We start from the raw sequence: 55,365 nt of genomic DNA on the forward strand, positions 1-55,365 counted from the left end.
CGCGCGCCGCGGGCCCCTGCACCGGGGCCGTTCCAGGAGCTCGGCCCCCCGCGCCGCGCTGACGCGCGCCGCGGGCCCCTGCACCGGGGCCGTTCCAGGCTCAGGCCTGCGCGCTCACCCCGCGCGCCTCGACCGCCTGCTGGTACAGCCGGCCCGCGCGGTAGGAGCTGCGCACGAGCGGGCCGGCCAGCACGCCGGCGAAGCCGATCTTCTCGGCCTCCTCCCGGAAGCCCACGAACTCGTCGGGCTTGACCCAGCGGACGACGGGGTGGTGGCGCACCGACGGGCGCAGGTACTGCGTGATGGTGAGCAGGTCGCAGCCGGCGTCGTGCAGCGCCTGCATGGTCTCGACGACCTCGTGCGGCTCCTCGCCCATGCCCAGGATCAGGTTGGACTTGGTGACCAGCCCGGCCTCGCGCGCGGCGGTGAGCACCGACAGCGAGCGCTCGAAGCGGAAGCCGGGACGGATCCGGCGGAAGATCCGCGGCACGGTCTCGACGTTGTGCGCCAGCACCTCCGGCCGCGAGCCGAACACCTCGGCCAGCTGGTCGGGCCGGGCGTCGAAGTCGGGGATGAGCAGCTCGACGCCGCACCCGGGGACGGCCGCGTGGATCTGCCGGACCGTCTCGGCGTACAGCCACGCGCCGCCGTCGGGCAGGTCGTCACGGGCGACGCCGGTGACCGTGGCGTAGCGCAGGCCCATCGTGGCCACGCTCTCGGCGACCCGCCGCGGCTCGTCGGCGTCGAAGTCGGCCGGCTTCCCGGTGTCGATCTGGCAGAAGTCGCAGCGCCGGGTGCACTGGTCACCGCCGATGAGGAAGGTGGCCTCGCGGTCCTCCCAGCACTCGTAGATGTTGGGGCAGCCGGCCTCCTCGCAGACCGTGTGCAGCCCCTCGCGGCGCACGAGCGACTTGAGCTCGGTGTACTCGGGACCGGTGCGCAGCCGCGTCTTGATCCACTCGGGCTTGCGCTCGATCGGGACCTGGCTGTTGCGCACCTCGAGGCGCAGGAGTTTGCGGCCGCCCGGCCCGATCGCGGATCCCGGATCAGTGGTCGGTACGGCCGTCTCCGTCATGGTCGCCACGGTACCCCCGACGCGGAACCGCCCCGGGTCGAGCGCGGCGCTCGTCCCGGGGCGGTTCGCCCGTTCGGGTCGGTCGATCAGGCGGGGTCCTGCGGGTTGAGCTTGTCGCCCTTGCCGGAGCCCGTGGCGCCGCCGGTGCTCCCGGTGGTGCCCGCGCTGCCGATGCCGCCGCTGCCGGTGGCGTCCGGCGCGGTCTGCGGCTGGTCGTCCGGCGCCGCGGTGGCGGTGGTCAGCGTCGGGTCGTTCGGGCTCGAGGACGCCGGCTCCGGCGTGTCGGCGTTCTCGGCGTTGCCGTACGAGAGCTGCTGGGGCTGCTCGCCGAGATCGGTGTCGGCCGGTGTGGCGTCCCCGGGGGTGGTGTCGGCCGTGGAGACGACCTTGCCGGCGTCGTCGCCGGACGTGCTGGGCGTGCTGGGCACGGGGTCCTCCCGGTAGCTGGGCACCGGGCCGTCACCGGCCGGCGCGGGGGTCCACGAGTCGCCGGAGCCCTGGAGCCGGCGGAGGACGGCGAACGCGGCCGCGCCCACGGCCAGCACGGCGAGCAGCCACGGCCAGCGCCGCGGCTCGGGCTCGACGCCGACCCTGCGCTTGACCTCGGTGGCCGTCCGGGCCGCCTTCCTCTCCAGCTCCCGGCGCTGCTTGCGGGCCCGCTTCTGGGCCTTCCTGCGCGCCTCCGCGGTGGTGGCGGCGAGCTCGTCGCGGCGGGCCTCGAGCTCGGCCAGCGCGTTCTCGGCGGCCGAGGCCACCGCCTCGCGGGCGGCGAGCACCTTCGGCGTCGCGTAGGCCAGCGCGGCCGCCTGCGTGGTGACGAGCTTGGGCAGCACGTCCTTCTCCAGCGCGTCGCGGGCGGCCTCGACCCGCGGGCCGAGGTCGGCGGCGGCCTTCACGGCGGCGGCGCGAGCGGCCTCCACGCGGGGGGCGGCGGCTCCACGGGCGGCCTCGACGCGCGGGCCGAACGCCTCGATCGCGGCCTCCACGCGCGGGCTCACCGCGTCGCGCGCCGCCTCGACCCGGGGCGCGAGGGTCTCCCGGGCGCCGGCCACGACCGGTGCGGCAGCGGCGACGGCGGCGGCCACCTTGGGCGCCACGGCCTTCTGCGCGGCCTCGATGCGGGGACCGGCGACCCCGCGGGCGGCCTCCACGCGGGGCGCCAGCTCCTCCGCGACCGCGTGCGCGGCCTCGGTCACCGCCGTCCCGAGGTGGCTGAGGCCTTCCTGCAGCTCGGCGCTGATGACCTCGCCTCGCGTCTTCTTGCGGAACACGGCATGCACCTCTCGAAATGATCGACTTGCCGCCATCCTGCCCGCTCCCGGCGGCGAGCACACCCCGGGTGGACCCGGCGGGCGGACGGGTGCGCCGCTGGCTAGCGTCGAGCCCGTGCAGCTGCGGATCTTCACCGAACCCCAACAGGGCGCCACCTACGACGACCTGCTCGCCGTCGCCCGGCGGACCGAGGAGACCGGCTTCGACGCCTTCTTCCGGTCCGACCACTTCCTGACCATGGGCGGCGACGGGCTGCCCGGCCCCACCGACGCGTGGGTCACCCTCGGCGGGCTCGCCCGGGAGACCTCGCGCATCCGCCTGGGCACGCTCATGACCGCTGCCACGTTCCGGCTGCCCGGCCCGCTGGCGATCGCCGTCGCCCAGGTCGACCAGATGAGCGGCGGCCGGGTGGAGTTCGGCATCGGCGCGGGCTGGTTCGAGGCCGAGCACACCGCCTACGGCATCCCGTTCCCGGAGGTGGGCGAGCGGTTCGACCGTTACGAGGAGCAGGTCGCGCTGATCGCCGGCCTGTGGGGCACCCCGTCGGGGGAGACGTTCGACTTCGACGGCCGCCACTACCGGCTGGCCGGCTCCCCGGGGCTGCCCAAGCCGGTGCAGGACGGCGGGATCCCGGTGATCATCGGCGGGAAGGGCGCCAAGCGGACGCCGCGGCTGGCCGCCCGGTACGCGGCGGAGTTCAACGTGCCGTTCGAGTCGCCTGAGACCAACGCCCGCCTGTTCGCCGGCGTGCGGACGGCGTGCGAGGAGGCCGGGCGCGACCCGGGGTCGATGGTGTTCAGCTCGGCGGTCACCGTGAGCGTGGGCAAGGACGACGCCGAGGTCGCGCGCCGCGCCGAGGCCATCGGGCGGACACCGGGGGAGTGGGGCGCCGCCGACGTGGGCGGCACGCCCGCCCAGGTCGTCGACGTCCTGGGCCGGTACGCCGAGGCCGGGGCGTCGCGGATCTACCTGCAGGTGCTCGACCTCTCCGACCTCGACCACCTCGACCTCATCGCCGCCGAGGTGGCGCCCCAGCTGGGCTGAGGCGCCACCGCCGGCTCACGGGGTCCAGCGCGGGTCGCGGCCCTGCCAGGCGACGAGCCGGTCGATCGCGGGTGCGTCGTCCGGCGTCGGGACGACGTCCCCGAAGGGCACCGCCGGGCCGCGCCCCTCGGCGGGCAGCGCCCGCCGGGCGGCGGCCAGCGCCAGCGCGACGACGTCGTCGTCCCAGGCCGGTGCCTGCCGGGTGGCGACGGCGAGGTCCCACGTGTGCGTGGTGACCTCGCCGGTGTACGTGGCGAGCGCGGCGGCGCCCGGGAAGGTGCCGAACGGCAGCGCGAGCGTCCGGTCGAGCAGCGCCGCGTCCGCCCAGACGGCCAGGACCTCGTCGGCCGCGGCGCGCGCGGCCGCGCCCCAGCCGTCGTCGGGCACGCCGGTGGTCACCTGGGGCACGGAGAAGGGGTGCTCACCCCGCCCCACGGCGGAGACCCGCCGCAGCACGGAGACCAGGTGGCCGACGAGCGCCCGCACGTCGTACTCCGGGCAAGGGGTGGAGCCGTCGAGCTGGTCCGGCCCGACCGCGGTCACGGCGGTCACGGCGGTCGTGGTCGCCGCGGCGAAGGCCGGGCGCGGGTCGGTGAGCGGGGCGGCGGAGGTCGTCATGCGGCCACCCTCGCGCGCAAACCGGCCATCTCCTGGCCACGTTGCGCGATAGTTCTCCCCCGTGCGCGCCGACCGGCTGATCGCCGTCCTCCTCCTGCTGCAGACGCGCGGCCGGGTGACCGCCGCCCAGGTCGCGAGGGAGCTGGAGGTCTCCGAGCGCACCGCCCGGCGCGATCTCGAGGCGCTCGGCACGGCCGGCGTCCCGGTGTACAGCTCCCCGGGCCGCGGCGGTGGCTGGGCGCTCGTGGGCGGTGCCCGCACCGACCTCACCGGGCTGACGGTCGACGAGGCGAGGGCCCTGTTCCTCGCCGCGGGGTCGTCGGTGGCAACCGCGCCGGCCGTCGCGGCGGCCTTGCGCAAGCTGCTCGGCGCGCTGCCGCCGCCGCTGCGCGAGGGCGCTCGCACCGCCGGCTCCGCCGTCGTCGTCGACGCCGCTTCGTGGGGAGGGACGGCGCCGTCGGAGCCCCCGCACCTGCCGGCGCTGCAGCGGGCCGTGGTCGACGGCGAGCAGGTGGTGCTCGGCTACACCGGGCGGGTCAAGGCGCCGTCCACCCGGACGGTCTCCCCGCTGGGTCTGGTGACCAAGGCCGGGGTCTGGTACCTGGTCGCCGGGACCGACGCCGGTGTGCGCACCTTCCGGGTCAGCCGGGTGACCGCGGTGACGCCGACGGGCGATCCGGTGCAGCGACCCGACGGTTTCGACCTGCGGGTGGCGTGGGAGCGCAGTGCCGGCGAGGTGGAGCGGCGCCGGGCGGAGGCGCGGGTGCAGGCGCTGGCCGACCCGTCGCTGGTGCCGCTGCTGCGCCGCTGGGCCGGCCCGGCGCAAGTGACGGTTGGGGAGCCGGCCGCCGACGGGCGGGTCGTCGTGGAACTCGGCGGCCCGTCGGTGGAGGTGCTCGCGGCTTCGTTCGCCGGCTTCGGCCGCCGGCTGGAGATCACCACGCCGCAGGCCCGGTCGCACCTGCTCCGGGTCGCCGAGGACCTGCGCCGGCTCTACGGCGAGCCGGCGTGAGCGCCCGGGGAGGGGTGACGGAGGCGCGACGGAAGCCGCGCGACCGCACGCCGGGTGCCGGGGTAGGCTGGGGGACGTGTCCGGTGGACTGCTTCTTCCGCGGCCGTGCTGACCTGACCGACTCAGAGAGCACGGCGACCCCTCCTGCGTGAGGGGTTTTTTTCTGCCCACCCACCGGACGAGGAGGAGCGCAGGACGATGAGCCAGACGGCGAGCCAGGCGGGCACCGAGCAGGGCGGGGACGTGCCCCGGCACCGGTACACCCCGGCCCTGGCGCAGCGGATCGAGCTGGCCTGGCAGACCCGGTGGGAGCGCGAGGGCACCTTCCACACGCCCAACCCGACCGGTCGGCTGTCGGCCGGCTTCGAGGAGGTGGCCGGCCGGCCCAAGTTCTTCGTGATGGACATGTTCCCGTACCCCTCGGGTGCCGGCCTGCACGTCGGCCACCCGCTGGGCTACCTGGGCACCGACGTCACCAGCCGGTTCCGCCGCATGGACGGCGACAACGTCCTGCACCCGATGGGCTACGACGCCTTCGGCCTGCCCGCCGAGCAGTACGCCGTGCAGACCGGGCAGCACCCGCGGGTCACCACCGAGGCCAACATCGCCGCGATCCGGGCGCAGCTGCGGCGGCTGGGCGTCGACCACGACGACCGGCGCTCCTTCGCCACCATCGACCCGGGCTACTACAAGTGGACCCAGTGGATCTTCCTGCAGATCTTCGGGTCCTGGTTCGACGAGGAGGCCGGCCGGGCGCGGCGGATCGAGGAGCTGGTGGCCGAGCTGGACGCCGGCACCCGCGAGCCCGGTCCCGGCACCAACCCGTCCGGCCGCCCGTGGGCCGAGCTGGACGACGTCGAGCGGCGCAAGGTCGTCGACGCGCACCGGCTGGCCTACCTGCACGAGGCGCCGGTCAACTGGTGCCCCGGGCTGGGCACCGTGCTGTCGAACGAGGAGGTCACGCCCGACGGGCGCTCCGAGCGCGGCAACTTCCCGGTGTTCCGCCGGCCGCTGACCCAGTGGATGATGCGGATCACCAGCTACGCCGAGCGGCTGCTGACCGACCTGGACCGGCTGGACTGGTCTGACTCGCTGAAGCAGATGCAGCGCAACTGGATCGGCCGCTCGACCGGCGCGCGCATCCGCTTCGACGCCGCCGGTGACGAGAGCATCGAGGTCTTCACCACCCGCCCCGACACCCTGTTCGGCGCCACCTACATGGTGCTGGCGCCGGAGCACCCGCTGGTGGAGGCGCTGACCGCCGAGGCGTGGCCCGACGGCACCGACCCGCGGTGGACCGGCGGCGGCGCCACCCCGCGCGAGGCGGTGGCCGCCTACCAGCTGCAGGCGTCCCGGCGCTCCGAGCTGGACCGGCAGAACGAGGCCCGGGAGAAGACCGGCGTCTGGCTGGGCACGTACGCGGTCAACCCGGTCAACGGCCGCGAGCTGCCGGTGTTCATCGCCGACTACGTGCTGACCGGCTACGGCACCGGCGCGATCATGGCCGTGCCCGGCGAGGACACCCGCGACTGGGAGTTCGCGAAGGAGTTCGGGCTGGAGATCATCCCGACGGTCGAGCGCCCCGAGGGCTTCGACGAGGAGAGCGGCGCCTACACCGGCCCCGGTCGCATGATCAACTCGGCGAACGACGAGGTGTCGCTGGACGGCCTGGACAAGGCCGCCGCGATCGCCCGCATCACCGACTGGCTGGTGGAGAAGGGCTCCGGCGAGGCGACGACGACCTACAAGCTGCGCGACTGGCTGTTCAGCCGGCAGCGCTACTGGGGCGAGCCGTTCCCGATCGTCTACGACGAGGACGACCTGCCGGTCGCCGTCCCCGACTCCCTGCTGCCCGTGCTGCTGCCGGAGGTCGACGACTACTCGCCGAAGACGTTCGCCGACGACGACGCCGACTCCAAGCCGGAGCCGCCGCTGTCGCGCGCCACCGACTGGACGACGGTCGAGCTGGACCTGGGCGACGGCCCGAAGAAGTACCGCCGCGAGACCAACACGATGCCCAACTGGGCCGGCTCGTGCTGGTACTACCTGCGCTACCTGGACCCGGGCGACGACGAGCGCATGGTCGACCCCGAGCTGGAGCGGTACTGGCTGGGCCCGCGCGAGGCCGGCGACGTCGGCGGCGTCGACCTGTACGTCGGCGGCGTGGAGCACGCGGTGCTGCACCTGCTGTACGCCCGCTTCTGGCACAAGGTGCTGTTCGACCTGGGCCACGTCTCCAGCGAGGAGCCGTTCCGGCGGCTGGTCAACCAGGGCTACATCTCCGCCTACGCCTACACCGACGAGCGCGGCTTCTACGTGCCCGCCGCCGAGGTGGAGGAGAAGGACGGGCGGTTCTTCTTCGAGGGCAAGCCGGTCAACCGCGAGTACGGCAAGATCGGCAAGAGCCTGAAGAACATGGTCACGCCCGACGAGATGATCGGGCAGTACGGCGCCGACACCTTCCGCGTCTACGAGATGTCCACCGGCCCGCTGGACCAGTCGCGGCCGTGGGAGACGAAGGCCGTCGTCGGCTCGCAGCGGCTGCTGCAGCGGATCTGGCGGGTCGTGGTCGACGAGGAGACCGGCGACGTGCGCGCCGCCGACGTCGAGCCCGCCGAGGAGACGCTGCGCGCGCTGCACCGCGCCATCGCGGGCGTGCGCGACGGGTTCTCGACGCTGCGGTTCAACATCGCCATCGCCCGGATCACCGAGCTGACCAACCACCTGACGCAGGCGTACGGCGCCGACTCCCCGGTGCCGCGGTCGGTGGTCGAGCCGCTGGTGCTGATGGTGGCCCCGCTGGCCCCGCACCTGGCCGAGGAGCTGTGGGCGCGGCTGGGCCACGAACGGTCGCTGGCCTGGCACGCGTTCCCGGTCGCCGACGAGCGCTGGCTGGTCGAGGACACCGTCGAGGTCGCGGTGCAGGTCAACGGCAAGGTGCGCGCGCAGGTGCGGGTGCCGGCCGACGCCGACGCCGCGGCGCTGGAGGCCGCGGCCCGGGCCGACGAGAAGGTCGCCGGCTACATCGACGGCAGGACGGTGCGCCGCGTCGTCGCCGTCCCCGGCCGGCTGGTCAACTTCGTCCTCGGCTGAGGCCCCTGAGGGGCTTCCGGTACCGAAAGCCCCTCAGAGGACGGCGCGCATCGCGGCCTCGACCGTGTCGACGACCTCGGCGACGGGGACGTCGCGGCCGAGCTCGGCGGACAGCGACGTCGCGCCGGCGTCGACGATGCCGCAGGGGATCATGTTGGCGAACGCCCGCATGTCGGGGTCGCAGTTGAGCGCGAAGCCGTGCATGGTCACGCCCTTGGCCACGCGGACGCCGATTGCGGCCACCTTGCGGTCGGGCCCGCGCTCGTCGGCACGCACCCACACCCCGCTGCGGCCCTCCACCTGCTCGGTGGCGACGCCGAGGCCGGCGCAGACCTTCATCAGCGCCTCCTCCAGGCGGCGGACGTGCGCGACGACGTCGACCGGGTCGGGCAGCCGCACGATCGGGTAGCCGACCAGCTGCCCCGGCCCGTGCCAGGTGATCTTGCCGCCCCGGTCGACGTCGATGACCGGCGTCCCGTCGAAGGGGCGCTCGTGCGGCTCGGTCCGCTTGCCGGCGGTGTAGACCGGCGGGTGCTCCAGGAGCAGCAGGGTGTCGGGGGCGGCACCCTCCACCACCCGGGCGTGCAGCTCGCGCTGGCGCGCCCACGCCTCCTCGTAGTCGATCAACCCGAGCCGCAGCACCTGGAGGTCGCTCACGGCCTTCAGCGTAGGCGTCGCGGCTCCAGCCGGGTCTCCACCGCCGTGCCGTCCGGCCCCCTCTCCACCCGGTAGGCGGCCTTGCCGCGCCGGTCGGCGACCACCTCGGCGAGCTCGGTGCCCCGGTAGACCAGGCCGACGCCGTCGTCGGTGGCGTGCCCGGCCGGCAGCGTGCCGTCGGCGACCAGCCGGTGGTACAGCGGGCGGCGCTGCTCCTCGCTGTCGTGGTGCACGCCGTTGGAGGTCGGGATCAGCCCGAGGCCGTCGGTCACCGGCCGCAGGTCGGGGCCGTAGGAGTCGGTCGTCCCGCCGACGTGCCAGCACAGCGACCCCGCGCTCACCCCGCCCAGGACGACGCCGGCCTGCCACACCTCGCGGAACACCTCGTCCAGGCCGTGCACCCGCCAGACCGCGAGCAGGTTGGCCACGCTGCCCCCGCCGACCCAGACGACGTCCTGCGCGAGCAGGTGGGCCCGCACGTCGGGCACCGTCGGCATGGTGAACAGGCTGAGGTGGCTGACCTCCACGCCGCTGCCGGCGAACGCCCCGTAGACCCCGGCGATGCGCACCGGGTCGTCGCCGGTCGCGGTGCCCAGGTAGCAGAGCTTCGGCCGCGCCGGCGCCCCGGCCAGCTCGACGGCGAGGTCGAAGACCGGCCCGGGCGCCCAGTCGTAGGGCCCGCGGCCGCGGCTGTCGAAGCCGATGCTGGTGGCCAGGATCGTGGGGACGGCGGCGGGCATCAGGCTCCGTTCGGGCGGAGGGCGCGCAGGACGGCGCGGGCGCAGCGCGCTCCGCTGGCCATCGCGCCCTGGATGGACGGGGTGTCGCGGTGGTCGCCGCAGACGAAGACGCCGCCGAGGTCGACGGGACGGCGCAGCTGCAGCGGCGGCAGCGCGGCCGGCTGCGCGCCGGGGACGTCGACGGTGGTGAGGTGCTCGAGGTCGCCGGGGGAGACGTCGTGCGCGCGGGCGATCTCGGCGCGCACCTCGGCCTCGGCCGTCGGCGCGAGCGTGGAGCTGGCCACGAGCGCCCGGCCGTCGGGGGAGTAGGCGGGCTGGGCGTCGGTGAGGACGACGGTGTTGGCCAGCCGACCGCCGGGCGCGCCCAGGACCAGCAGCGGGGACGGCCACGGGGAGGCGGGCAGGACGTGCAGGTGCGTGGTGACCCGCCGCGGGGCCGCCGCCTCGACGCCCGGCAGCAGCGCGGCGGCCGTGGCCGGGTCGGTCGCGACGACGACGGCGTCGGCCCGCACGTCACCGGCGCCGGTGGCGACGCGCTCGCCGGAGACGGCCGACGCGCGCACGCCCCGGTGGACCCGCTCGGGGTCCAGGCGGCCCGCCAGCTGCTCGGCCACCGCCTGCATGCCACCGGCCGGCAGCCCGATCGCGCCCCGCGCGAAGCTGCGCCAGAGCAGGTCGAGGTAGCGGCTCGAGGTGGCCAGCTCCGACTCGAGCAGGACGCCGGAGAGGAAGGGCCGGAAGAAGCGCTCCACGGCGGTCGCGCCGACGCCGGCCCGCCGCAGCGCCTCCTCCGCGGTGCGTTCCGGTGCCCGCAGCAGCCGCTCGACCGGCGTGTACGCGGCCCGGGCGCTGAAGGCGGCGAGCGCCGCCGTGCGCCACGGCGCGCCCAGCGGTGCGGTGAGGGTGGCGGGCAGGGCGGTGGGCCGGCGGCGGGGGTCGACCACGCGGTGCGCCCGGCCGTCGACGCGCAGGACGGCGCCGCGCTCGAAGAAGCCCAGGTCCAGGGCCGCCAGGTCGAGGTCGGCGGCGCGGGGGTAGCCGGTGTTGAACACCTGGAAACCGCGGTCGACGACGAACCCGTCCACCCGGTCGGTGGTCAGCCGGCCGCCGACGTGCGCGGCGGCCTCCAGCACGTGGACGTCCCGGCCGGCCGCGGCGAGGCGGGTGGCCGCCGACAGCCCGGCGAGGCCGGCGCCGACCACCACCACCTCGGCGCGCGCGGGGAGGGCCATCGCGGTCGAACCTAGGGCCTGTGGACAACGGCCGCGCGCCGCGGGTCCGCCTGCCTACCGTGTCGCCCGTGCCCGCTCCCGACGCGACCAAGCCGCCGGTCGTCCCCGGCTACACGCTGCAGGAGCTGCTCGGCCGCGGCGGGTCCGGTGAGGTGTGGCGGGCCGTGCCGCGCGGCGGGGGAGCGCCGGTCGCGGTCAAGGTGCTGGTCGCGGGCGATCCGGAGCGGCAGGCCCGCGAGGCGGCGCTGCTCGGCGAGCTCGACCACCCGCACCTGGTGCGGCTGCACGAGGTCGTCCACCCGCCCCGGCGGGCCGGCGGGTCCCGCGTGGCGCTGGTGCTCGACCTGCTGCCCGGCGGCAGCCTGGCCGCGCTGCTGGCCCGGCGGGGGCGGCTGCGGCCCGGCGAGGTGGTCACCGCCGTCGCCCCGGTCGCCGCGGCCCTGGCGCACGCCCACGAGCACGGCGTCGTCCACGGCGACCTGTCGCCGGGCAACATCGTCTTCACCGCCGAGGGCCGCCCGGTGCTCACCGACCTCGGCGTCGCGCGCGTGCTCGGGGAGGCCGCCGCGCGCGAGGTGACGCCCGCGTACGTCGACCCCACGGTGGCCCGCGGCGGCGCGCCGGGGCCGGCCTCCGACGTCTTCGGCGTCGCGGCGGCGGCCTTCCACGCGCTCACCGGCGTCCCGCCCTGGAACGCCGCCGGCCCGGCCGACACCTTGGCGGTCGCCGCCGCCGGCCTCCTGCCGGACCTCGCCGAGCTCGCCCCCGACGCCCCGGCGGAGCTCGTGGCGGTGCTCGCCCGCGGGCTGGCGGCCGACCCGCACGAGCGGGGGACCGCCGCCGAGCTCGCCCTGGACCTGCGCCACGCCTGCCGGCCCGAGCCGGTCCGCCTCCCGGCCGCGGGCGTGCCGGACGACGAGCTGGGGCGCACCGGCCGCGGTCCCCGGACCGAGCTGACCCACCAGGTCCCCGGCCGCCGGCGCCCGGCCGAGGTGCCGCCCGAGCCGGCGCCGCCGGGCCGGTGGTCGCGGGCGCTGCCGCTGCTGCGGCGGGCGGGTGCGGTCGCCGGGATCGGCACGCTGCTGGCCGCGGCGGTCTGGCTGGGCACGCGGTGGGGGAGCGGGGAGGACGCCACGCCGGCGACGCCGGCCGCGGCGGCCCCGTCGGTGTCCCCCGCGTCCTCGTCGGCGCCCCCGCCGGCCGCGGCGGCGGTGCCGCCCGGCGCCGAGGCCACCGACCCGGCCGACCCGCGGGAGACCCCGGCCGACCCGGCGGGGTGGGTGCCGGTGCTGGCGGAGCTGTACCGCCGGCGCGCGGAGGCGTTCGCCACCGCGAGCGCCGACCCCCTGGCCGGCGTCTACACCGACGGCAGCGACCTGCGCGCGGCCGACGCGGGGTCGGTCGCCGCGCTGGCGGCCTCGGGCGAGGTGCTGCGCGGCTTCACGCCGGGCGTGCTCCGGGTGACGGCGGCGAGGGTCAGCGCGGACCGCGCGGAGGTGGACCTGGTCGACGCGGTGCCCGGCTACGACGTCGTGCGGGCCGCGCAGCCCGGTGCGGGTCCGGTGCGCAGCGAGCCCGGCCGGCCGGAGGCGCCGGTGCGCATGGTGCTGCGCGCCACCGCCGACGGGTGGCGGATCGAGAGCGCCGTCCTGCTGGCGTGAGGCGGCGGGGCGTCTGCTAGCGCAGCCGCAGCGCCGCGCGCAGGGCGGGGTCGAGCTCGGGGTGGGTGAACGCGTACCCCGAGGCCAGCAGCTTCTCGGGCAGCGCGCGCCGCCCGCCGAGGATGCTGGTCCGGGCGAACTCGCCGAGGGCCAGCGACAGCGCGAAGCCGGGCACCGGCAGCGGCGTCGGCCGGCGCAGCACCCGGCCGAGCGTGCGGGTGAACTCGGCGTTGGTCACCGGGTTCGGCGCGGTCATGTTGACCGGGCCGGAGACGTCGTGCGTGAGCAGGTGGACGATGCCCTCGACCTGGTCGGTCAGGCTGATCCACGGCCAGTACTGCCGGCCCGAGCCGATCCGGCCGCCGAGGCCCAGGCGGAACACCAGGCCGAGGATCCGGACCAGCGGCGCGCCGGGGCCGAGCACGAGGCCGGTGCGCAGGGTGGCCACCCGCACGCCCGCGGCCGCGGCCGGCTCGGTGGCCGCCTCCCACTGCACGCACAGCCGGGCGAGGAAGGAGTCGCCGGGCGGCGTGCTCTCGGGCACCGGCCGGTCGCCGAGGTCGGGGTAGTAGTCGATGCCGGAGGCCGAGACGAGCACGCGGGGGCGGCCGGGGTCGTCGGCGGCCGCCGCGGCCAGCGCCGCGCTGATCGTCGTCGTGCCGTCGAGCCGGCTGTCGAGCAGCCGCTGCTTGTAGCCCGTGGTCCACGGGCGGGGGCGGATCGGCTCACCGGCCAGGTGCACCACGGCGTCGACGTCCCGCAGCAGGGCGGGGTCGATCCGCCGGTGCTCCGGCGCCCAGCGGTGCTCCTCCGCCGCGCGCGGGGTGCGCCGGACCAGCCGCAGCACCTCGTGGCCGTCGGCCTGCAGGCGGGGTACGAGGGTGCTGCCGATGAGCCCCGAGGCCCCGGTCACCGCGATCTTCACGCCAGCTCCTTCTGCTGTGGAGGCCCCCGCGGACGCATCGGGGCCCCGGCGCGCCGCCGGGGCCCCGATGCTGTGACCCGCTGCAGGGTCCCGCCGCGAGCTCGTATCGGGGCGGGGCAGCGGGGTCCTTCTACAGGCCGAGCTCGCCCTCGAACTGGCCGGCCTCGAGCCGCTCCTTGACCGTGACCAGGAAGCGGGCCGCGTCGGCGCCGTCGACGATCCGGTGGTCGTAGGTGAGCGCCAGGTAGACCATCGAGCGGACCGCGATGACCTCGCCGAGGTCGGGGTCGGTCACGACGACCGGCCGCTTGACCACCGAGCCGGTGCCGAGGATCGCGACCTGCGGCTGGTTGATGATCGGGGTGTCGAACAGCGCCCCGCGGCTGCCGGTGTTGGTCAGCGTGAACGTGCCGCCGCCGAGCTCGTCGGGCGTCACCTTGTTCAGGCGGGTGCGCTCGGCGAGGTCGGCGATCTTGCGGGCCAGGCCGCCGATGCTGAGGTCGCCGGCGTCGTGGATGACCGGGACCAGCAGGCCGCGCTCGGTGTCGACCGCGATGCCGAGGTTCTCGTTGTCGTGGTAGGTGACCGTGCCCGCCTCCATGTCGATGGAGGAGTTCACGGCCGGGTGCGCCTTGAGCGCCTCGACCGCGGCCTTGGCGAAGAAGGGCAGGAACGACAGCTTCACGCCCTCGCGGGCCTCGAAGTCGCGCTTGGCGCGGTTGCGCAGGGCGGCGATCCGCGTGACGTCGACCTCGACGACCGTCGTGAGCTGGGCGCTGACGGCGAGCGACTCCACCATGCGCTTGGCGATGACGGTGCGCAGCCGCGACATCTTCTCGGTGCGGCCGCGCAGCGAGGTGTCGGGGGTGGCGGCGGGGGACGGCGTCCGGGTCGCGGCCGCGGCCGGGGCCGCCGCCGGTGCGGGCGCGGCCTTCGCCTCGGCGGCGGCGAGCACGTCCTGCTTGCGGATCCGGCCGCCGACGCCCGAGCCCTGCACGGAGCCGAGGTCGACCCCGTGCTCGGCGGCGAGCCGGCGCACGAGCGGCGTGACGTAGTTGCCGCCGCCGTCCCCGCTGGGCGCCTCGGCGGCCGGCGCGGGCTGCGACGGCGCGGGCTGCGACGGCGCGGGCCGGGCCGGCTCCGCGGCCGGGCGGCCGGCCTGACCGCCGGCGGAGCCGTAGTAGTCGGCGCCCTGCTCGGCCGAGACCGGCTCGGCCGGCTCCGGCGCCGGCTGCTGCGGGGCCTCCTGCCGGGGTGCCGGCTGCTGGGGGGCCTCCTGCTGCGGCGGTGCGGCCGGCGCCGACGGGGCGCCACCCCCGGCCGCGCCGGTGCCGATCACGGCCAGCTGTGCGCCGACCTCGACCGTCTCGTCCTCGTTCACCGTGATCTCGAGCAGCGTGCCGGACGCCGGTGCGGGGATCTCGGTGTCGACCTTGTCGGTGGAGACCTCGAGCAGCGGCTCGTCGGCGGTCACCTCGTCGCCGACGGCCTTCAGCCAGCGGGTGACCGTGCCCTCCGTGACGCTCTCGCCGAGCGCGGGCATGGTCACCGGCGTCCCCTGGCCGCCGCCGTCCGAGCCGGACGACGCCGGGGCGGGCTCGGGCTCGGGCGCCGGCGCGGGCTCCCCGGCCTGCTGGGCCGGCGTGGCCGGCATGTCCTGGTCCTCCGCGGACTGCGGCTCGGCCTCCGCCTGCGGGGCCGCTTCGGCCTGCGGGGCGGCCTCGGCCTGCGGGGCGGCACCGCCGCCACCGCCGTCGCCGTCCCCGCCGATGACGGCGAGCTCGGCGCCGACCTCCACGGTCTCGTCCTCCGCGACGAGGATCTTGCTCAGCACGCCCGCGGCGGGCGAGGGGATCTCGGTGTCGACCTTGTCCGTCGACACCTCGAGGAGGGGCTCGTCGACCTCGACCTGCTCGCCCTCCTGCTTGAGCCAGCGGGTGACCGTGCCCTCGGTGACGCTCTCGCCCAGGGCGGGCATGGTGACGGACGTCGGCATCGAGGCAGTGCTCCTTCTGGCGCTGGGGTGGGTGGTCGTGCGGGTCAGCTGTGGGCGTGCAGCGGCTTGCCGGCCAGGGCGAGGTGCGCCTCGCCGACCGCCTCGCTCTGCGTCGGGTGCGGGTGGATGAGGGAGGCGACCTCGTCGGGCAGGGCCTCCCAGTTGTAGATGAGCTGGGCCTCGGCGATGAGCTCGCCGACCCGGCTGCCGACGATGTGCACGCCGACGACCGGGCCGTCGGGCACCTGGACGAGCTTCACGGCGCCCGCGGTCCTGAGGATCTGGCTGCGGCCGTTGCCGGCGAGGTCGTAGGTCAGCGTGGTGACCTCCCCGTGCTTCTCGCGGGCCTGGGCCTCGGTCAGCCCGACCGAGGCGACCTCCGGGTCGGAGTAGGTGATCCGCGGGACGCCGGCGTAGTCGATCGGGACGACGGGCAGGCCGGCCAACCGCTCGGCGACCAGGATGCCCTCGGCGAAGCCGACGTGCGCCAGCTGCAGGGTGGGGATCAGGTCGCCGACCGCCGAGATCGTCGGGACGCTGGTGCGGCAGTACTCGTCGACGAGGACGAAGCCGCGGTCCATCGCGACCCCGGCCTCCTCGTAGCCGAGGCCGGAGCTGACCGGGCCGCGGCCGACGGCGACGAGCACGATCTCGGCCTCGAGCTGCTTGCCGTTCTCGAGGGAGACCTGCACGCCGTCCTCGGTCGTGCGCACGCCGGCGACCCGGCTGCCGAGCTCGAAGCCGATCTTCCGGCGGCGGAACGCCCGCTCGAGCAGCTTGGACGACGACTCGTCCTCCAGCGGCACCAGGTGCGGCAGCGCCTCGACGACGGTGACGTCGACGCCGAAGGAGGTCCACGCGCTGGCGAACTCGCAGCCGATGACGCCGCCGCCGAGGATCACCGCCGAGGCGGGCACGCGGTCGAGGGCGAGCGCCTGGTCGCTGGTGAGGACCTTGGTGCCGTCGATCTCGACGCCGGGCAGGGTGCGCGCGTAGGAGCCGGTGGCCAGCAGGACGTGGCGGCCCTCGTACCGCTGCCCGCCGACCTCGACGGCGGTGGGGGACACCAGCCGGCCCTCGCCCTCGACGTAGGTGATCCCCCGGCTCCTGATCAGGCCCTGCAGGCCCTTGTGGAGCCGGCCGACCACGCCGTCCTTGTAGGCGTTGACGCCGTCCATGTCGATGCCGGCCAGCGTCGTCTTGACGCCGAACTGCTCGCCCTCGCGGGCGAGGTCGGCGACCTCACCGGCGTGCAGCAGGGCCTTGGTCGGGATGCAGCCGCGGTGCAGGCAGGTCCCGCCGAGCTTGTCCTTCTCGACCAGGACGACCGACAGGCCCAGCTCGGCGGCGCGCAGCGCCGCGGCGTAGCCACCCGAACCGCCCCCGAGGATCACCAGGTCGGCGGGGCCGGCAGGTGCGCTCACGGGAACTCCCTCGCAACAGCAGTCGTCGTCCGCCCGGGGAAACGGGTGGGGTGGTCCGCCCACATCCTGCCACTCCGGGAACGGCGCGGCCGTACGCACCGTTGGGCTCACGGAGCGTCGCGGCGCACGCCGGGGCGCGGCGACGACAGGAGAGGGTCATGGGGCTGCTCGACCGGTTGCGCGGACGCGGCGGCGGGAGCGCCGACGGCCGGCGCGGCACGCTGGACCGGGGCTCGCACAAGGCCGACCTCGCCCACCTCGAGCAGTTCGTGGCGACCCGCCGCGGGGTGGAGGGCTACGTCGAGCCGCGCACCGCCGTCACCGAGACCACGATCGTGCTGGTCGCCGCCGACGGCGAGTGGACGCGGCGGCGCATCGACGGCCCCGACGTCGCCCGGCGGCTGCAGCGGGACCTCGGCATCCCGGTGTACGACGCCCAGGTCACCGGCTACCCCCAGCGCATGCGCGACTGGTCGAGGGACCACCGCTGAAGGACCCCGCTGCCCCCCACCACTCGCTTCGCTCGCGGCGGGCCCCTGCAGCAGGGCCGTTGCAGCCCGTCACGTCAGCCTTCGGCTAGCAGGTCCTCGATGGTGGCGAGGAGGGTGCGCACGGGGACGCCGGTGCCGCCCTTGGGGACGTGGCCCCACGGCGCCCCGGTGTTGTAGGCGGGCCCGGCGACGTCGATGTGCGCCCACGGCAGCCCGTCGGGCACGAACTCGGCGAGGAAGTGGGCGCCGACGAGCATGCCGCCCATCCGGTCGGCGTTGGAGTTGACGAAGTCGGCGATCGGCGAGTCGATGCCCTTGCGCAGCTCGACCGGCAGCGGCATCGGCCACATGCCCTCGCCGACCCGCGCGCCGGCCGCGACGACGGCGTCGCGCAGCTCGTCGCTGCCCATCACGCCCGCGGTGCGGGTGCCCAGCGCCACCAGCTGCGCGCCGGTGAGCGTGGAGGTCTCGAGCAGCACGTCGGGTGCGTCCTCGACGGCGCGGGCGATCGCGTCGGCCAGGACGACCCGGCCCTCGGCGTCGGTGTTGGTGATCTCCGACTTCTTGCCGTTGCGGAAGGTGACCACGTCGCCCGGCCGGTAGGCCGTGCCGCTGGGCAGGTTCTCCGCGATCGGGACCGTCGCGGTGACCTCGACCGGCAGGCCGAGCTCGGCGACCAGGCACACGGTGGCGATCACCGCGGCGGCGCCGGCCATGTCGCTGGTCATGTGGTGCATGTTCTGCGCCGGCTTGATCGACAGGCCGCCGCTGTCGAACGTGATGCCCTTGCCGACCAGCGCGACCTTCTTGCGCGCCTTCTTGCCCCTGTAGGTGAGCCGGAGCAGCCGCGGGCCGCGGGCCGAGCCGCAGCCGACGGCGAGGATGCCGCCGTAGCCGCCGGCCGCCAGGGCCTTCTCGTCGAGGACCTCCACCGACAGGCCGGCCTTCTCCCCGGCCGCGGCGCCGCGGGCGGCGAGCGCGGCGGGGTACAGGTCGTTGGGCGGGGTGTTGACCAGGTCGCGCACCAGGCGGACGGCGTCGGTGACCGCGCGGATGTGCCGCAGCGGCGCCTTGGCCTCGCCGGCGTCGGGCACGACGACCTGGAACGAGGTCGGCGGCGTGGGCCGGTCGGCCGGCGAGTCGGACTTGTAGGCGGTGAACTCGTAGGCGCCGAGCAGCGCGCCCTCGCCGACGGCGTGCAGCCGCTCGACGTCCGGGGTCCCGCCGACCGCGGCCAGCAGGGTGACCACCGAGCCGCGACCGGCGAGGGCGCGGCTGGCCGCACCGGCCGCCCGGCGCACCACGTCGGAGCGGTAGCCGCCGCCGACCGCCGGCGACCCGAGCCCGGCGGCGAGGACGACGGGGAAGGGGGCCTGCCCGAGGGTGGCCACCTTGGTGACCTCCTCCTCGGCGCCGCGCGCGCCGAGGTCGGCGAGCGCGGCGAAGAGCCTGCCGCCGAGGAGCCGGTCGACGGCCTCCGCGCCCGGGGTGGGCAGCAGCCCGCCCGGCCCCTTCCCGATCCCGACGACCACGGCGTCGGCGGAGAGCTTCTCGAGCGGGCGGTCCGTGGCGGTGATCGTCGGCGGCACGGCGTCGATCGTAGGAGAGCGGCTAGCGTGGCCGGTCGTGAGCCCGAAGACGTCCCCCCTGCACGACCGGCACGTCGCCGCCGGCGCCAAGCTCGCCGACTTCAGCGGCTGGTCGATGCCGATCGAGTACGCCGGGGGAGGGGTGCTGGCCGAGCACGCCGCCGTCCGCACCGCCATCGGCCTGTTCGACGTCTCGCACCTGGGCACCGGCACGGTCCGCGGGCCGGGCGCCGCCGCGTTCGTCGACCGGTGCCTCACCAACGACCTGTCCCGCATCGGGCCCGGTCAGGCCCAGTACACGCTGTGCTGCAGCGAGGACGGCGGCGTCGTCGACGACCTGATCCTCTACCTGCACGGGCCCGACGACGTCCTGCTGGTGCCGAACGCCGCCAACGCCGCCGAGGTGTTCGCCCGGCTGGCCGCCGAGGCCCCGGACGGGGTGGCGATCACCGACCGGCACGAGGAGGTCGCCGTCCTGGCGGTGCAGGGGCCGCGCTCGCCGGAGGTGCTGGCGGCGGTCGGGTTGGCCGCCGACCTGCCGTACATGTCCTTCGCCGGCGGGGACGGCGACGAGATGACCGTCTGCCGCACCGGCTACACCGGCGAGCACGGCTACGAGCTGCTCGTCGCGGCCGACCGGGCCGGCGAGCTGTGGGACGCGCTGCTGGCCGCCGGGGAGCCGCACGGCATCCGGCCGTGCGGGCTCGGCGCCCGCGACACGCTGCGGACCGAGATGGGCTACCCGCTGCACGGCCACGAGCTGTCGCCGCAGATCACGCCGGTGCAGGCGCGGTCGGGCTGGGCGGTGGGCTGGAAGAAGGAGCGGTTCTGGGGCCGGGAGGCGCTGCTCGCCGAGAAGGAGGCCGGGCCGGCGCGGCTGCTGTGGGGCCTGCGGGCCACCGGGCGGGGGATCCCGCGCCCCGGCATGCCGGTGCTCGACGCGTCCGGTGCGCGGATCGGCGAGGTCACCAGCGGCACCTTCTCCCCGACGCTGAAGACCGGCATCGGCCTGGCCCTGCTCGACACCGCGGCGGGCGTGGCCGAGGGCGCCGAGGTGACCGTCGACGTCCGCGGCCGCCCGCAGCCGGTCGAGGTGGTCCGCCCGCCGTTCGTCGAGCCGCACGTCAGGTGAGCGGAGTGGGAGGGCGCGGGATGCGCGTCCCTCCCACTCCGCTCACTTCTTCGCCGGCTCCGGGGGGTTCGGCAGGGTGTCGGCGACGGTGGCGTCGCGCTCACCCATCGGCTCGGGGTGCCCCTCGGTGGTGTCCTTGGCGGTCTGGTGCTCGGCCTCGGCGTTGATCTCCGCGCCCAGCAGGATCAGGTAGCAGGTCAGGTACAGCCACAGCATCAGCACGATGACGCCGGCGATCGCGCCGTAGGTCTTGTCGTAGGACCCGAAGTTGTTCACGTAGAGGCTGAACGCCAGGCTGACGACGGCCCAGACGATCGTCACGACGATCGAGCCGAGGCTGACCCAGGAGAACCGGGGCGCGTCCCGGTCGGGGGCCACCCGGTACAGGACGGCCAGCGAGCCGGCCATCACCGCGAGCAGCAGCCCCCACCGCAGGACCTGCGCCAGGATCGTGCCGAAGACGCCGAGCGGCAGCGCGTCGAGCACCGCCGGGACGACGGCCAGCAGCCCCACGGTGAGCAGGACGAACACGATCGCACCGAGGGTCAGCCCGAGCGAGAGCGCCCGCATCTTGACGAAGTTGCGGGTCTCGACCTCGTCGTAGGCGATGTTGATCGCGGTGATCATGTTGTTCACGCCGCCCGACGCGCTCCACAGGGCGGCCAGGATCGACACGACCAGCCCGAAGGTCAGCGCCCCGCCGGCGTTCTCCGTGATGCTCTGCAGCTGGTCGCCGATGAGCGAGGCGGCGTCGTCGGGCAGCTGCGCGGAGATGTCCTCCACCTGCCGGGCCACCGTCTCCGGAGAGGCCACCAGGCCGTAGAGCGAGATGGCCGCGATCAGCGCCGGGAAGATCGCGAGGAAGGCGAAGAAGGCGACCCCGCCGGCGATGATCGGCATGTTGTCGGCCTTGTTCTCGGCCCACGCGCGCTTGACGATCTGCTTCCAGCCCTTGAGCGGGATCTGCGTGGGCTTCTCGGCGGTGACGCCGGGCAGCTCGTGCTCGCTCGGAGCGCCGGGCGGGACGCGGTCGGCGTCCGCGCGCGGCCGGGAGGAGCGCTCCTCCCCGGCCGCCGCGGCGGCCCGTCGGGCCGCCTTCTCCTCGACCCGCTGCTTGATCCGCTCGACGGCGCTGTCGCGGTGGCTGGGTCCGGCCATGTGGTCCCCCTGGCAGACGGCGGGTCGAGGAGGCGGCGGGCGTCAGTCGCCCGGCCAGCTCCCGGTGAGCTTGGTGAAGCCGCGCGCACCGGCGCGGTCGATGGCGGCCTTGGTGGCCGCGAAGATGGCCCCCTGCAGCGCCGCGGCCAGGACGACCTCGCGCATGCGGTACTCGCTCTGCAGCGCGCTGGGCGCGTCCTCCTCGTCGGCGATCTGCTTCCAGACCTGCTTGAAGATGATCCCGGACAGGGTGCCGGCCAGGATGCCGCCCAGCAGGCCGATCGGCCGGTAGGCGATCTTGGCTCCCTTGCTCACCGCTTCCTCCTCGTGGTGCTCGACCTCGTGGTCCTCGAACGCGTGCGGCGCCACACCACCAGACCGACCAGGGCGGCCACCAGTCCCACCGCCGCACCGAGCACGACCGGGGGGCTCTCCCGGTAGGTCTCCACGGCCGTGTCGCGGGCCCGGTAGACGCCCTCCCGGGCCCGGGCGGGGACGTCGAGGCGGCGGCTGAGCTCGTCGACGGTGCGCCCCAGCTGCTCGCGGGTAGCGGCGATCTCCGCCTTGAGCGCGTCCGGGTCGGGGGCGCCGTTGCCGGAGGGCGCCGTCACCGGGAGATCCCCTGCTTCACCGTCGCGATGTCCTGCTGGACGCTGGCGATGGTCTCGGTGGGCAGCGGGGGCTTCGCCTTCTGCACGTCCTTCTTCCCTATCAGCGCGAGGACCCCGGCGATCGCGAAGAGCACCACGGCGACGATGATCGCGGCCAGCCAGCCGGGCAGCACGTCGGCCAGCCCGAGCACGACCGCGGTGATCAGCGCGTTCAGCCCGAGGATCGCGACCAGGCCGGCCCCGCCGAACAGGCCTGCGCCGACACCGAGCCGCTTGGCCTTCTGCGTCACCTCGGCCTGGGCCAGGCGCACCTCGTCGCGCACCAGCCGGCTGAGCTGGTCGGTGAGGTCACCGATCAGCTGGCCGGTGGACGCGTTCTGGGGGTCCGGCGGGGGTGTCTCCGCGCGGGTCGCCCCGGTGGCTGGGGGCTGGCTCATCGGTCCTCCGGTCCTCGGGCGGGTCGTCGATGCCCCTCCATGCCCGCGCGGCGGAGCGGATAACCGGCGGTCGATCACACTCGGGCAACGGCTAGCCTCGCCCACCATGACCTGGCACTGGCGGCTGGAGGACCCGTCCGGCGCGGCCATCGACCCGGCCTCGATCGGCGTGCAGATGCCCGACTCCGACAACCAGGGCGACGCCGAGTCGTGGCTGGGGGAGAACTGGCGCGAGCTGCTCGCCCGCGGCGTGGCGACGGTGACCCTCTTCCACGGGGAGGACGAGGTCTACGGCCCGATGGGGCTGGCCGCGACCTGAGCGGGGCCCGGGGTGGAGGTGAGCTCCACCCCGGGCCCCGTCGGGGTCAGCCGCGGGCGGTCTTCGCCGGGTCGCGTTCCACGACGTCACCGAGGACGTCGTCGATGCGCTTCATCACCTCGGCGTCGAGCGTCACGCCGGCGGCCTTGACGTTGTCGTGCACCTGCTCGGGCCGGCTGGCGCCGATGATCGCCGCGGCGACGTTCGGGTTCTGCAGCACCCACGCCACGGCCAGCTGGGCCATCGTCAGGCCGAGGTCGTCGGCGATCGGCCGCAGCTGCTGCACCCGGGTGAGCACCTCGTCGGTCATGAACTGGCGGACGAAGCGGCCGAGCTCCGGGTCGGCGGCGCGGGTGCCCGCCGCGGGCTGCTCGCCCGGCCGGTACTTGCCGGTGAGCACGCCCTGGGCCAGTGGCGACCAGACGATCTGCGAGAGGCCCTCCTGCTCGGAGGTGGGCACGACCTCGGCCTCGATGACCCGCCACAGCATCGAGTACTGCGGCTGGCTGCTGATCAGCTGGATCCCCAGGTCGCGGGCGAGCGCCGCGCCGGCCGCGATCTCCTCGGCCCGCCACTCGGAGACGCCGATGTAGAGCACCTTGCCCGCCCGCACCAGGTCGGCGAAGGCGGTCATCGTCTCCTCCAGCGGCACCGTGGGGTCGTACCGGTGCGCCTGGTAGAGGTCGACGTAGTCGGTCTGCAGCCGCTGCAACGAGGCGTGGCAGCTCTCGATGATGTGCTTGCGCGACAGCCCGCGGTCGTTCGGGCCGGGGCCGGTCGGCCAGTAGACCTTGGTGAAGATCTCGAGGCCCTCCCGGCGCTGGCCGGCGAGCGCGCGGCCGAGCACCGACTCGGCCTTGGTGCCGGCGTAGACGTCGGCGGTGTCGAAGGTGGTGATCCCGGCGTCGAGGGCGGCGCGGACGCAGGCGTGCGCCGCGTCCTCCTCGACCTGGCTGCCGTGGGTCAGCCAGTTGCCGTACGCGATCTCGGAGATGGTCAGGCCGGAGCGGCCGAGGCGTCTGTACTCCACGTGCAGCGACCGTAGCCGCGGCCCGCGACCGGTGCGGAGCCGGCCCGCTCAGACCTCGGCGCCCACCGCGACGTCGGGCTTGGGAAAGCGCCAGCGCCGGATCATGGTCGACCGGCTGATGCCGTACCAGGTGACGCCCTTGTGGCTCTGGTCGGGCAGCCGCTCGGCCAGCGTGCGCTTGATCTTCCGGCTGAGGAACAGCGAGTCGACGATGAAGACGGCGAAGAAGGCCATCAGCACGAAGCTGGTGTAGCTGCGGATGACCAGGTTCGGCACGAACGTGCCGACCAGCGCGAGCGCGGCGACGAGCAGGAAGAGGCTGCCGATGTTGCGGCGGGAGTCGACGATGTCGCGGACCAGCTTGCGCACCGGGCCGCGGTCGCGCGCCGGCAGGTAGGAGTCGTCGCCGCGGGCGGCGGCCTGCCGGGCGCTCGCCCGGTTGGCGGCCTGCTGCTCGCGCATCCGCTTGTACGCCTCCTTGCGGGTGGTGGGAGGCGGCGGCGGCGGACCGGGACGGCGGCCCTGGGCCTCGCTGCGCTTGGGCGTGGGGCGGCCCTTGCCCGCCGTCTTGACCGCGGCGGTCTCGGCGACCGACGCCTGGGGCGCCGTCGTCTCGTCGGTCGGCTTGCGGCCGGGCAGGCGGAGCTTCACGACCGGCAAGTCTACGTGCGCCGATCCCTCGTCGAGGTGCACCGGCGGTCGCGTCCTCGGCGGATGCGTCCGCGCGCCGTACAGTGGGAAGAAGCTCCGCTGCGGCGGCGTTGACCCGTGTTCGGAACAGCCGCTGCGGGACCTCGGATGTGGGAGGACAGAACATGACGGTGCAGGACACGCAGGCGACCGGCGTCATCCTGAGCGAGGCCGCGTCGGGCAAGGTCAAGGCGCTGCTCGACCAGGAGGGCCGCGACGACCTTCGGCTGCGCATCGCCGTCCAGCCCGGCGGCTGCTCGGGTCTGCGCTACCAGCTCTTCTTCGACGAGCGCTTCCTCGACGGCGACCAGACGTACGAGTACGGCGGCGTCGAGGTGATCGTCGACCGGATGAGCGGCCCGTACCTCGGCGGTGCGGTGATCGACTTCGTCGACACGATCGAGAAGCAGGGCTTCACGATCGACAACCCCAACGCGCAGGGCTCCTGCGCCTGCGGGGACAGCTTCCACTGACGGAGGACCCTGCTGCCCCACGCCTCGCGAGCTAGGCGCGGGCCCTGCGGCAGGGCCGCCGGACGACGAAGGCCCGGCTTCCTCGGAAGCCGGGCCTTCGTCGTCCCTAGAGCCGGACGGGGTAGACGGTCTCGGGCACCTCGGGCTTGATCCGCTCCTCGACGAAGATGCCGTGCCAGACCATGAACACCAGCAGGGTCCACAGCTTGCGGGAGTGATCGACGGGGGAGCCGGCGCGCTGGTTGTCCCGGTGCTCGTCGAGCATCCAGAGGACGTGCCGGCGGTCCAGCCACTGGTCGGTCTGGCTCTCCTCGACGATCTGCCGCGCCCAGTCGTGCAGGTCCTCGGCCAGCCAGTGCCGGGTGGGCACCGGGAAGCCGAGCTTGCGCCGGTCGAGCACGTGCGGCGGCACGATCTGCTCCAGGGCCCGGCGCAGCGCGTACTTCGTCGTGTCCTTGGTCACGCGCTGGTCGACCGGGAGGGTGCCCGCGACCGCGAACACCTCGGGGTCGAGGAACGGCACGCGCAGCTCGAGGGAGTTGGCCATCGTCATCTTGTCGGCCTTGACCAGGATGTCGCCGCGCAGCCAGGTGAACAGGTCGACGTACTGCATCGCCGTCACGTCGTCGTAGCCCGCCTCGCGGGTGCGGCGGTAGAGCTCCGCGGTGACGGCGACGTGGGACAGGTCGGGGTCGCGCTTCTCGAGGAAGTGCAGCTCGTCGTCGCGGAAGATGCGCGCGTTGCCGTAGTAGCGCTGCTCGAGCGGGATCGCGCCGCGGCGCAGGAGGTCCTTGCCGCGCATCCCGTCGGGCAGCTTGGCCGACAGCGCCCCGAGCGCCCGCCGGACGCCCCGCGGCAGCTTTTCGAACGCGGCCAGCGACAGCGGCTCGCGGTAGATGTTGTAGCCGCCGAAGAGCTCGTCGGCGCCCTCGCCCGAGAGCACCACCTTGACGTGCTTGCGGGCCTCGCGGGCGACGAAGTACAGCGGCACGAGCGCCGGGTCGGCGACCGGGTCGTCGAGGTACCAGACGACCAGCGGGATCGACTCGGCGAACTCCTCCGGCGTCACCACCTTGGTGATGTGCTCGACGCCGATGGCGCGCGCCGACTCGGCGGCCACGTCGATCTCGGAGAAGCCCTGGCGCTCGAAGCCGACCGTGAAGGTCATCAGGTCGGGGTTGTAGCGCTTGGCCAGCGCGGCGATCGCGGTGGAGTCGATGCCCCCGGAGAGGAACGAGCCGACGGTGACGTCGGCGCGCATGTGCACCCGCACCGAGTCGTCGAGCACCTCGGCGATCCGGTCGTAGAGCGCCTGCTGCTCGTCCTCGGCCACCGGCCGCACCGGGAAGGCGGGGTGGAAGTAGCGCCTGGTGGTGAGCTCGCCGTCGGCGACGGTGAAGCTGGTGCCGCTCTCGATCCGGCGGATGCCGCGGTGCAGCGTCGCCGGCTCCGGCACGTACTGCAGCGTGAGGTAGTGCTGCAGGGAGGCGGCGTCGACCCCGCCGGCGGCGTCGCTGCCGCCGAGCAGCTCCAGCACCGCCTTCTTCTCCGAGGAGAAGACCAGCCCGCCGTCGGCCAGCCGGGCGGTGAACAGCGGCTTGATGCCGAACGGGTCGCGGGCGCCGAACGCCGTCCGGGTCTCGGCGTCCCAGATGACGAAGGCGAACATGCCCCGCAGCCGGGTGACGACGTCCTCGCCCCACAGGTGGTAGCCGGCGACGATCGTCTCGGTGTCGCCGTGCGTGGTCAGCTCCAGGCCGGCGGCCGCCAGCTCCTCGCGCAGCTCGACGTAGTTGTAGATCTCGCCGTTGAACAGGATCCGGTAGCGGTCCCGCGCGTACGGCATGGGCTGCGGGCTGCCCTCGATGTCGATCAGCGCCAGCCGGTTGAAGGCCAGGACGGCGTTCGCGTCGGACCAGACGGCCGTGTCGTCGGGGCCGCGGTGGTGCAGGCAGTGCAGGGCGTCGCGCATGCCGGTCACGCGGGCGTCGTCGACGCGGGCGGCGTCCGTGGAGAGGTAGGCCAGCAGGCCGCACATCGCTAGGGCTCCAGGTGTCGGGGAGGACGGGAGGGGCGCGGGCGGGCTACAGGGGCTGGCCCGCGCGGACCCGCGCCGTGACCCGGCGCTCGGCCCAGAAGGACAGGAACGGGACGACGCCGGCGAGCAGCACCAGGACGGTTCCCTTCGCCGTCCACCGCGCGCGCAGCGCCAGGTCGAAGGCGGCCGCCAGGTAGACGATGTAGAAGACGCCGTGGATCGGCGAGACGACCGCCGACACCTCCGGCACGTCGGCGAGGTAGCGCAGCGGCATCGCGACGAACACCAGCACCAGCAGCATCACGCCGACGACGTAGGCCATCACGCGGTAGCGGGTGAGCGCGGTGTCGACGGGGCGGACGTCCTCCTGCGTCTGCTCGCTCATCGCCGGCCCGTGCCCGAGTTCTTCAGGGCCTTCTCGTTCAGCTCGGCGAGGTAGGCGTTGTAGGCGGCCAGCTCCGGGTCACCGGAGGTGTCGACGCGCGGGCGCTGGTACAGGACGACCTCCGTGCCGGGCTCGTCCGCGTCGGGGTCCCGGTGGAGCTCGTCGCGGATCATGCGGGAGTAGAACCACAGGCCCATGAACCCGTAGAGCGGCCACTGCAGCGCGTAGCTCCAGTTGACCGCCCCGCCGCCGTTCTCGGCCTTGCTCAGCTGCCAGTAGCCGAGGAACCAGGTCGCGACGAACAGCGCCGCGACCAGCAGGTGCAGCAGCACCCACTTCGGGGTCAGCAGCCGGCGGTACACGCGTCCGACTCTAACCGGCCGCGCCGTCGCGGCGGCGGCCTCGGCTGGCGGGTCGGACGGCCGGGACGAGGGGTGCCGCGGCGCCGCTGGTCACGGCCCGGCCACGACCCGGCGCCGTGCCGTCCCGCGGTGGGGGGTCGCCGCGCGGGGTCGGATAGTCTCGCGCCACACTGTGATCGACGTGTGGGAGCCGTGTGCGGCCCGCGCGCGCAAGGACCGCCCGGGCCGTCCGGGCGGGGGACGAGGAGGCAACGAGCAGTGGCTCGAGGCAGCAGGCTCGCGCGGGTGGGCGCGCTCGGTCTCCTGGGAGGTCTCACCCTCACCGGGTGCGAGATGCCGAACAACGAGTTCTGGCGCTTCGGGTGGCCCAACGGGATCACCGAGGAAGCCGAGTCGATGCGTGAGCTCTGGACGGGCTCGGTCATCGCGGCGCTGATCGTCGGTGTGATCGTCTGGGCGACGATCCTCTGGTGCATCGTCCGCTACCGGAAGCGCGGCGACGAGCTTCCCCGCCAGACGGCGTACAACCTGCCGTTCGAGATCATCTACACGGTCATCCCGTTCCTGATCATCGCCGGCCTGTTCTTCTTCACCGTCGTGGTGCAGAACCGGGTCCAGGAGCGCAGCGCCGACCCCGACGTCACGATCGACGTCAACGCGTTCAAGTGGAACTGGCAGTTCGTCTACCCCGACACCGAGGCGCCCGACGGCAACCCGGTCGAGACGGTGGGCAACAGCGAGGAGATCCCGATCCTCGTGCTCCCCACCGACCAGACGATCCGCTTCCAGGTCGCCTCGGCCGACGTCATCCACTCGTTCTGGGTGCCCGAGTTCCTCTTCAAGCTCGACGTCATCCCGGGCAACGAGAACGGCCGCGACAACGTCTTCGAGGTCACCGTCACCGAGCCGGGGGCCTACGTCGGCCGGTGCGCCGAGCTCTGCGGCACGTACCACGCGTACATGAACTTCGAGGTCCGCGCGGTGTCGCCCGAGGCCTACGACGACTACCTGGCCGCCCGCGAGGACGGCGCCAGCACCGCCGAGGCGCTGGAGAGCATCGGTGAGGACCCGACCGCGACCTCGACCGAGCCGTTCGACCTGGTGAACGACTACCAGCGCACCGAGAACCAGCGCCCCGGTTCGCAGGGCGGCAGCGAGGACGTCGGCGGCAACACCGAGGACGGCGGCAACTGACGATGCGGAACTCGGACCTCACCACGCAGCAGGGGGGACGGCCGTGAAGGTCGAAGCGCTCATCTTCAACATCATCGCCGTGTTCTGCGTCATCGCCGCCGTGGTCTACGGCCTCTGGGCCCGCGAGCCCATCGGGACGACGGCCCTGGTGCTCTCGGCCGGCCTGACCGGGCTGGTCGGCGGCTTCTTCTGGTTCATCTCCCGGCGCATCGACGCCCGGCCGGAGGACCGCAAGGACGCCGAGATCGCCGACGGCGCCGGCGAGCTGGGCTTCTTCAGCCCGAGCAGCTACTGGCCCTTCGCCGTGGGCGTCTCGGCCGCGCTGATGGGCCTGGCGCTGGCCTTCTGGTACTCGTGGCTGATCATCATCGCCGCGGTGGCCCTGCTGATCACCATCGGCGGGCTGCTCTTCGAGTACTACGTGGGGCAGAACGCCACCCAGAGCTAGCAGGCGGAAACCCCGTCCGCCCCGCCCCTCGCACGCTCGGGGCGCGGCCCGGGACGGGGCCGCTCCAGCAGGTCACAGAGGCCCCCGGTCCGAGCGGACCGGGGGCCTTCGTGCGTCCGGGGTCAGCGGGTCGTCGAGCGGCGGGTCAGCCGCTCGTGCAGCCGCTGCACCTGGCGGTCCAGCGGGCTGGGCACGAAGTCCGCGGCGGCGGGGGCGCTGGGCATGAGCACCCACAGGAGCAGGTAGACGAGAACGCCGGCACCGCCGGCCACGGTCAGGCCGACGAAGCCGACCCGCCAGAGCAGGGCGTCGATGCCGCTGTACTCCGCCAGGCCGCCGCAGACACCGCCGACCATGCGATCGGTGGTGCTGCGCTGCAGCTGCGTCCGGGAGCCGGGCTGCTGCGGGGTGGGGTCGAGGGTCGGGGGAGTGGTGGCTGCGGAGGTCATGGCAACGAGCCTGCCCCGCGCGGGTGCCGCCGGGCATCGGGGAAGGCCCGGATCCGCCCCTGGTTCGCCGTCCCCGGGGAGTCCCTGGGTGGGGCGGTCCGGGCGGGATGACGGGTACCGACGCCGCGGCTCCTCCCGTGGACCGCCCCACCAGTTCAGGGCGCTCCGTCGTCGGCGATGCCCGGGCGCGCCGGGGTCCGCGGAGAAGGCGGAAGGGCCCCGAGGTAGCCTGTGCGGCGGGGCCCTTCGGTGGTCCCTGCGGGAGCAGGGGACCGTGCTCAGTCGCGCGGCTCCTGGGGCCGGCCGCCGTCGGAGGGGCGGCCGCCCTCGGACGGGCGCCCGCTGGTGGTGAGCTCGCGGTCCGGCTCGGCCGCGGACAGGCCGCGACCCTCCGCCCGCTGCTCGGCCTCCACGGCCGTCGGGGACTCGATCGGGCTGAAGAACCCGCGGATCGCCCGGCGGGCGCCGCCGACCTGGTTCATCCGCTTGGGCACCGGAGCGCCGCCGTAGGCCAGCGCACCGTGGCCGTGCTCGTCGACCGGGCCGAGGGGCTGGTGCACCTCGATGAACTCACCGTGCGGCAGCCGCCGGATGACGCCGGTCTCGATGCCGTGCTCGAGGACCTCCCGGTCGTGCTGCTGCAGACCCAGGCAGATCCGGTAGGTGATCACGTACGCCAGCGGCGGGAGGACCACCATGCCGATGCGGCCGAACCAGGTCATCGCGTTCAGGCTGATGTCGAACTTGTCGGCGATGACGTCGTTGCCGCCGGAGATCAGCAGGACCACGTAGAAGGTGATGGCCATCATGCCCAGCGACGTGCGGACGGGCACGTCGCGAGGCCGCTGGAGCAGGTGGTGCGACGCGGTGTCCCGGGTCAGCTTGCGCTCGATGACCGGGTACAGCGCCATCAGCGTGAACATGATCCCGGGCAGGACCAGCGTGGGCCAGATCGGCGCCGGGATGGTGTAGCCGCCGGGGAGGTTGATGTCCCACGCCGGCCACAGGCGGGTCGACCCGTCGAGGAAGCCGATGTACCAGTCGGGCTGGGACGCGGCGGAGACCTGCGCCGGGTTGTACGGCCCCCACAGCCAGATCGGGTTGATCTGCACGAGACCGCCGAGCGCGGCGCAGACGCCGAACACGACGAAGAACAGACCGCCGGACTTCGCCGCGAACACCGGGAAGAACCGGTTGCCGACGACGTTGTGCTCGGTCCGCCCCGGGCCGGGGAACTGGGTGTGCTTCTGCTTGATCAGCAGCAGCAGGTGGATCGTGATCAGCGCCAGGATGATGCCGGGGAACAGCAGCACGTGGATGACGTAGAGCCGTCCGACGATCAGCTCACCGGGGTAGTCGCCGCCGAACACCGCGAAGTAGACCCACGTCCCGACCACCGGGATGGCCAGCATGATCGCCGAGGCGATCCGCAGGCCCGTGCCCGAGAGCAGGTCGTCGGGGATGGTGTAGCCGGCGAAGCCCTCGAGGAGCGCCAGCACCAGCAGGCCGACGCCGATCAGCCAGTTGGTCTCCCGCGGACGGCGGAAGGCGCCGGTGAAGAAGATGCGGAACAGGTGGACGACGATCGAGGCGACGAACAGCAGCGCCGCCCAGTGGTGCAGCTGCCGCATGAACAGGCCGCCGCGCACGTCGAACGACAGGTCCAGCGTCGAGTCGTACGCCGCCGACATCGCCACGCCGCGCAGCGGCGCGTAGGAGCCGTCGTAGACGACCTCGCGCATGGACGCGTCGAAGAAGAACGTCAGGTACGTGCCCGAGAGCAGCAGGACGACGAACGAGTAGAGCGCGATCTCACCGAGCAGGAACGACCAGTGGTCGGGGTAGACCTTGTTGAGGGTCCGCCGGAACCAGTTGGCCGCGACGAAGCGCTCGTCGAGCTCGACGGCGGCCTTGCCGAGGCGCGTCGTCGGCACTCCCGGCGCGGTGGCGGTGCGAGCCATCAGGAGTTCTCCCGGTTCCAGTAGCTGGGCCCGACGGGTTCAGGGTAGTCGCCGCGCGCGACGAAGTAGCCCTCGTCGTCGACCGTGATCGGCAGCTGCGGCAGGGAGCGCGTGGCCGGCCCGAAGACGGGCTTGGCCGCCTTGGTGATGTCGAACTGCGACTGGTGGCAGGGGCAGAGGATCCGGCTGGTCTCCTGCTCGTACAGCGACACCGGGCAGCCCAGGTGCGTGCAGATCTTGGAGAACGCGACGTAGTCGGCGTACCCGAAGTCCTCCTGGCCCGGCCGCGACTCGTAGACCGCCTGCTGCTCGGGGCGCAGGCGGAAGAGCATGGTCGCGGCGTCGCTGGCCCGGTTGCCGCCCTCGACCGCCGGGAAGACGGTCTCCAGCGAGCCGGGCTCGGAGTCGCCGGGCCGGATCGGCGTGCCGTCGTCGCGGACCAGCCGCACGCCGCGCGCCCACGGGGTGGTGCCCAGCGGGTTGCCGCGGTTCGGGTCCTTGATCAGCCCGCCGAGCGGGAGGATCAGCGCCAGGCCGACCCCGCCGCCCATGAACAGCAGCGACCGGGTGAGCAGCTTGCGGCGGGCCAGGCCGCTGCGGTGCCCCCAGCCGACGAGCGTCGCCGCCGTCGTCATCTGGTCGAAGTGACCGGCCTCGTGCTTGACCTGCACCGCCGTCTCGTGCGGCAGCAGCTTCTTGGTGTAGAGCACCAGCCCGATGCCGACGAGGGTCAGGGCCAGGCCGAGCGTGGCGCCCAGCAGCGGGGTGAACAGCGTGCTCCACGTGCTCGGGTGCTCGGCCCACGACCACTCGGGCAGGAACCAGCCCGAACCGACGTAGACGACGACGAACGCGAAGGACAGCAGGCCGGCCAGGAAGAACAGCGTGCCGACCTGGCGGACGGCGCGCTTCTCCAGCCGGGAGCCGGGCTCGGGGCCCGGGTCGACGTGCAGGACCTCGACGCCGTCCTGGGCCGCGCCGAGCGCGTCGAGCTCGTCGCGGCTCATCGTCGCCAGCCGCTCCCGGCTGTACTGGGCGTCGAGGCCCCCGTGCTCCTGGCCCCCGGTGCTGCCCGGGCGCTCCTCGCGCGCACTCACGCCTTGCTCCCCATCCAGAAGACCGCGAACATCATCGCGCCGATGCCGACGACCCAGATCACCAGGCCCTCACCGACCGGGCCGATCCGCCCGACGCCGAAGCCGCCCGGGTCGGCCTGCTCGTTGAGCGTCTGCACGTAGTCGATGATCGAGCGCTTCTCCTCGGGGGTCAGCTGGTTGTCCCCGAACACCGGCATGTTCTCGGGGCCGGTGAGCATCGCGGTGTAGATCTCGAGGTCGGTGCTGTCGGCCAGGCTCGGCGCGGCCTTGCCGGAGGAGAGCGCGCCGCCGCGGCCGACGAAGTTGTGGCAGGACGAGCAGTTCAGCCGGAACAGCTCGCCGCCGACGGCCAGGTCGCCGTCGCGCAGGTCGCCGGAGGGCACCGTGGGGCCGCCGCCGTTGGCCTGGACGTAGGCCATGAGCTGGTCGATCTCCTCGTCGGAGAAGACCCGGGGCTTGTTCTGCGCGTCGGCCTCGTTGCGCACCAGGGGCATGCGGCCGGTGTGCACCTGGAAGTAGACGGCCGCCTCGCCGACGCCGATCAGCGACGGGCCGCGGTTGGGCACGCCCTCGAGGTTGTCGCCGTGGCAGGTGATGCAGCTGACCTCGTAGAGCTCCCGGCCGGCCTCCACCGCGGCGGAGCCGGAGGTCGCGCCGTCGTCGGCGGCCTGGGCCGGGCTGAAGACGGAGTAGAGCGCGCCCGTGAGGATGAGCCCGGCCATCAGGCCGGCGACGTTGGCCACGCGGCGGCGGGCCTTGGAGTGCCGCCGCGCGCGGGCCCGGTCGGCCGGGCCGGTGCCGCCGCGGCGGCGCCGCGCGGAGCCGGCCGAGGGCTCCGCGTCGTGCGGAGCGTCGGACTGCGGGTTCGTGGTGGACACCGTTTCCCTAGCGGATCAGGTAGATCGTGGCGAAGAGCCCGACCCACACGACGTCGACGAAGTGCCAGTAGTAGGAGACCACGATCGCCGAGGTCGCCTGTGCCGGCGTGAAGCGGCCCATGGTGGACCGGATGAGCAGGTAGACGAACGCGATCAGCCCGCCGATCACGTGCAGCGCGTGGAAGCCGGTGGTCAGGTAGAAGACCGAGCCGTAGGTCGACGACGAGATCGTGGTCGCGTGGTCGGTGACCAGCACGCGGTACTCGTTGGCCTGGGCGAGGACGAAGACCAGGCCCATGACGAAGGTGATCGTGAACCACCGGCGCAGGCCGTAGACGTTGCCCTGCTCGGCCGCGAACACGCCGAGCTGGCAGGTCACCGATGACGCGACCAGGATGATCGTGAAGATCAGCGCGTACGGCAGGTTCAGCTCGGTGGGCTCCGGCGGCCAGCCCTCGGTCGCCCGGGCGCGCGCGGTGAAGTACATGGCGAACAGCCCGGCGAAGAACATCAGCTCGCTGGAGAGCCAGATGATGGTGCCGACGCTGACCATGTTCGGTCGGGTCAGGGAGTGCACCCGCGACGTGTCGAAGGCGCTGCTCGCAACGGGGGCCGTTGTCACGGGGTCATCATGGCATCGGCACAGGGTCGTCACGACCGCGGGTGCGGTGGCGTGGCGGGCGTCGTGACCTCCCCGAGACCGAGGGCTCGCGGCCTTCCCGGGAACCGCTGGTCCGGGGCACTAGGCTCGCGCGCGTGACCGATGCGACCGTGCTGGTGTACAGCTCCCGTCCCGAGGTGCGGGAGGCCGTCCGCACGGCCGTCGGCCGCCGGCCGGCCCCCGACGTCGGCCCGCTCACCTGGGTCGAGTGCGTGACCGGCGACGAGGTGGTCACCGCCGTCGACCTCGGCGGCATCGACCTGTGCATCCTCGACGGCGAGGCGCAGCCCACCGGTGGCCTGGCGCTGGCCCGCCAGCTGAAGGAGGAGCTGCTCGACTGCCCGGCGCTGTGCGTGCTCATCGCCCGCCAGCCCGACCGCTGGCTGGCCCACTGGTCGATGGCCGACGGCACGCTGCCGTTCCCCGTCGACCCGCTGACCGCGCCCGCCGTGGTGGCCGAGCTGCTGCGCGAGCACGCCGCCCGGCCGCCGGCCCCGCGGCGGTGAGCCCCGCGCCGACCTGGCCGGGGCTGCTGTCCCGCCTGCTGGCCCGGCAGGACCTCTCCTCGGCCGACACCGCCTGGGCGATGGGCGAGATCATGTCCGGCGAGGCGACGCCGGCGCAGGTCGCGGCCTTCGTGGTGGCCCTGCGCGCCAAGGGGGAGGCGCCCGAGGAGGTCGCCGGCCTGGCCGACACCATGCGCGACCGCGCGACCCCGGTCGACCTGCCGCTCGCCAGCGTCGACATCGTCGGCACCGGCGGCGACGGCGCGCACACCGTGAACATCTCCTCGATGGCCGCGGTCGTGGCCGCCGCGTGCGGCGTGCCGGTGGCCAAGCACGGCAACCGGGCGGCGTCGTCGTCCTCCGGCTCGGCCGACGTGCTGGAGGCCCTGGGGGTGGTCATCGACCTGCCCGCGGACGGGGTGGCGCGGTGCGTGCGGGAGGCCGGCATCGGCTTCTTCTTCGCCCCGGTCTTCCACCCGGGGTTCCGGCACACCGCCGCGCCCCGGCGGGAGATGGGCATCGGCACCGTCTTCAACTTCCTCGGCCCGCTCACCAACCCGGCCCGCCCGGTGGCCGCCGCGATCGGCTGCGCCGACCTGCGGATGGCCCCGGTCCTGGCCGCGGTCCTCGCCGGGCGGGGGACCCGCGCGGTGGTCTTCCGCGGCGACGACGGCCTGGACGAGCTCACCACCGCCACGACGTCCGCGGCGTGGGTGGTGCGCGACGGCGAGGTCGAGCCCGACCGCGTCGACCCGACGGCGCTCGGCATCGCACCGCCGCCGGAGGGCGCGCTGCGCGGCGGCGACCCGCAGTTCAACGCCGCGGTCTTCCGCCGGCTGGTCGAGGGCGAGGCGGGGCCCGTGCGGGACGCGGTGCTGCTCAACGCCGCGGCGGCGCTGGCCGCGTACGAGGAGCGGGCCGAGCGACTGCACGACGCGCTGGCCGCCGGCATGGCGACCGCGGCCGCGGCGGTCGACGACGGCCGCGCGGCGGCGCTGCTCGACCGCTGGGTGGCGGTCAGCCGGGCCCTGGCGCGGACCTGACGGCCCCCGCCGAGCAGCGCGTCAGTCGGCGGTCTCGAAGCCGATCGAGAAGGCGGACTCGAGGTCGTGCCGGGAGTAGGCCCGGAACGCGATGTGCGTGTCGGTGTCGACGACGCCGGGCACCTTGTTGATCCGGCCGGCGACCACCTCGGCGATCTGCTCGAACTCGCGCACCCGGACGATCGCGATCAGGTCGGTGTCGCCGGCGACGGAGTAGACCTCGCTGACGCCGTCGAGGTCGGCGACCGCCTGGGCCACCTCGCCGATGGAGTCGGTGGCCGCGTCGATCATCACGATGGCGGTGATCACGCCCGGGAGCCTAACCGGGGCCGGCGGTTCGGGGCGGCCTCCGGAGTCACGCGCTCCGGGCGCGCCCGGGTGCCCAGCGACCGCGGGTCGGCGAACGGGTCGCGCCCGGAGCGCCCGGCCTCCACGCGGGCGAGGAACCCGGTGAAGGGGCCGGTGCCGGGGGCGGGGCAGGCGAGGACGCCGTCGACCTGCACCAGCCGCGTGCCCGGCTTCTCGATCCACCGCATCACCAGCTCGGTCTCGTCGACCGAGGCGGCCGGCTCGTCGACCGGGCCCGTCGGCGTCTCGGCGGTGGCCAGCAGGCCGGGCAGCGTCGCGCGGACGGTGATGCCCCGCGGCGCGTTGCCCGCCGCGACCAGCCGGCCGCGGCGGACGACCGAGAGCTGCCAGCCGCCGTCGCCGTCGGGCCGGGCGAGCACGAGCTCGGGCACGCGGGCCAGCGACTCCAGCCGCTGCCGGCGCCGGACCGCGCGCACCAGGACCGCGACGCGGTCGCGCAGCACGGCGGCGTCCTCGTACCGCTCGTCGGCGGCCAGCCGGTCGACGCGGGCCAGCAGCGGCGCCACGAGCTCGCGCGGGTCGGCGGCGACGGCGGCCCGGAAGACCGCCGCGATGCCGGCGTACTCCTCGACCGACTGCGCGCCGGTGCACGGGGCGCCGCAGCGGCCCATGCCGGCCAGCGCGCAGGCCGCGGACGGCGTCCGCGGCGAGAGGCGGGTCGTGCACTGGCGCAGCGGGAGGGCCTCGTGCACCGCGGCGGCCGCGGCGTCGGCCGCCCGGCGGTCGGGGAACGGCCCGAGGAACACCCCGGCACCCGGGCGCACCCGGCGGACGACGGACAGCCGGGGGAAGGGCTCCTCGGTCAGCCGCAGCCACAGCGCGCGCTCGGGGAAGCGGGACCGGCGGTTGTAGCGGGGCTTGTGCTCGGCGATCAGCCGCAGCTCCCGGACCGCCGCCTCGAGGTCGTGCGCGCACGGCAGCGCCTCGACCCGCTTGGCCAGGCCGATCATCTCGGTGATCCGGCTGCGCTGCTCGCCGGCGGAGAAGTAGCTGCGGACGCGGCTGCGCAGGTCGTTCGACGTCCCGACGTAGAGCGGCTCGTCGCGCGGGCCCCGGAAGACGTAGACCCCCGGGCCGTGCGGCACGTCCTCGGCCAGGTGCCGCTTGCGCCGCCGCTCCGGGTCGATCTGCCGGGTGAGGGAGGTGAGCTCCTCCAGCGAGGTGATGCCCAGCGGGCCGAGCCGCTCGAACAGCCCGTGCAGCACGTCGACGGTGGCCCGCGCGTCGGCCAGCGCGCGGTGGCACGGCTGCGTCGTGGTGGAGAAGTACGGCGCCAGCGTGGCCAGCTTGCAGTTGGGCACCTCGTCGCTGGTGAGCAGGCGCCGGGCCAGGACGGCGGTGTCGACCGAGGCGGCCGCCGGCCAGGCGAAGCCGTTCTCGGCGCAGGCGGCCTTGAGGAAGCCGATGTCGAACGGGGCGTTGTGGGCCACCAGCACCGCGCCGCGGGCGAACTCGAGGAAGGCCGGCAGCACGGCGCCGATCCGCGGGGCGGTGGCGACCATCGACGAGGTGATCCCGGTGAGCACGCTGATGTACGGCGGGATCGCGGTGCCCGGGTCGACCAGGGTCTGGAACTCGCCGAGCACCTCGCCGCCGCGCACCTTGACCGCGCCGATCTCGGTGATCGCGCTGTCCTTCGGCGAGCCGCCGGTGGTCTCGAGGTCGACGACGACGAACGTCACCGACGACAGCGGCGTGCCGAGCTCGTCGATCGTCCCCTGCACGAAGCCGGGCGGGTCGAAGACGCGAGCACCGGCCCGGGGTGCGGGAAGAGGACCGGGGGAGGCGGGCACGGGGCGGACGGTAGGTCGGGGCAACGACAGTCCCGGGAACGCCGCGCCGGGCCGGGCGGGCCGGGACCCACCCGGTTGGGGGGTGCGCGTGGGGGTGCCGCGAGTCGCCCGGGCGGGGGAAACTGGCCTCTCACCTGGCGAGACGGGCGTGGCCCGGACACGATTCGATCGCCGGGGCGCAGCCGCCCCGGTCCCAGAGGTGGTGGCATGGTCCCGCGCTCCCCGTGGCGCGCTCGGCGCCGGTGGTCGGCGCCCCTCCCGGTCGTGGTCGCGGCAGCGGTCGCGCTCGCCACGGCCGCGCCCGCTTCCGCCACGCCGAGCGACCAGCCCGGCGGCACCTCCGGCGTCCTGGACAGCTCGGCGCTCGACGACCTCCAGCAGCGCGCGGCCGAGGTGCAGGTAGGCCTGCAGCAGCGGCAGGCCGAGATCGCCACCGCGCGCGAGCAGCTGGCCACCGCCGAGCAGGAGGTCGAGGCGGCACGGGCGGCGCTCGCCGACACCGAGGGCGTGCTGGCCGAGCGCCAGGCGGCCGTCGCGCAGTACGCGGCGGCGGCCTACCGGGACGGCGGGTCCCTGACGCCGCTCACCGTGCTGCTCAACGGCGGCGACCCGGGCGACATCGTCGCGGCGATGGGCTACCTGGACGCCGTCGACCGCCACACCGCCGGGCTGCTGGCCGGCGCCGAGGGCCAGCGCCAGGCGGCCCTGGCCGACCAGGCCGCGGCGCAGGCGGCGCTGGACGGCGCCCAGCAGCGGGCCGACGAGGTGCAGGCGCAGATCACCGAGCTGGAGGCCCAGGCGGCGGCGGTGACCGACGAGCTCGACCAGGCCCTGGACGTCGTCGACGACCAGCTCACCGAGCTGCAGCGCGAGCAGCTCGAGGTCAACTCGCGGACGGCGGCCAACTGGCGGGTCTACGTCGACCAGCTCACCGCCGCCGGGATCGTGCCGCCGCCGGCCGCCGAGCTGCTCGACCCGGCCGCCTCCCTGCCGGAGGGGCTGGTGCCGGTGGCCTCCGCCGCCGGGGGCGCCCAGGGCGGCGCCGCGCAGCACCCCGGGCAGCCCACGTCGCTGCTGGTGCTGCCGGCGGAGACGATCGCCGCGGTCTCGGCGGCCATGGAGCAGCTCGGCCTGCCCTACGCGCCCGGCACCGCGGGTCCGGACTCCTGGGCCTGCGGCCCGCTGGTGCAGTCCATCTACGGCGCGGCCGGGGTCGAGCTGCCCGGCGACCAGGCCGGGCTGTTCTCCGTGACGACTCCGGTCGACGCGCGCGACGTGCTGCCCGGCGACCTGGTGTTCCTGGGCACCCCCGAGTCGGGGCTGGGCCACGTCGGGCTCGCCCTCGACCAGCAGACGATGCTGGCCGCCGACGCGCGGGCGGGCGCGGTCGTCGTCCGCCGGCTCCCCACCGACCAGGTGCTCGGCATCGGCCGGCCCAGCCTGGGGCAGCGCGCGCCCGTGGACCCGCCCGGCCCGGCGGGCGGCGCGCTCTCGGTCGAGTGCGGCAACACGGTGTACCCGCCGAGCTACGACGGCGCCCGGTCCTGGGGTGGCTACCCCAACGGCCTGATCCCGCCGAGCGCCCTCTGCCCGATCGGCGTCGGCGGCCACTCGCTGCGCTGCGACGCCGCGGCGGCGTGGCGGGCCATGTCGGCGGCCTTCGCCGAGTCGTTCGGCACGCCGATCTGCATCACCGACTCCTACCGGACCTACGCCAGCCAGGTGCGCCTCTACGGGCAGAAGCCGGCGCTGGCGGCGGTGCCCGGCACGAGCAACCACGGCTGGGGCCTGGCCGTCGACCTCTGCGGCGGGATCCAGACCTTCGGCACGCCGCAGTACGCCTGGATGGTCGCCAACGCCGGCCGCTTCGGCTGGCTGCACCCGACCTGGGCCGACCCCGGCAACGGGCGCGAGGAGCCGTGGCACTGGGAGTACGCGGGCACCTGAGGACGGCGCTGTCAACCCTCCCGGCCCGGAACTGTCGGTGGCCGCTCCTACCGTGCGGGACGACTCACGGAGGAGAACAACCGATGCTCATCGACTGCGACACCTGCACCGCCCGCGGGACGGGCTGCGCCGACTGCGTCGTCACCGTCCTGCTGGGAGCGCCCCCGGGGTGGCAGAGCGACGACCCGGTGGTCGTCCCGCTGCCCGACCGCGTCCCGGCCCGCGCCGAGCAGCCGCGGACGGCGGAGGAGGCCGTCCTGCCGCCGCCGGGCGTCGTGGTCGAGTTCGACGAGGTGGAACGGCGGGCCGTGCGCGCGCTGGCCGACGTCGGCCTGGTGCCCCCGCTGCGCCACTCCCCGGGCACGCCCGGCGGCGCGGGCGGCCGGCGGACCGGCTGACCGCCGCGCGGGTGGGCGGTCACGGCGCGCCGTCGTGACGCTGCTCGCAGTGACGATCCCGACAAACCCAGGGGTCCCTGTTTGTCACAACTGCATCACGCCCGTATGGTCGCTCCGTTCGACCGGGCGGTCGTCGCCCCACCGGGGCGACCTCGGACGGACACCGCCGAATCGCCGACGGCACCCACCAGGTGCCCGAGGGGAACCGGGGACCCACCGCAGTACTGGGGTGAGTTCTCACGTGCGCCGGCTCGCCGGGGCACCGAGATAGGGCACTTTCTTCCCAGCCCGAACCCGTCAGCTAACTCGGTAGGCGGTTTGCTGAGGAAGAAGGAGAGCCGCCGCACGTGGCGACGTCTCGCCCTGCCCTGGGGCATGCCCACGATCCATCCGCACCGCACCGCACGACCCGCACCCGCCCCTCCGCCTGGCTCCGTTCCGGGCTGCTGCTGGGGGCGACCGCGGCGCTGACCGTCACGCTCCTGCCCGGCACCGCGGCCGCCGAGCCCGGCCGGGCGACCACCCCCGAGCAGGCCGCCCAGCTCGTCGCCGAGGCGAGCCACCAGCTCGAGTTCGTCCAGGAGCAGGTCAACACCGCCCGCGAGCAGCTCGCCCAGCAGGAGGCCGCCGCGGACGCCGCCGACCGGGCCGCCGCGGACGCGCAGGAGCAGCTCGACGCCCTCGACGGGCAGATCCGCCAGCTCGCGCGCAGCGCCTACACCGGCGGCGACCAGCACCTCCGGGCGCTGGACGTGATGCTGACCAGCGACTCCGCCGAGGACTTCGTCAGCCAGCTCGGCACGCTCGAGGCGATCGCCGGCCACACCACCGAGGCCCTCGACCAGGTGGCCGAGGCGGCCGACGCCGCCGAGCAGGCCCGCGACGAGGCCGACGCGGCCGCCGCCGAGGCGCAGCAGACGCTGGCGGGGATCGAGGCCCAGGAGGCCGAGCTCGAGTCGGACATCGCCGACTACCAGGCGCAGTACGACCGGCTGACCGCGGCGCAGCAGCAGCAGGTGGTCGCCGCCCACGGCGGCGAGTCGCTCGCGGCGCCGGCCCCGGCCGCGGCCGTGGCGCCGAGCGCGGGGGGCAGCGCCGCCGCGCAGACCGCGGTGAGCACCGCGCTGGCGCAGGTCGGCGACCCGTACGTGTGGGGTGCCGGCGGGCCGAACAGCTTCGACTGCTCGGGCCTGACCCAGTACGCCTACGCCGCGGCCGGCATCAGCCTGCCGCACTCCAGCAGCATGCAGTCGCGCATGGGCACCCCGGTGTCCCGCTCCGCGCTGCAGCCCGGCGACCTCATCTTCTTCTACAGCCCGGTCAGCCACGTGGCGATGTACATCGGCAACGGCCAGATGGTGCACGCGTCCACGTCCGGGCAGCCGGTGAAGGTGGTCGGCGTCGACTCGATGCCGGGCTACAACAGCGCGCGCCGCATCGCCTGAGCACGGGCCCGTCCGGCCTCCCCGTCGCACGTCGGGGTGAGCTCCTCGGACGGGGTCCGCGCGCACGAGGGCCGGTGACCCGCACGGGTCACCGGCCCTCGGTGCGTCCGGACCTAGGATCTCCCGCGTGAGCCGGCGCGTGCGGGGGAGTGCCCGCGCCGCGCTGGTCGTGGCGGTCCTCCTGGGCGCGGCCTTCGTCCTCGTGGTGGTGCTGCGCACGCCCTGGAGCGTGCTGCCCACCCCGCCCGGCGGGTCGGTGCCGGTCGACCCCACCGCGGGGGTACCGGCCGACGTCGTCGCCCGGGCCGACTCCTTCGCCGCGGCGATCCGCCCGGCCTCGCTGGCCAACCTGGTCCTGGGGCTGGCGGTCACCGCCGTCCTCGGCCTCACCCGGCTGGGCGCGCGGCTGGTGCGCGCGGTGGCCGCCCCGCTCGGCGGGGGCTGGGTCTGGCAGGTCCTGCTGGGCACGCTGGCGCTCACCGTCGTCGGCCGGCTGGTCACCCTGCCGCTGTCGGTCTACGGCGAGGTCGTGCGGCACCGGTACGGGCTGTCCACCCGCAGCTGGCCGCTGTTCCTCCGCGACGTCGCGGTCAACACCGCGATCGACGCCGGGCTGACCGCGCTCGGCGTCCTGGCCCTGGTGGTGCTGGCCCGCCGGGTACCGCGGCTGTGGTGGGCGTGGGCCGCCGGCGCCGCGGCCGCGCTCGTCGTCCTCGGGTCGTTCCTCTACCCGGTGGTCATCGAGCCGGCGTTCAACCGGTTCGAGTCCCTGCCGGCCGGTGAGCTGCGCACCGCGATCCTGGCGCTGGCCGAGGAGAACGGCACGCCGGTGGAGGACGTGCTCGTCTCCGACGCCTCCCGGCGGACGACGGCGCTGAACGCCTACGTGTCCGGGTTCGGCTCCACCCGCCGCGTCGTCCTCTACGACACGACGCTGGCGAACCTGCCCGACGACGAGATCGAGTCCATCGTCGCCCACGAGCTGGGGCACGTGGCCACCGACGACGTCCTGACCGGGACGCTCATGGGCGCCCTCGGCGCCGCCGCCGGGGTGGCCCTGCTCGGCCGGCTGCTCACCTGGGCGCCGCTGCTGCGCCGGGCCGGCGCCGACGGGCCGGGGGACCCGCGGGTGGTCCCGCTGCTCCTGCTGCTGGTCGCGGCCGGCACCCTGCTCGCCACCCCGGTGCAGAACCTGGTCTCCCGGCACGTCGAGGCGCGCGCCGACGTGCACGCCCTCGACCTCACCGCCGATCCGGAGGCCTTCGTGTCGATGCAGCGGCGGCTGGCCGCCACCAACCTGGCGCAGCCCGACCCGCCCGCGGCCTGGCAGTGGTTCTTCGGCAGCCACCCCACCGCCGCCGAGCGGGTGGCCCTGGCGCGGGACTGGACGGAGCTGGACCGGCCGTGACGAACCCGAAGACCCTGGTGGTCACCAACGACTTCCCGCCGCGGCAGGGCGGCATCCAGACGTTCGTCGCCGCCCTCCTGGCCCGGCGCCCGCCGGATTCGCTGGTGGTCCTCGCCTCCCGCTCGCCGGGCTGGGAGGCCCACGACGCCGCGCTGCCCTACCCGGTGGTGCGCCGGCCCACCTCGGTGCTCCTGCCCACGCCGGGCACCGCCCGGGCCGCGGCCGAGCTGGTGCGCGCGCACGGCTGCGACACGGTCTTCTTCGGCGCCGCCGCCCCGCTCGGCCTGCTCGCCCCCCGCCTGCGGGCCGCCGGCGTTCGGCGCCTGGTCGGGGCGACGCACGGCCACGAGACCGGCTGGGTCGCGCTGCCCGGCGCGCGGCAGCTCGTGCAGCGGATCGCCTCGGGCCTCGACGTGCTCACCTACATCAGCGAGTACACCCGCGGCCGGCTGGAGCCGGCGCTGGGCGGGCGCACCGCGCTGGCCCAGCTCTCACCCGGGGTGGATGTCGACCTGTTCACCCCGGCCGCCGGCGGCGCCGCGGTCCGCCGCCGGCACGGGCTGGGGGAGGCGCCGGTGGTGGTGTGCGTGTCGCGGCTGGTCGCCCGCAAGGGCCAGGACGTGCTCGTGCGGGCGTGGCCGCGGGTGCTGGCCCGGCACCCCGGCGCCCGGCTGCTGCTGGTGGGCGGCGGACCGCTGGAGGCCTCCCTGCGCCGCGCGGTCGCCGCCGGCGGGCTGGGGGAGTCCGTCGTCCTCACCGGGCCGGTGCCGCCGCCGGAGCTGCCGGCGCACTACGCCGCCGGGGACGTGTTCGCCATGCCGTGCCGGACCCGCCGCGGCGGGCTGGACGTGGAGGGCCTCGGCATGGTGTTCCTCGAGGCGGCCGCGTGCGGCCGCCCGGTGGTGGCCGGCACCTCGGGGGGTGCGCCGGAGGCCGTCCGGGACGGCGTCACCGGTCACGTGGTGGAGCCCCGGTCGCCCGAGGCCGTGGCGACGGCGATCAACGGGCTGCTCGACGACCCGGCGAAGGCCGCCGCGATGGGCGCGGCCGGCCGGGCGTGGGTCGAGCAGCGGTGGTCGTGGACGCGCATCGCCGCCACGTTCGACCACCTGCTGGCCGGCTGACCGGCAGCGAGACCTGCGCACCCGTCGGCATCGGCCGCCGGTGGCGACGGGTGCGCAGCTCTCGCGCGCGCTCAGCGGGTGTAGAGGGCCTCCACCTCGGCGCCGTGCTCCTTGAGGACGACGGCCCGCTTGAGCTTCAGGCTCGGGGTGAGCATGCCGTTCTCCTCGGTGAAGTCCGAGGACAGGACGCGGTACTTCTTGATCGCCTCGGCCTGCGACACCGCCTTGTTGGCGTCGGCCACCGCGGCGTCGAGCTCCTTGACGAGGTCCTCGTCGTCGCGCAGCTGCTCGACCGGGGTGTCCTCGGGCTTGCCGCGGGCGGCCAGCCACCCGGGCAGGGCCTCCTCGTCGAGGGTGATCAGCGCGGCGATGAACGGCCGCTGGTCGCCGACGACGATGCACTGGCTGACCAGGGCGTGCGCCCGCAGGCGGTCCTCGAGGACGGCGGGGGCGACGTTCTTGCCGCCCGCGGTCACCAGGATCTCCTTCTTGCGGCCGGTGATCTTGAGGAAGCCGTCGCCGTCGATCTCGCCGAGGTCGCCGGTGTGGAACCAGCCGTCGTCGTCGATGGCCTCCTTGGTGGCCTGCTCGTTGCGCCAGTAGCCGCGCATGACGATCCCGCCCTTGATCAGGATCTCGCCGTCGTCGGCGATCGCCGCGGAGACGCCGGGCAGCGGGCGGCCCACGGTGCCGATCCGGAAGGCCTCGTCGTGGTTGACCGACGCGGCGGCGGTGGTCTCGGTGAGCCCGTAGCCCTCGTAGACGGTCACGCCGACGCCCCGGTAGAAGTGGCCGAGCCGCTCGCCGAGCGGGGCGCCGCCGGAGACGGCCCCGATGCAGCGGCCGCCGAGCGCGGCGCGCAGCTTGCCGTAGACGAGCCGGTCGAACAGCGCGTGCTGGGCGCGGAGGGCGAGGCCGGGGCCGCCGGTGTCCTGCGCGCGCGACCAGTCGATGGCGACCTGGGCCGCCCGGTCGAAGATCTTGCCCTTGCCGCCGGCGTCGGCCTTCGCCTTGGCCTGGTTGAAGACCTTCTCGAACACCCGGGGGACGGCCAGGACGAACGTCGGCTTGAACGCGCCGAGGTCCTCCACGAGGTTCTTCACGTCGGGGGTGTGCCCGACGACGGTGCGCGTCTTGACCGCGCCCACCTGCAGCACCCGCGCCAGGACGTGCGCCAGCGGGATGAACAGCAGCAGCGAGCCCTCGACGTTGAGGAACCGGCCCAGCAGCGTCATGCCGTTGTTGATCTCGAACAGGAAGTTGCCGTGCGTCAGCTCGCAGCCCTTGGGCCGGCCGGTGGTGCCGCTGGTGTAGATCAGCGTGGCCACGCTGTCGGCGGTGAGCGTGGCGCGGCGGGCCTCGAGCTCGCTGTCGGGCACGTCCCCGCCGGCCGCGGTCAGCGTGCCGACGACGTCGTCCTCCATGACCCACACCGGGCCGAGCTCGGGCGCCTGGTCGCGCACCGACTCCATGGTCTCGGCGTGCTCGGCGCGCTCGACGATCGCCGCCTTCGCGCCGGAGTCGGACAGGATCCAGGCGACCTGGTCGGCGCTGGACGTCTCGTAGACCGGGACGACGACGGCGCCGGCGGCCCAGATGCCGAAGTCGCAGACGGTCCACTCGTAGCGGGTCCGCGCCTGCAGGGCCACGCGGTCGCCGGGGCCGACCCCGGCGGCGACGAGGCCCTTGGCGACGCCGGCGACCTGGTCGGCGAACTGCTTCCACGTCACGTCGCGCCACTGGCCGTCGCGGAGGACCCGGTAGCCGACGTCGTCGCCGTGCCCGGCGACGTTGGCGGCCAGCAGGTCGGGGATGGCCTCGTCGGGGCCGACCTCGGTGGTCGCGGGGACGCTGAACTCGCGCACGCCTGGTCCTCTCCTCCCGGACCGTCCGACGGGCACCGTCGCCCGCGGATCCGAGTACGGGTCACGATCAATCTAGCTGCAAAGTTCCTCGGGGTCCTACCCGTGAGTAGCAGGGCAGGCACCACCACCCCCGTGGGGGAACCGCCGAACGGTTAGCCTGCCCTCCATGGCCGACCAGTCCACCCAGTCGATCGTCGTCGACGCGCCCGCGGCCGACGTCATGGCGGTGATCGCCGACTTCCCCGCCTACCCCCAGTGGGTCGCCGCCGCGAAGAAGGTGGAGGTCGTCGAGACCGGCCCCGACGGGCGCGCGAAGCGCGTGCACTTCGTGCTCGACGCCGGCGCGGTCAAGGACGACTACGTCCTCGACTACACGTGGGACGGCGACCGCCAGGTCTCCTGGACGCTGGTCAAGGGCCAGATGCAGAAGCGCCAGGACGGCTCCTACACGCTGGTGGAGAGGGACGGCGCCACCGAGGTCACGTACTCGATCACCATCGACCTCTCCATCCCGATGCTGGGCATGATCAAGCGCAAGGCCGAGAAGGTCATCCTCGACACGGCGCTCAAGGAGCTCAAGAAGCGCGTGGAGAGCTGAGCAGCGGGTCGATGCGCACGCTGCTGTTCACCGGGCCGGGCGGCGCCGGGACGTCGACGCTGGCCGCGGCCGCCGCCGTGCGCGCCGCCCGCGGGGGCGCCCGCGCGCTGCTGGTGACGCGCCAGGCGCCGCCGGTCGCCGGGCTCGACGCCGTCGCCGGGCTCGAGGTGTCCGTCGTCGACGCGCAGGCCGCCGCCGAGCAGGTCTGGCGGGCGCACGCGGGCACCCTGGCCGCGCTGGTGCCGCAGGTGGACCTGCCGCCGGCCAGTTCGGTCGTCCCTCCGCCCGGCGCCGCGGACCTGGCCCTCCTCGCCGCGCTGGACCGCGCCGACGCCGACGTCGTCGTCCTCGACGCCGGGCCGCTGGAGGCGGGGACGGCCCTGGCCGCGCTGCCCGCCACGCTGCGCTGGTGGCTCGACGTCGCGCTGCCGCCGCGGGTCCGCGCGCTGGCGGCCATCCGGACCGCCGCCGTGCGGTCGGGCGCCGCCCGCTCCGGCCCGGTCGACGCCGCGCTCTCCGCTCTGCCGGCCGTCGAGCGGCTGCTCGCCCGCGTGCGCCCGGACGACCCGGCGGCCACCTCCGTCGTCCTCACCGCGACCGGCCGCCCGGCCGACGCCCGGGCGCTGCGCGCCGCCGCCACCACGCTGGGGCTGCTCGGGCAGCGGCCGGCCGCCGTGGTGGCCCGGGTGCTGCCGGCCGGTGCCGGGCCGTGGTGGGAGCGGCGGCTGGCCGAGCAGGCGGCGGTGCTCGAGGAGCTCGCCGCGATCGCCCCGCTGCGCCGGGTCGAGGAGTCGGCCGCGACGCCGGCCGACGTCGACGCGCTGGCGCCGCTGCGCGACGTCCTGGACCTGCCCGACCCGGCGCCGCTGCCGGCGCCGACCCCGGAGCGCCTCGACGGCACGTGGCGGCTGGTGCTCCCGCTGCCCTTCGCCGAGCGCGACCGGGTCGAGCTGACCCGCTGGGCCGACGACCTGGTCGTCACCGCGGCCGGCGTGCGCCGCTCGGTCCGCCTCGACGCGCTGCTGCGCCGCTGCGAGGTGACCGGCGGGCGGTTGGCCGACGCCGGCACGGCGCGGGCGCGGCTCGAGGTCGCCTTCGCCCCGGATCCCCGGCTGTGGCCGGCGGACCTCCTGCCCACCGACGCTCGGGAGAGTGCCCCATGACCACCGGAGCCGACTGGGCCGAGCAGGCCCGCCGCCTGCTGGACGCCGTGAAGGCGGCGGCGTCGGCCGACGCCGCGGAGCCGGCCGGCGAGTGCCGGTGGTGCCCCCACTGCCAGGCCCTGGCCGTGCTGCGCGGTGACCGCCCCGAGGTCACCGCCGTGCTCGACGACGTGCTGGCCACGGCCTCGTCGGCGCTGCGCTCGTTCGCCGGTGAGACGCCCGCGCAGGAGCCGACCGGGCACGCCGACGAGCCCGCGCACAGCGATGCCGCGCCGGTGGTCCAGCGGATCGAGATCGCGTGACCGCACCTGCCGCGCAGCTGCCCGCGGTCGGCATCGACATCGGCGGCACCAAGGTCGCCGGCGGCCTGGTCGCGCCGGACGGGCGGGTCCTCGACACCGCCCGGCGCGCGACCCCCGGCGCGTCGGTCACCGAGACCGAGGACGCGATCGCCGGGGTGGTGGCCGAGCTGCTCGCGCGGGCCGACGGTCCGGTCGTCGGGGTCGGCGTCGGCGCCGCCGGGTGGTTCGACCGCACCGGCGACACCGTGCTGTTCAGCCCGCACCTGGCCTGGCGGCACTCCACGCTGCGCAAGGACCTCGCCGCCCGGCTGCAGCTGCCGCTGTGGGTGGGCAACGACGCCGACGCGGCCGCCTGGGCGGAGTACCGGTACGGCGCCGCCCGGGGCGCCGACCTGGCGCTGATGATCACGCTCGGCACGGGCATCGGCGGCGGCATCGTGGTGGACGGCCGGCTGCAGCGCGGCGCCCACGGCGTGGCGGGGGAGTGGGGGCACATGCGCGTCGTCCCCGACGGGCGGCTGTGCGCGTGCGGCAACCGCGGCTGCTGGGAGCAGTACGCCAGCGGCACCGCCCTCGGCCAGACCGCCCGCGAGGTGGCGACGTCGTCCCCGGCCGCCGCGGGCGTGCTGCTGGAGCGGGTCGACGGGGAGGCGGGCCGGCTGACCGGCGAGGACGTCGCGGCCGCGGCCGCCGACGGGGACGCGCTCGCGCTGGAGCTGGTGACCGACGTGGGCAGCTGGCTCGGGCAGGGGATCGCCGACCTCGCCGCCGTCCTGGACCCGGAGGTCGTGGTGATCGGCGGGGGCGTGAGCAAGCTCGGCGAGCTGGTCCTCGGCCCGGCCCGCGACCGGCTGGAGCGGGCGCTGCCCGGCCGCGGGTTCCGCCCCGGGCCCCGGGTGGTCGCCGCGGAGCTGGGCCCGCAGGCCGGTCTGGTGGGCGCCGCCGACCTGGTGCGCTCCGCCGAGGCGTGAGCGGAGTGCCACGGGCGCGGATCCCGCGCCGTGCCACTCCGCCTCAGCAGAGCTCGCGCGCCAGCTGCTCGAGGAACAGGCCGATGTCGGTGACGATGCCCATCGCCTGGGCGCTGCCGCGGTCGGCCAGCTTGGTGACCGTGGCCGGGTTGATGTCGACGCAGACCAGCGGCACCGACGCCGGCAGCAGGTTCCCGGTCGCGATCGAGTGCAGCATCGTGGCGACCATGATGCAGAAGCCGACGTCGTGCAGCTCGGCGCGCATCGCCCGCTGCCCCTCGACGACGTCGGTGTGGACGTCCGGCAGCGGCCCGTCGTCGCGCACCGAGCCGACCAGCACGAACGGCCTGCCCGCCCGCACCATGGCGTGCATGACCCCGCCGGTGAGGACCCCGGCCTCGACGGCGGCCCGGATGGAGCCGGCCCGGCGGATGGTGTTGATCGCCCGGATGTGGTGCTCGTGCCCGTGCGGCACGCCGGAGCCCTTGGCCAGGTCGACGCCGAGCGAGGTGCCGAACAGCGAGGCCTCGATGTCGTGCGTGGCCAGCGCGTTGCCGGCGAACAGGACGTCGACGTAGCCCGCCTCGACCAGCCGCACCATCGCCGGGGAGGCGCCGGTGTGCACGACGGCGGGCCCGCCGACCCACAGCACCCGCTTGCCGGCGGCCTTGACCTCCCGCATCCGGTCGGCGATCTGGCGGACCAGCAGCGCCTGCGGCTTCTCGCTGGAGACCGCCGAGGACATGAACCCGAAGTCCTCCTCCTCGCCCCGCACCACCGCCGGCGGCATCTCGACGCGCACGCCGTTGGCGCCGCACACCACCTGCTCGCCGGCCCGCACGTCGCTCACCGGGACGGTCCGGACGACGACCCGCCCGCCCTCCTCGCCGACGACGAGGCCGCAGTCCATCTCGGCGCGGTCGACGGGGATCCACTCGCGGTCCAGGCGCACGAAGGTGTCGAGGTTGGTCGTGGAGTAGAAGTCCTCGGGGAAGACGCCGTCGGCCGGCGCCGGGCGCAGCGTCGCCGTCCCCGGGTCGACGGCGTTGGCGCCGTGGGTCTGCAGCCGCATGAGGATGCGGTCGAGCAGGTCGGCGTCGGCGGTGCGCACCGAGACCAGCGCGCGCGACTCGTCCTCGTGCTCGCGGCCGAGGTCCAGGCTCTCGATGCGGTAGTCGCCGCCGTACTCGAGGACGTCGTCGAGCACCCGGGCCAGGATGCCGGTGTCCATCAGGTGGCCGGTGAGGGCCACCGTCGCCGAGTGCGCCGCGGTGCTGCTCATCGCCCGTGCGCGAGGACGGCCCCCGGGCGGGAGCCCGCCTCAGACGACCGCACCGTCGTCCCCGTCGTCGTCCGTGCGGTCGCGCATCCGCGACACCGCGACGTAGACGCCGCCGGCCACGGCGGCGACCCCGAGGAACAGGCCGAGGTCCTGGGACAGGCCGATCACGCCCGGCGCCCACACCAGCAGCACGCCCACCGCGACGAGGAGGACCGCGTACAGCGACGCCGGCGAGGGCAGGCCCACCGGGGGCGGCGGCGGGGGCTCGAAGTGCTCGTCGGGCCGGTCGAGCACGTCGGGCTCGGCCGGTGGCGGCGGAGCGGGCGGGAGGGCGTCGTCCGGGGCCTCGGCCACCGGCGCCGGGCCGTTCTCGGCCTCGTACGCGGCCACGATGCGGGCCCACTCGGCGTCCTCGTCGAGGTCGCGGCGCAGCCGCGCGCGCTCGGGCACCGGCCCCCGGGCGTGCTCGTCGGCGTGCTGGTCGACCAGGGTGCCGGCCTCGGCGCGGCGGGCCCGGTCCACCCACAGCCGGTCGGTCGGCGGGCTGGGCAGGAAGACCGTGCGGGTGTACGGGCCGACGTCGGCGGCCGGCTCCAGGTAGGCGGCGATGCCGGCGTCGTGGAGGACGTCGAGCAGGTGGTCGCCCACCCGGGGGTCGACGTCGCGCAGCGGGCTGAACAGGGCGGCGTCCAGCCCGTTGTCCCGGCGGCCCCGGCCGCGCCGCGGCTCGCTCATGCCGGCTCCGCCGCGGCGGTGCGCTCCCGGATCCACGCCACCGACCGCTCGAAGATCAGCGGGGCGTCGTTGTCGAGGGTGGCGACGTGGTAGCTGTCCTCCAGCACGACCTCGGTCGCGTCGGCGCTGGAGATGCCGGCCAGCAGCGCCGCGGTGGACGCGGGCTCCACGACGTGGTCCTCCCGGCTGCGGAACACCAGCACCGGCGCGGTGACCCTCGCCAGGTCGGCGCGGGTGGCGGTCCACAACCGGCGCAGCCCGAGGACGGCGCGGGTGGGCAGCTTGGGGTAGGCCAGCTCGACGACGCCGGGCTTCTTGATGTCGCTGCCGATGGGCGCCCAGCTCGGGGTGAGCTTCGCGATCAGCGGCAGCAGCCTGGCGTCCATCCGCAGGGTCATCAGCGACGGGTTGACCAGCACCAGGGCCGCGACGTCGTCCGGGCGCACCTCGGCCAGCCGGATCGACAGCGTCCCGCCCATGGACAGCCCGGCCACCACGACGCGGTCGACGTCGCGCGCCAGCTCGTCGAAGGCCGCCTCGACCGCCCGCGTCCAGTCGTGCTCGGTGGTCAGGTTGCAGTCCTGCCAGCGGGTGCCGTGCCCGGGCAGCAGCGGGCACCGGACGGCGAACCCGGCGGCCGCCAGGTGCTCGCCCCACGGGCGCATGCTCATCGGCGTGCCGGTGAAGCCGTGCACGAGCAGCACCCCGGTGCGCCCCTCGGGGCCGTCCCCGCCCGGGAAGGCGAACGGCTCGGCACCGGGCAGCACCCCGGCGGGGACGTGCGGTGCGGGCACGGGTCTCCTCCTCGAGGTCCGGCGGCGGGGCCGACCGGCGTGGCGCGGGCTCGCGGAACGGGTCCGTTTGTCGTCGGGCCGCCGGGATCCCTAGTCTGGCAGTTCCAAGAGGAGGCGTGTTGTTCTACTGGTTCCTCAAGTTCGTCGCGGTCGGGCCGCTCGCCAAGCTGGTCTTCCGTCCGCGGGCGGAGGGCACGGAGAACGTGCCCTCCGCCGGCTCGGCGATCCTGGCGAGCAACCACCTGTCCGCCGCGGACTGGGTGTTCATGCCGCTGTCCCTCAAGCGGCGGGTGACGTTCCTGGCCAAGCAGGAGTACTTCACCGGCACCGGCCTCAAGGGCTGGGCCCAGCGCGTCTTCTTCGCCGGCAGCGGGCAGGTGCCCATCGACCGCACCAACGCCAGCGCCGCCGAGGACGCCATCCGCACCGGCCTGCGGATCCTCCGCGAGGGCAAGCTCCTCGGCATCTACCCGGAGGGCACCCGCTCGCCCGACGGCCGCCTCTACCGGGGCAAGACCGGCGTCGCCCGCATGGCGCTGGAGACCGGCGCCCCCGTCGTCCCCGTCGCGATGATCTACCGCCCCCGGCGGATGCCGTTCGGCAGGAAGCTCGTGCGGGTGAGCGTGAAGTTCGGCAAGCCCTTGGACTTCAGCCGCTACGAGGGCATGTCGGGCGACCGCTTCGTCGAGCGGTCGATCACCGACGAGATCATGTACGAGATCATGACGCTGTCCGGGCAGGAGTACGTCGACGTCTACGGGGCCACCGTGAAGAAGTCGATGGACGCCACCGGGGCCAGCGCCGCGGAGGTGCTGCGCCGGCTGCAGCCGCCGTCGGACGAGTCCGCCGACCGGCTGGACACGCTCGCCGGCTAGCGACCCCCGCCGCGAGCGCGTGGGCGGTGGGGGGCGGGGGGGTCCTCCGTCAGCCGGTCGAGCACGTCGCGGAGCAGGGCCAGCAGCTCCTCCCGGGGCATCGTCGGCTCGCGGGCCCACTGGCCGACGAGGTCCTCGGTGAACGCGAACCAGGCGCGGACCAGCTGGCGGCGGCGGGCGTCGTCGGGCAGGTCGAGCGCGGTCAGCGCGACGTCGACCAGCCGCTCGCGGGTCTCCTCGTAGATCTCGGCCACCCACGGGTCGCCGCCGGCGGCGCCGCGGACGACCGCCAGGTGGGCCTCCCGGTAGGTCTCCACCCAGCCGACGTAGCGGTCCAGCATCCCCGGCACGTGCGCGGCCGCCGGCGTCCCCGTGCCGGGGAGCAGGTGCTCCTCGAGCAGCCGCGCCGCGGCGCGGGTGACCGCGGCGTAGTAGTCCTTCTTGGTCGGGAAGTAGTGGAACAGCAGGCTGCGGCTGATCCCGGCGCGGCGGGCCACCTCGTCGATGGTCAGCTCCTGCACCGGCGTGGTCGGCAGCAGCTCCAGCCCGATCGCGACCAGCTGCGCCCGCCGGTCACCGGCCGAGCGGCGCCCCGTCGTCATCTCACGCCGCCGCCGGCGCCCGCACCGCGGCGGCCAGCAGCCGCTCGATCGCGTCGGCCACCAGCCGCGGCCGCTCCTGGGGGAGCATGTGCCCGGTCCGCGGGACGACGTGCAGCCGCGCGTCGGGCAGCGCCTCGGCGAGCTGCTCGCTGTGCCGCGGCGGCGTGAGCCTGTCGGTGTCGCCGACCAGGACCTCCACCGGCACCCGGGCCAGCGCGGCCAGCTCGGTGCGCTTGTCGTGGTCGCCCAGCGCGGGCAGGAACGCGGTGAAGGCCCGCACCGTCGAGGCGTGCATGATCTCGGCGCCGGCCAGCACCATCGCGTCGGTGGCGTCGGCGCCGTAGAGCAGGTCGCGGACGATCCTCTGGTGCCGCGGGTGCGCCGGCGGCACGGCCTGCCGCAGCCGCTCGACCACCCGGGCGGCGGCCAGCGCGGCCGCCAGCGCGCCCGGGGTGAGCCGCTGCCGGATCCGCCCGCGGCGGGTCCGCGGCTCGGGGGCGAGGTCGCCGGCGGAGGTCGAGACCAGCGCCGCGCCGCGCACCCGGTCGCCGAACAGCTCCGGCCGGGCGGCGGCCAGGCACATGATCGTCATGCCGCCCATCGAGTGCCCGCCGAGCACCACCGGCCCGGACGGCGCCAGCTGGTCGAGCACCGCGGCCAGGTCGCCGCCCAGCTGGTCGAGGGAGACCTCCGCGGTCGGGTCGTCGGGCGAGCCCCAGGTCGAGCGGCCGTGCCCGCGCTGGTCGTAGCGGACCAGCCGGAGCTCGCCGGCCGCCGCCCGCGGGGCGAGCAGGTCGGCGACGTCGTCCCAGGCCGCCTGCGCCAGCGTCCAGCCGTGGGCGAGGACGAGGGTGACCGGGGCGTCGTCGGGACCGTCGACGGTGGCGTGCAGCGCGGCGCCGTCCGGCGTCGGCACGGCGGCGGTGCGGCGCAGGAGGGTCACGCCGCCACCCCCACCGGGCGGTCGACGGCAGGCGTGCCCACGTAGTTCTCGCGGTCGAAGGCCGACAGCATCCGGCGGAAGCGGAACGTGAAGTCGGGCCAGAGCGCCGAGTTGCGGCCGTGCTCGTCCAGGTACCAGCTGGCGCACCCGCCGGCCAGCCACACGGTGCCCTCCGACCTTCCCGCGACGAGGTCGCGGTAGGCCGCCATGGCCCGCGGCGTCGTCTCGAGCACCTCGAGGCCCTCGGCGTCCATGGTGCGCAGCGCGGCGTCGACGTAGGCGACCTGCGACTCGATCATGTAGACCACCGACGTGTGCCCGACCCCGACGTTGGGGCCGACCAGCAGGAACAGGTTCGGGAAGCCGGCCACAGTGGTGCTGCGGTTGGTGGTGATGCCGTCGTCCCAGACCTGCGCGAGGGTGCGGCCGTCGCGGCCGCGGATCCGCTCGGCGATCGGCAGGTCGGTGACGTGGAAGCCGGTGGCGAGCACGAGGACGTCGGTGGGCCGCTCGACGCCGTCCCGGGTGACCACCGAGCGCGGCCGCACCTCGGCGATGCCGGCGGTGACCAGCTCGGCATTCGGCGCGGCCACGGCCGGGTAGTAGTCGTTGCTGATCAGGATCCGCTTGCAGCCGATCGCGTAGTCCGGCGTCAGGGCCTCGCGCAGCTTCGGGTCGCGCACCTGCCGGGCCAGGTGCGCCCGGGCCAGCCGCTCGACCGGCTTGAGGAACCGGCGCCGCTTGGCCATGCCGACCACGAGCAGCTCGCGGACGGCGTAGAGGACCCCGCGCACCGCCTTCTGGAACGGCGGCACGCGCCGGTAGAGCCACCGGGCGCTGCGCCGCACCGGGCGGTCGCTGCGCGGTACGACCCACGGCGCGGTGCGCTGGTAGACGGCGATGCTGCCGACGACGGGCTGGATCGCCGGCACGATCTGCACGGCGCTCGCGCCGGTGCCGATCACGCCGACCGCCCGGCCCTCGAGGTCGACGTCGTCGTCCCAGCGGGCGGAGTGCATGACGTCGCCCTCGAAGCCGTCGAGGCCGGGG

At 75.0% G+C, this 55,365-nt stretch carries 55 protein-coding genes and 1 riboswitch (1 of these 56 only partly in view); of the genes, 22 read left to right on the forward strand and 33 right to left on the reverse strand.

Features of this window, described 5'->3' with window-relative positions:
• Window positions 1-100 precede the first annotated feature (100 nt).
• Window positions 101-1,075, reverse strand: a complete 975-nt coding sequence (lipA, locus tag ACI78S_RS13945) for a lipoyl synthase (protein WP_456974230.1) — start codon at window positions 1,073-1,075, stop codon at window positions 101-103.
• Window positions 1,076-1,161: 86 nt separating this feature from the next.
• Window positions 1,162-2,346, reverse strand: coding sequence for a hypothetical protein (locus ACI78S_RS13950; RefSeq protein ID WP_456974232.1), 1,185 nt, complete (start codon window positions 2,344-2,346; stop codon window positions 1,162-1,164).
• Between the two features lie 115 nt (window positions 2,347-2,461).
• On the opposite strand from ACI78S_RS13950, the gene ACI78S_RS13955 reads away from it, so the two are divergent.
• Window positions 2,462-3,391, forward strand: coding sequence for an LLM class F420-dependent oxidoreductase (locus tag ACI78S_RS13955; protein ID WP_456974234.1), 930 nt, complete (start codon window positions 2,462-2,464; stop codon window positions 3,389-3,391).
• Window positions 3,392-3,406: 15 nt separating this feature from the next.
• Here ACI78S_RS13955 and ACI78S_RS13960 read toward each other — a convergent pair whose 3' ends face one another.
• Window positions 3,407-4,009 (reverse strand): TIGR03086 family metal-binding protein, encoded by a 603-nt coding sequence (locus ACI78S_RS13960; RefSeq protein WP_456974236.1) that lies wholly within the window; start codon window positions 4,007-4,009, stop codon window positions 3,407-3,409.
• A gap of 61 nt (window positions 4,010-4,070) precedes the next feature.
• Here ACI78S_RS13960 and ACI78S_RS13965 point away from each other — a divergent pair, with 61 nt between their 5' ends.
• Both ACI78S_RS13965 and leuS read left to right on the forward strand, forming a co-directional pair.
• The gene (locus ACI78S_RS13965; protein ID WP_456974238.1) at window positions 4,071-5,021 is read left to right on the forward strand and encodes a helix-turn-helix transcriptional regulator; all 951 of its coding nucleotides are present in this window, start codon (window positions 4,071-4,073) and stop codon (window positions 5,019-5,021) included.
• Between the two features lie 198 nt (window positions 5,022-5,219).
• The gene (leuS, locus tag ACI78S_RS13970) at window positions 5,220-8,114 is read left to right on the forward strand and encodes a leucine--tRNA ligase (RefSeq protein ID WP_456974240.1); all 2,895 of its coding nucleotides are present in this window, start codon (window positions 5,220-5,222) and stop codon (window positions 8,112-8,114) included.
• Between the two features lie 33 nt (window positions 8,115-8,147).
• Here leuS and lipB read toward each other — a convergent pair whose 3' ends face one another.
• The 3 genes from lipB to ACI78S_RS13985 are packed head-to-tail and all read right to left on the reverse strand — an operon-like array spanning window position 8,148 to window position 10,743.
• Complete coding sequence (gene lipB / locus ACI78S_RS13975) at window positions 8,148-8,771, reverse strand: lipoyl(octanoyl) transferase LipB (RefSeq protein WP_456974242.1); 624 nt, start codon at window positions 8,769-8,771, stop codon at window positions 8,148-8,150.
• 5 nt (window positions 8,772-8,776) lie between these two features.
• The gene (locus ACI78S_RS13980) at window positions 8,777-9,511 is read right to left on the reverse strand and encodes a Type 1 glutamine amidotransferase-like domain-containing protein (protein WP_456974244.1); all 735 of its coding nucleotides are present in this window, start codon (window positions 9,509-9,511) and stop codon (window positions 8,777-8,779) included.
• Entirely contained in the window at window positions 9,511-10,743 is a 1,233-nt protein-coding gene (locus ACI78S_RS13985; protein WP_456974246.1) for an NAD(P)/FAD-dependent oxidoreductase, read from the reverse strand. Before ACI78S_RS13985 ends, ACI78S_RS13980 begins: the two co-directional genes overlap by 1 nt.
• 68 nt (window positions 10,744-10,811) lie before the next feature.
• On the opposite strand from ACI78S_RS13985, the gene ACI78S_RS13990 reads away from it, so the two are divergent.
• Window positions 10,812-12,404 (forward strand): serine/threonine-protein kinase, encoded by a 1,593-nt coding sequence (locus tag ACI78S_RS13990; protein WP_456974248.1) that lies wholly within the window; start codon window positions 10,812-10,814, stop codon window positions 12,402-12,404.
• A gap of 16 nt (window positions 12,405-12,420) precedes the next feature.
• Here ACI78S_RS13990 and ACI78S_RS13995 read toward each other — a convergent pair whose 3' ends face one another.
• The 3 genes from ACI78S_RS13995 to lpdA all read right to left on the reverse strand — a co-directional run bounded on the left by ACI78S_RS13995 (window position 12,421) and on the right by lpdA (window position 16,749).
• The gene (locus ACI78S_RS13995; protein WP_456974250.1) at window positions 12,421-13,329 is read right to left on the reverse strand and encodes a TIGR01777 family oxidoreductase; all 909 of its coding nucleotides are present in this window, start codon (window positions 13,327-13,329) and stop codon (window positions 12,421-12,423) included.
• Between the two features lie 130 nt (window positions 13,330-13,459).
• A complete protein-coding gene (gene sucB, locus ACI78S_RS14000; RefSeq protein ID WP_456974252.1) occupies window positions 13,460-15,325 on the reverse strand; it encodes a 2-oxoglutarate dehydrogenase, E2 component, dihydrolipoamide succinyltransferase in 1,866 nt (621 codons plus the stop codon).
• A gap of 44 nt (window positions 15,326-15,369) precedes the next feature.
• Window positions 15,370-16,749 carry a dihydrolipoyl dehydrogenase gene (gene lpdA / locus ACI78S_RS14005; RefSeq protein ID WP_456974254.1) on the reverse strand — a complete coding sequence of 460 codons (1,380 nt, stop codon included), beginning with the start codon at window positions 16,747-16,749 and terminating at the stop codon, window positions 15,370-15,372.
• A 158-nt stretch (window positions 16,750-16,907) separates the two neighbouring features.
• Here lpdA and ACI78S_RS14010 point away from each other — a divergent pair, with 158 nt between their 5' ends.
• Complete coding sequence (locus ACI78S_RS14010; protein ID WP_456974256.1) at window positions 16,908-17,240, forward strand: oxidoreductase; 333 nt, start codon at window positions 16,908-16,910, stop codon at window positions 17,238-17,240.
• Window positions 17,241-17,314: 74 nt separating this feature from the next.
• Here ACI78S_RS14010 and ACI78S_RS14015 read toward each other — a convergent pair whose 3' ends face one another.
• Entirely contained in the window at window positions 17,315-18,829 is a 1,515-nt protein-coding gene (locus tag ACI78S_RS14015; RefSeq protein ID WP_456974258.1) for a leucyl aminopeptidase, read from the reverse strand.
• 37 nt (window positions 18,830-18,866) lie between these two features.
• Between ACI78S_RS14015 and gcvT the strand changes: the two genes are divergently transcribed.
• On the forward strand, window positions 18,867-19,961 hold the full coding sequence (gene gcvT, locus ACI78S_RS14020; protein ID WP_456974260.1) for a glycine cleavage system aminomethyltransferase GcvT: 1,095 nt from the start codon (window positions 18,867-18,869) through the stop codon (window positions 19,959-19,961).
• Between the two features lie 42 nt (window positions 19,962-20,003).
• Here the strand turns inward: gcvT and ACI78S_RS14025 are convergent, their stop codons facing one another.
• From ACI78S_RS14025 to ACI78S_RS14040, 4 genes are read right to left on the reverse strand one after another with little or no spacing between them, the layout of a single operon-like run.
• Window positions 20,004-21,119 (reverse strand): YihY/virulence factor BrkB family protein, encoded by a 1,116-nt coding sequence (locus tag ACI78S_RS14025; RefSeq protein WP_456974262.1) that lies wholly within the window; start codon window positions 21,117-21,119, stop codon window positions 20,004-20,006.
• A gap of 42 nt (window positions 21,120-21,161) precedes the next feature.
• Window positions 21,162-21,434 (reverse strand): DUF4235 domain-containing protein, encoded by a 273-nt coding sequence (locus ACI78S_RS14030; RefSeq protein WP_456974264.1) that lies wholly within the window; start codon window positions 21,432-21,434, stop codon window positions 21,162-21,164.
• Entirely contained in the window at window positions 21,431-21,730 is a 300-nt protein-coding gene (locus tag ACI78S_RS14035) for a DUF3618 domain-containing protein (RefSeq protein ID WP_456974266.1), read from the reverse strand. The genes ACI78S_RS14030 and ACI78S_RS14035 overlap by 4 nt, the downstream gene beginning before the upstream one ends.
• On the reverse strand, window positions 21,727-22,167 hold the full coding sequence (locus ACI78S_RS14040) for a phage holin family protein (protein ID WP_456974268.1): 441 nt from the start codon (window positions 22,165-22,167) through the stop codon (window positions 21,727-21,729). Before ACI78S_RS14040 ends, ACI78S_RS14035 begins: the two co-directional genes overlap by 4 nt.
• Window positions 22,168-22,273: 106 nt before the next feature.
• Between ACI78S_RS14040 and ACI78S_RS14045 the strand changes: the two genes are divergently transcribed.
• Window positions 22,274-22,486, forward strand: a complete 213-nt coding sequence (locus ACI78S_RS14045; RefSeq protein WP_456974270.1) for a hypothetical protein — start codon at window positions 22,274-22,276, stop codon at window positions 22,484-22,486.
• A 46-nt stretch (window positions 22,487-22,532) separates the two neighbouring features.
• Here ACI78S_RS14045 and ACI78S_RS14050 read toward each other — a convergent pair whose 3' ends face one another.
• Together ACI78S_RS14050 and ACI78S_RS14055 are read right to left on the reverse strand one after the other, a co-directional pair.
• Window positions 22,533-23,516, reverse strand: coding sequence for an aldo/keto reductase family protein (locus ACI78S_RS14050; RefSeq protein ID WP_456974272.1), 984 nt, complete (start codon window positions 23,514-23,516; stop codon window positions 22,533-22,535).
• Between the two features lie 48 nt (window positions 23,517-23,564).
• Window positions 23,565-24,167, reverse strand: a complete 603-nt coding sequence (locus ACI78S_RS14055) for a DUF3043 domain-containing protein (RefSeq protein ID WP_456974274.1) — start codon at window positions 24,165-24,167, stop codon at window positions 23,565-23,567.
• Window positions 24,168-24,331: 164 nt separating this feature from the next.
• Between ACI78S_RS14055 and ACI78S_RS14060 the strand changes: the two genes are divergently transcribed.
• Window positions 24,332-24,679, forward strand: coding sequence for a HesB/IscA family protein (locus tag ACI78S_RS14060; protein ID WP_456539372.1), 348 nt, complete (start codon window positions 24,332-24,334; stop codon window positions 24,677-24,679).
• A 106-nt stretch (window positions 24,680-24,785) separates the two neighbouring features.
• On the opposite strand, the gene asnB is transcribed toward ACI78S_RS14060, so the two are convergent.
• The 3 genes from asnB to ACI78S_RS14075 are packed head-to-tail and all read right to left on the reverse strand — an operon-like array spanning window position 24,786 to window position 27,464.
• Window positions 24,786-26,717 (reverse strand): asparagine synthase (glutamine-hydrolyzing), encoded by a 1,932-nt coding sequence (gene asnB, locus ACI78S_RS14065; protein ID WP_456974276.1) that lies wholly within the window; start codon window positions 26,715-26,717, stop codon window positions 24,786-24,788.
• A gap of 46 nt (window positions 26,718-26,763) precedes the next feature.
• Window positions 26,764-27,102, reverse strand: a complete 339-nt coding sequence (locus ACI78S_RS14070) for a DUF3817 domain-containing protein (protein ID WP_456974278.1) — start codon at window positions 27,100-27,102, stop codon at window positions 26,764-26,766.
• Entirely contained in the window at window positions 27,099-27,464 is a 366-nt protein-coding gene (locus tag ACI78S_RS14075) for a metalloprotease (RefSeq protein ID WP_456974280.1), read from the reverse strand. Before ACI78S_RS14075 ends, ACI78S_RS14070 begins: the two co-directional genes overlap by 4 nt.
• 285 nt (window positions 27,465-27,749) lie before the next feature.
• Between ACI78S_RS14075 and ctaC the strand changes: the two genes are divergently transcribed.
• The gene (gene ctaC, locus ACI78S_RS14080) at window positions 27,750-28,658 is read left to right on the forward strand and encodes an aa3-type cytochrome oxidase subunit II (protein ID WP_456974282.1); all 909 of its coding nucleotides are present in this window, start codon (window positions 27,750-27,752) and stop codon (window positions 28,656-28,658) included.
• Window positions 28,659-28,701: 43 nt separating this feature from the next.
• Window positions 28,702-29,106 carry a cytochrome c oxidase subunit 4 gene (locus tag ACI78S_RS14085; protein WP_456974284.1) on the forward strand — a complete coding sequence of 135 codons (405 nt, stop codon included), beginning with the start codon at window positions 28,702-28,704 and terminating at the stop codon, window positions 29,104-29,106.
• A 122-nt stretch (window positions 29,107-29,228) separates the two neighbouring features.
• On the opposite strand, the gene ACI78S_RS14090 is transcribed toward ACI78S_RS14085, so the two are convergent.
• The 5 genes from ACI78S_RS14090 to ctaE all read right to left on the reverse strand — a co-directional run bounded on the left by ACI78S_RS14090 (window position 29,229) and on the right by ctaE (window position 34,113).
• Window positions 29,229-29,555: a PspC domain-containing protein gene (locus ACI78S_RS14090; RefSeq protein WP_456974286.1), complete on the reverse strand. Its 327-nt coding sequence runs from the start codon at window positions 29,553-29,555 to the stop codon at window positions 29,229-29,231.
• Between the two features lie 278 nt (window positions 29,556-29,833).
• Window positions 29,834-31,516: a cytochrome bc1 complex cytochrome b subunit gene (gene qcrB, locus ACI78S_RS14095; RefSeq protein WP_456974288.1), complete on the reverse strand. Its 1,683-nt coding sequence runs from the start codon at window positions 31,514-31,516 to the stop codon at window positions 29,834-29,836.
• Window positions 31,516-32,613: a cytochrome bc1 complex Rieske iron-sulfur subunit gene (gene qcrA / locus ACI78S_RS14100; protein WP_456974290.1), complete on the reverse strand. Its 1,098-nt coding sequence runs from the start codon at window positions 32,611-32,613 to the stop codon at window positions 31,516-31,518. Before qcrA ends, qcrB begins: the two co-directional genes overlap by 1 nt.
• Window positions 32,610-33,491 carry a cytochrome bc1 complex diheme cytochrome c subunit gene (gene qcrC / locus ACI78S_RS14105; protein ID WP_456974292.1) on the reverse strand — a complete coding sequence of 294 codons (882 nt, stop codon included), beginning with the start codon at window positions 33,489-33,491 and terminating at the stop codon, window positions 32,610-32,612. The genes qcrA and qcrC overlap by 4 nt, the downstream gene beginning before the upstream one ends.
• 7 nt (window positions 33,492-33,498) lie before the next feature.
• On the reverse strand, window positions 33,499-34,113 hold the full coding sequence (gene ctaE, locus ACI78S_RS14110; RefSeq protein WP_456974294.1) for an aa3-type cytochrome oxidase subunit III: 615 nt from the start codon (window positions 34,111-34,113) through the stop codon (window positions 33,499-33,501).
• Between the two features lie 134 nt (window positions 34,114-34,247).
• On the opposite strand from ctaE, the gene ACI78S_RS14115 reads away from it, so the two are divergent.
• Window positions 34,248-34,658, forward strand: coding sequence for a hypothetical protein (locus tag ACI78S_RS14115; protein ID WP_456974296.1), 411 nt, complete (start codon window positions 34,248-34,250; stop codon window positions 34,656-34,658).
• Window positions 34,655-35,701 carry an anthranilate phosphoribosyltransferase gene (gene trpD / locus ACI78S_RS14120; protein ID WP_456974298.1) on the forward strand — a complete coding sequence of 349 codons (1,047 nt, stop codon included), beginning with the start codon at window positions 34,655-34,657 and terminating at the stop codon, window positions 35,699-35,701. The genes ACI78S_RS14115 and trpD overlap by 4 nt, the downstream gene beginning before the upstream one ends.
• 21 nt (window positions 35,702-35,722) lie before the next feature.
• Here trpD and ACI78S_RS14125 read toward each other — a convergent pair whose 3' ends face one another.
• Window positions 35,723-36,010: an Lrp/AsnC family transcriptional regulator gene (locus ACI78S_RS14125; protein WP_456974300.1), complete on the reverse strand. Its 288-nt coding sequence runs from the start codon at window positions 36,008-36,010 to the stop codon at window positions 35,723-35,725.
• On the reverse strand, window positions 36,007-37,863 hold the full coding sequence (locus tag ACI78S_RS14130) for a DEDD exonuclease domain-containing protein (protein WP_456974302.1): 1,857 nt from the start codon (window positions 37,861-37,863) through the stop codon (window positions 36,007-36,009). Before ACI78S_RS14130 ends, ACI78S_RS14125 begins: the two co-directional genes overlap by 4 nt.
• 264 nt (window positions 37,864-38,127) lie before the next feature.
• On the opposite strand from ACI78S_RS14130, the gene ACI78S_RS14135 reads away from it, so the two are divergent.
• From ACI78S_RS14135 to ACI78S_RS14155, 5 genes are all read left to right on the forward strand, one after another.
• Window positions 38,128-39,810, forward strand: a complete 1,683-nt coding sequence (locus ACI78S_RS14135; protein ID WP_456974304.1) for a D-alanyl-D-alanine carboxypeptidase family protein — start codon at window positions 38,128-38,130, stop codon at window positions 39,808-39,810.
• An 83-nt stretch (window positions 39,811-39,893) separates the two neighbouring features.
• Window positions 39,894-40,208, forward strand: a complete 315-nt coding sequence (locus tag ACI78S_RS14140; RefSeq protein ID WP_456974306.1) for a hypothetical protein — start codon at window positions 39,894-39,896, stop codon at window positions 40,206-40,208.
• A 154-nt stretch (window positions 40,209-40,362) separates the two neighbouring features.
• Window positions 40,363-40,539, forward strand: a riboswitch (cyclic di-AMP (ydaO/yuaA leader).
• A gap of 16 nt (window positions 40,540-40,555) precedes the next feature.
• Window positions 40,556-41,653 carry a C40 family peptidase gene (locus tag ACI78S_RS14145; protein ID WP_456974308.1) on the forward strand — a complete coding sequence of 366 codons (1,098 nt, stop codon included), beginning with the start codon at window positions 40,556-40,558 and terminating at the stop codon, window positions 41,651-41,653.
• Window positions 41,654-41,780: 127 nt separating this feature from the next.
• Window positions 41,781-43,061, forward strand: a complete 1,281-nt coding sequence (locus ACI78S_RS14150; RefSeq protein ID WP_456974310.1) for a M48 family metallopeptidase — start codon at window positions 41,781-41,783, stop codon at window positions 43,059-43,061.
• Complete coding sequence (locus ACI78S_RS14155) at window positions 43,058-44,185, forward strand: glycosyltransferase family 4 protein (RefSeq protein ID WP_456974312.1); 1,128 nt, start codon at window positions 43,058-43,060, stop codon at window positions 44,183-44,185. Before ACI78S_RS14150 ends, ACI78S_RS14155 begins: the two co-directional genes overlap by 4 nt.
• A 71-nt stretch (window positions 44,186-44,256) precedes the next feature.
• Here the strand turns inward: ACI78S_RS14155 and ACI78S_RS14160 are convergent, their stop codons facing one another.
• A complete protein-coding gene (locus ACI78S_RS14160) occupies window positions 44,257-46,050 on the reverse strand; it encodes an AMP-dependent synthetase/ligase (protein ID WP_456974314.1) in 1,794 nt (597 codons plus the stop codon).
• Window positions 46,051-46,216: 166 nt separating this feature from the next.
• On the opposite strand from ACI78S_RS14160, the gene ACI78S_RS14165 reads away from it, so the two are divergent.
• Genes ACI78S_RS14165 through ACI78S_RS14180 form a run of 4 tightly spaced genes read left to right on the forward strand, consistent with a single transcriptional unit; the run spans window position 46,217 to window position 49,084 of the window.
• Window positions 46,217-46,648, forward strand: a complete 432-nt coding sequence (locus ACI78S_RS14165; protein WP_456974316.1) for an SRPBCC family protein — start codon at window positions 46,217-46,219, stop codon at window positions 46,646-46,648.
• 11 nt (window positions 46,649-46,659) lie between these two features.
• Window positions 46,660-47,811 carry an ion transporter gene (locus ACI78S_RS14170; protein WP_456974318.1) on the forward strand — a complete coding sequence of 384 codons (1,152 nt, stop codon included), beginning with the start codon at window positions 46,660-46,662 and terminating at the stop codon, window positions 47,809-47,811.
• Complete coding sequence (locus ACI78S_RS14175) at window positions 47,808-48,113, forward strand: hypothetical protein (protein ID WP_456974320.1); 306 nt, start codon at window positions 47,808-47,810, stop codon at window positions 48,111-48,113. The genes ACI78S_RS14170 and ACI78S_RS14175 overlap by 4 nt, the downstream gene beginning before the upstream one ends.
• Window positions 48,110-49,084, forward strand: a complete 975-nt coding sequence (locus ACI78S_RS14180) for an ROK family glucokinase (protein WP_456974322.1) — start codon at window positions 48,110-48,112, stop codon at window positions 49,082-49,084. The genes ACI78S_RS14175 and ACI78S_RS14180 overlap by 4 nt, the downstream gene beginning before the upstream one ends.
• Window positions 49,085-49,127: 43 nt before the next feature.
• On the opposite strand, the gene ACI78S_RS14185 is transcribed toward ACI78S_RS14180, so the two are convergent.
• Genes ACI78S_RS14185 through ACI78S_RS14195 form a run of 3 tightly spaced genes read right to left on the reverse strand, consistent with a single transcriptional unit; the run spans window position 49,128 to window position 51,895 of the window.
• Window positions 49,128-50,366, reverse strand: a complete 1,239-nt coding sequence (locus tag ACI78S_RS14185) for an ornithine cyclodeaminase, nickel-pincer nucleotide-dependent (RefSeq protein ID WP_456974324.1) — start codon at window positions 50,364-50,366, stop codon at window positions 49,128-49,130.
• Window positions 50,367-50,405: 39 nt separating this feature from the next.
• Window positions 50,406-51,101, reverse strand: a complete 696-nt coding sequence (locus ACI78S_RS14190) for a hypothetical protein (protein ID WP_456974326.1) — start codon at window positions 51,099-51,101, stop codon at window positions 50,406-50,408.
• Window positions 51,098-51,895: an alpha/beta hydrolase gene (locus tag ACI78S_RS14195; RefSeq protein WP_456974328.1), complete on the reverse strand. Its 798-nt coding sequence runs from the start codon at window positions 51,893-51,895 to the stop codon at window positions 51,098-51,100. Before ACI78S_RS14195 ends, ACI78S_RS14190 begins: the two co-directional genes overlap by 4 nt.
• Before the next feature lie 116 nt (window positions 51,896-52,011).
• Between ACI78S_RS14195 and ACI78S_RS14200 the strand changes: the two genes are divergently transcribed.
• Window positions 52,012-52,770, forward strand: coding sequence for a lysophospholipid acyltransferase family protein (locus ACI78S_RS14200; RefSeq protein WP_456974330.1), 759 nt, complete (start codon window positions 52,012-52,014; stop codon window positions 52,768-52,770).
• On the opposite strand, the gene ACI78S_RS14205 is transcribed toward ACI78S_RS14200, so the two are convergent.
• The 3 genes in view from ACI78S_RS14205 to ACI78S_RS14215 are tightly spaced (at most 1 nt apart) and all read right to left on the reverse strand, a layout consistent with a single transcriptional unit that may run on beyond the window.
• The gene (locus ACI78S_RS14205) at window positions 52,767-53,372 is read right to left on the reverse strand and encodes a TetR/AcrR family transcriptional regulator (RefSeq protein ID WP_456974332.1); all 606 of its coding nucleotides are present in this window, start codon (window positions 53,370-53,372) and stop codon (window positions 52,767-52,769) included. The genes ACI78S_RS14200 and ACI78S_RS14205 overlap by 4 nt on opposite strands.
• Window position 53,373: 1 nt before the next feature.
• A complete protein-coding gene (locus tag ACI78S_RS14210) occupies window positions 53,374-54,315 on the reverse strand; it encodes an alpha/beta fold hydrolase (RefSeq protein ID WP_456974334.1) in 942 nt (313 codons plus the stop codon).
• On the reverse strand, window positions 54,312-55,365 hold the 3' portion of the coding sequence (locus ACI78S_RS14215; protein ID WP_456974336.1) for a flavin-containing monooxygenase. The gene runs 488 nt beyond the window's last position; only the last 1,054 of its 1,542 coding nucleotides appear in the window; its start codon lies off the right edge, out of view; its stop codon occupies window positions 54,312-54,314. The genes ACI78S_RS14210 and ACI78S_RS14215 overlap by 4 nt, the downstream gene beginning before the upstream one ends.

Source organism: Geodermatophilus sp. SYSU D00815 (genome assembly GCF_054050035.1).

What these genes read in the sequence shown, in the direction of transcription:
- lipA (WP_456974230.1), bottom strand. Translation starts at nt 1,075, where the DNA reads ATGACGGAGACGGCCGTACCGACCACTGATCCGGGATCCGCGATCGGG.
- ACI78S_RS13960 (WP_456974236.1), bottom strand. Translation starts at nt 4,009, where the DNA reads ATGACGACCTCCGCCGCCCCGCTCACCGACCCGCGCCCGGCCTTCGCC.
- leuS (WP_456974240.1), top strand. Translation starts at nt 5,220, where the DNA reads ATGAGCCAGACGGCGAGCCAGGCGGGCACCGAGCAGGGCGGGGACGTG.
- ACI78S_RS13980 (WP_456974244.1), bottom strand. Translation starts at nt 9,511, where the DNA reads ATGCCCGCCGCCGTCCCCACGATCCTGGCCACCAGCATCGGCTTCGAC.
- ACI78S_RS13985 (WP_456974246.1), bottom strand. Translation starts at nt 10,743, where the DNA reads ATGGCCCTCCCCGCGCGCGCCGAGGTGGTGGTGGTCGGCGCCGGCCTC.
- sucB (WP_456974252.1), bottom strand. Translation starts at nt 15,325, where the DNA reads ATGCCGACGTCCGTCACCATGCCCGCCCTGGGCGAGAGCGTCACCGAG.
- ACI78S_RS14010 (WP_456974256.1), top strand. Translation starts at nt 16,908, where the DNA reads ATGGGGCTGCTCGACCGGTTGCGCGGACGCGGCGGCGGGAGCGCCGAC.
- ACI78S_RS14025 (WP_456974262.1), bottom strand. Translation starts at nt 21,119, where the DNA reads ATGGCCGGACCCAGCCACCGCGACAGCGCCGTCGAGCGGATCAAGCAG.
- ACI78S_RS14040 (WP_456974268.1), bottom strand. Translation starts at nt 22,167, where the DNA reads ATGAGCCAGCCCCCAGCCACCGGGGCGACCCGCGCGGAGACACCCCCG.
- ACI78S_RS14045 (WP_456974270.1), top strand. Translation starts at nt 22,274, where the DNA reads ATGACCTGGCACTGGCGGCTGGAGGACCCGTCCGGCGCGGCCATCGAC.
- ACI78S_RS14060 (WP_456539372.1), top strand. Translation starts at nt 24,332, where the DNA reads ATGACGGTGCAGGACACGCAGGCGACCGGCGTCATCCTGAGCGAGGCC.
- asnB (WP_456974276.1), bottom strand. Translation starts at nt 26,717, where the DNA reads ATGTGCGGCCTGCTGGCCTACCTCTCCACGGACGCCGCCCGCGTCGAC.
- ACI78S_RS14070 (WP_456974278.1), bottom strand. Translation starts at nt 27,102, where the DNA reads ATGAGCGAGCAGACGCAGGAGGACGTCCGCCCCGTCGACACCGCGCTC.
- ACI78S_RS14090 (WP_456974286.1), bottom strand. Translation starts at nt 29,555, where the DNA reads ATGACCTCCGCAGCCACCACTCCCCCGACCCTCGACCCCACCCCGCAG.
- qcrB (WP_456974288.1), bottom strand. Translation starts at nt 31,516, where the DNA reads ATGGCTCGCACCGCCACCGCGCCGGGAGTGCCGACGACGCGCCTCGGC.
- ACI78S_RS14140 (WP_456974306.1), top strand. Translation starts at nt 39,894, where the DNA reads ATGCTCATCGACTGCGACACCTGCACCGCCCGCGGGACGGGCTGCGCC.
- ACI78S_RS14165 (WP_456974316.1), top strand. Translation starts at nt 46,217, where the DNA reads ATGGCCGACCAGTCCACCCAGTCGATCGTCGTCGACGCGCCCGCGGCC.
- ACI78S_RS14170 (WP_456974318.1), top strand. Translation starts at nt 46,660, where the DNA reads ATGCGCACGCTGCTGTTCACCGGGCCGGGCGGCGCCGGGACGTCGACG.
- ACI78S_RS14175 (WP_456974320.1), top strand. Translation starts at nt 47,808, where the DNA reads ATGACCACCGGAGCCGACTGGGCCGAGCAGGCCCGCCGCCTGCTGGAC.
- ACI78S_RS14185 (WP_456974324.1), bottom strand. Translation starts at nt 50,366, where the DNA reads ATGAGCAGCACCGCGGCGCACTCGGCGACGGTGGCCCTCACCGGCCAC.
- ACI78S_RS14190 (WP_456974326.1), bottom strand. Translation starts at nt 51,101, where the DNA reads ATGAGCGAGCCGCGGCGCGGCCGGGGCCGCCGGGACAACGGGCTGGAC.
- ACI78S_RS14205 (WP_456974332.1), bottom strand. Translation starts at nt 53,372, where the DNA reads ATGACGACGGGGCGCCGCTCGGCCGGTGACCGGCGGGCGCAGCTGGTC.